At 55.1% G+C, this 57,098-nt stretch carries 55 protein-coding genes and 1 other annotated feature (2 of these 56 only partly in view); of the genes, 10 read left to right on the top strand and 45 right to left on the bottom strand.

Going from position 1 to position 57,098, the window contains the following annotated elements; all coding sequences use genetic code 11:
* On the bottom strand, positions 1-616 hold the 5' portion of the coding sequence (gpr, locus tag K2F33_RS16545; protein WP_076169771.1) for a GPR endopeptidase. 380 nt of this gene lie to the left of the window's left edge; 616 of the gene's 996 nt are visible here — the first part of the coding sequence; it begins with the start codon at positions 614-616; its stop codon lies off the left edge, out of view.
* Positions 617-846: 230 nt separating this feature from the next.
* On the opposite strand from gpr, the gene rpsT reads away from it, so the two are divergent.
* Both rpsT and K2F33_RS16535 read left to right on the top strand, forming a co-directional pair.
* Positions 847-1,119 (top strand): 30S ribosomal protein S20, encoded by a 273-nt coding sequence (gene rpsT, locus K2F33_RS16540; protein WP_076169770.1) that lies wholly within the window; start codon positions 847-849, stop codon positions 1,117-1,119.
* A gap of 219 nt (positions 1,120-1,338) precedes the next feature.
* Positions 1,339-2,553, top strand: a complete 1,215-nt coding sequence (locus K2F33_RS16535; protein ID WP_076169769.1) for an MFS transporter — start codon at positions 1,339-1,341, stop codon at positions 2,551-2,553.
* Between the two features lie 138 nt (positions 2,554-2,691).
* Here the strand turns inward: K2F33_RS16535 and murA are convergent, their stop codons facing one another.
* The 7 genes from murA to K2F33_RS16500 all read right to left on the bottom strand — a co-directional run bounded on the left by murA (position 2,692) and on the right by K2F33_RS16500 (position 11,985).
* A complete protein-coding gene (gene murA, locus K2F33_RS16530; RefSeq protein WP_263882235.1) occupies positions 2,692-3,987 on the bottom strand; it encodes a UDP-N-acetylglucosamine 1-carboxyvinyltransferase in 1,296 nt (431 codons plus the stop codon).
* A gap of 236 nt (positions 3,988-4,223) precedes the next feature.
* Positions 4,224-5,243, bottom strand: a complete 1,020-nt coding sequence (gene holA, locus K2F33_RS16525) for a DNA polymerase III subunit delta (RefSeq protein WP_212984471.1) — start codon at positions 5,241-5,243, stop codon at positions 4,224-4,226.
* Between the two features lie 378 nt (positions 5,244-5,621).
* A complete protein-coding gene (locus K2F33_RS16520) occupies positions 5,622-6,875 on the bottom strand; it encodes a zf-HC2 domain-containing protein (protein WP_263882234.1) in 1,254 nt (417 codons plus the stop codon).
* Positions 6,872-7,420 (bottom strand): RNA polymerase sigma factor, encoded by a 549-nt coding sequence (locus K2F33_RS16515; protein WP_076169765.1) that lies wholly within the window; start codon positions 7,418-7,420, stop codon positions 6,872-6,874. Before K2F33_RS16515 ends, K2F33_RS16520 begins: the two co-directional genes overlap by 4 nt.
* Before the next feature lie 363 nt (positions 7,421-7,783).
* Positions 7,784-10,483, bottom strand: a complete 2,700-nt coding sequence (locus tag K2F33_RS16510; protein WP_263882233.1) for a ComEC/Rec2 family competence protein — start codon at positions 10,481-10,483, stop codon at positions 7,784-7,786.
* A gap of 198 nt (positions 10,484-10,681) precedes the next feature.
* Positions 10,682-11,200, bottom strand: coding sequence for a deoxycytidylate deaminase (locus K2F33_RS16505; RefSeq protein ID WP_076169763.1), 519 nt, complete (start codon positions 11,198-11,200; stop codon positions 10,682-10,684).
* Positions 11,201-11,307: 107 nt separating this feature from the next.
* Positions 11,308-11,985, bottom strand: coding sequence for a ComEA family DNA-binding protein (locus K2F33_RS16500; protein ID WP_263882232.1), 678 nt, complete (start codon positions 11,983-11,985; stop codon positions 11,308-11,310).
* Between the two features lie 194 nt (positions 11,986-12,179).
* Here K2F33_RS16500 and comER point away from each other — a divergent pair, with 194 nt between their 5' ends.
* The gene (gene comER / locus K2F33_RS16495; protein ID WP_076169761.1) at positions 12,180-13,013 is read left to right on the top strand and encodes a late competence protein ComER; all 834 of its coding nucleotides are present in this window, start codon (positions 12,180-12,182) and stop codon (positions 13,011-13,013) included.
* On the opposite strand, the gene leuS is transcribed toward comER, so the two are convergent.
* Positions 13,010-15,454 carry a leucine--tRNA ligase gene (gene leuS / locus K2F33_RS16490; RefSeq protein WP_263882231.1) on the bottom strand — a complete coding sequence of 815 codons (2,445 nt, stop codon included), beginning with the start codon at positions 15,452-15,454 and terminating at the stop codon, positions 13,010-13,012. The genes comER and leuS overlap by 4 nt on opposite strands.
* Before the next feature lie 110 nt (positions 15,455-15,564).
* Positions 15,565-15,801, bottom strand: a binding site (T-box leader).
* Between the two features lie 178 nt (positions 15,802-15,979).
* Here leuS and K2F33_RS16485 point away from each other — a divergent pair.
* The 3 genes from K2F33_RS16485 (at position 15,980) to K2F33_RS16475 (ending at position 20,345) form a co-directional block, all read left to right on the top strand.
* The gene (locus tag K2F33_RS16485; protein ID WP_212984476.1) at positions 15,980-18,280 is read left to right on the top strand and encodes a helix-turn-helix domain-containing protein; all 2,301 of its coding nucleotides are present in this window, start codon (positions 15,980-15,982) and stop codon (positions 18,278-18,280) included.
* A gap of 154 nt (positions 18,281-18,434) precedes the next feature.
* The gene (locus K2F33_RS16480; protein ID WP_263882230.1) at positions 18,435-19,298 is read left to right on the top strand and encodes an AraC family transcriptional regulator; all 864 of its coding nucleotides are present in this window, start codon (positions 18,435-18,437) and stop codon (positions 19,296-19,298) included.
* 72 nt (positions 19,299-19,370) lie between these two features.
* On the top strand, positions 19,371-20,345 hold the full coding sequence (locus K2F33_RS16475) for a phosphotransferase enzyme family protein (RefSeq protein WP_263882229.1): 975 nt from the start codon (positions 19,371-19,373) through the stop codon (positions 20,343-20,345).
* 13 nt (positions 20,346-20,358) lie between these two features.
* Here K2F33_RS16475 and K2F33_RS16470 read toward each other — a convergent pair whose 3' ends face one another.
* Positions 20,359-21,195: a helix-turn-helix transcriptional regulator gene (locus K2F33_RS16470; protein WP_263882228.1), complete on the bottom strand. Its 837-nt coding sequence runs from the start codon at positions 21,193-21,195 to the stop codon at positions 20,359-20,361.
* Between the two features lie 117 nt (positions 21,196-21,312).
* Between K2F33_RS16470 and K2F33_RS16465 the strand changes: the two genes are divergently transcribed.
* On the top strand, positions 21,313-22,155 hold the full coding sequence (locus tag K2F33_RS16465; protein ID WP_263882227.1) for an NAD-dependent epimerase/dehydratase family protein: 843 nt from the start codon (positions 21,313-21,315) through the stop codon (positions 22,153-22,155).
* A 79-nt stretch (positions 22,156-22,234) separates the two neighbouring features.
* Here the strand turns inward: K2F33_RS16465 and K2F33_RS16460 are convergent, their stop codons facing one another.
* Positions 22,235-23,848, bottom strand: coding sequence for a type 2 periplasmic-binding domain-containing protein (locus K2F33_RS16460; protein ID WP_212984481.1), 1,614 nt, complete (start codon positions 23,846-23,848; stop codon positions 22,235-22,237).
* Between the two features lie 424 nt (positions 23,849-24,272).
* Here K2F33_RS16460 and K2F33_RS16455 point away from each other — a divergent pair, with 424 nt between their 5' ends.
* Positions 24,273-24,431: an asparagine synthase gene (locus K2F33_RS16455; RefSeq protein ID WP_076169753.1), complete on the top strand. Its 159-nt coding sequence runs from the start codon at positions 24,273-24,275 to the stop codon at positions 24,429-24,431.
* A 129-nt stretch (positions 24,432-24,560) separates the two neighbouring features.
* On the opposite strand, the gene K2F33_RS16450 is transcribed toward K2F33_RS16455, so the two are convergent.
* The 30 genes from K2F33_RS16450 to spoVAC all read right to left on the bottom strand — a co-directional run bounded on the left by K2F33_RS16450 (position 24,561) and on the right by spoVAC (position 50,541).
* Positions 24,561-25,433: a PhnE/PtxC family ABC transporter permease gene (locus tag K2F33_RS16450; RefSeq protein ID WP_412973990.1), complete on the bottom strand. Its 873-nt coding sequence runs from the start codon at positions 25,431-25,433 to the stop codon at positions 24,561-24,563.
* A complete protein-coding gene (locus tag K2F33_RS16445; protein ID WP_263882375.1) occupies positions 25,430-26,236 on the bottom strand; it encodes a PhnE/PtxC family ABC transporter permease in 807 nt (268 codons plus the stop codon). Before K2F33_RS16445 ends, K2F33_RS16450 begins: the two co-directional genes overlap by 4 nt.
* Positions 26,208-26,996, bottom strand: coding sequence for a phosphonate ABC transporter ATP-binding protein (gene phnC / locus K2F33_RS16440; protein WP_089548244.1), 789 nt, complete (start codon positions 26,994-26,996; stop codon positions 26,208-26,210). The genes K2F33_RS16445 and phnC overlap by 29 nt, the downstream gene beginning before the upstream one ends.
* 48 nt (positions 26,997-27,044) lie before the next feature.
* Positions 27,045-28,103: a phosphate/phosphite/phosphonate ABC transporter substrate-binding protein gene (locus K2F33_RS16435; RefSeq protein ID WP_263882226.1), complete on the bottom strand. Its 1,059-nt coding sequence runs from the start codon at positions 28,101-28,103 to the stop codon at positions 27,045-27,047.
* Positions 28,104-28,290: 187 nt separating this feature from the next.
* Positions 28,291-29,037 carry a phosphonate C-P lyase system protein PhnL gene (locus tag K2F33_RS16430; protein ID WP_263882225.1) on the bottom strand — a complete coding sequence of 249 codons (747 nt, stop codon included), beginning with the start codon at positions 29,035-29,037 and terminating at the stop codon, positions 28,291-28,293.
* Positions 28,985-30,232 (bottom strand): phosphonate metabolism protein PhnM, encoded by a 1,248-nt coding sequence (gene phnM / locus K2F33_RS16425; protein ID WP_084203867.1) that lies wholly within the window; start codon positions 30,230-30,232, stop codon positions 28,985-28,987. Before phnM ends, K2F33_RS16430 begins: the two co-directional genes overlap by 53 nt.
* Before the next feature lie 25 nt (positions 30,233-30,257).
* Complete coding sequence (locus K2F33_RS16420) at positions 30,258-31,103, bottom strand: ATP-binding cassette domain-containing protein (RefSeq protein WP_263882224.1); 846 nt, start codon at positions 31,101-31,103, stop codon at positions 30,258-30,260.
* The gene (locus K2F33_RS16415; protein ID WP_263882223.1) at positions 31,100-31,963 is read right to left on the bottom strand and encodes an alpha-D-ribose 1-methylphosphonate 5-phosphate C-P-lyase PhnJ; all 864 of its coding nucleotides are present in this window, start codon (positions 31,961-31,963) and stop codon (positions 31,100-31,102) included. Before K2F33_RS16415 ends, K2F33_RS16420 begins: the two co-directional genes overlap by 4 nt.
* Positions 31,954-33,102: a carbon-phosphorus lyase complex subunit PhnI gene (locus tag K2F33_RS16410; RefSeq protein WP_263882222.1), complete on the bottom strand. Its 1,149-nt coding sequence runs from the start codon at positions 33,100-33,102 to the stop codon at positions 31,954-31,956. The genes K2F33_RS16415 and K2F33_RS16410 overlap by 10 nt, the downstream gene beginning before the upstream one ends.
* On the bottom strand, positions 33,090-33,698 hold the full coding sequence (gene phnH / locus K2F33_RS16405) for a phosphonate C-P lyase system protein PhnH (RefSeq protein WP_263882221.1): 609 nt from the start codon (positions 33,696-33,698) through the stop codon (positions 33,090-33,092). Before phnH ends, K2F33_RS16410 begins: the two co-directional genes overlap by 13 nt.
* A gap of 12 nt (positions 33,699-33,710) precedes the next feature.
* Positions 33,711-34,136, bottom strand: a complete 426-nt coding sequence (phnG, locus tag K2F33_RS16400) for a phosphonate C-P lyase system protein PhnG (protein WP_263882220.1) — start codon at positions 34,134-34,136, stop codon at positions 33,711-33,713.
* Positions 34,137-34,193: 57 nt separating this feature from the next.
* A complete protein-coding gene (locus K2F33_RS16395; RefSeq protein ID WP_076169743.1) occupies positions 34,194-34,895 on the bottom strand; it encodes a GntR family transcriptional regulator in 702 nt (233 codons plus the stop codon).
* Between the two features lie 22 nt (positions 34,896-34,917).
* Entirely contained in the window at positions 34,918-35,559 is a 642-nt protein-coding gene (locus K2F33_RS16390) for a DapH/DapD/GlmU-related protein (protein ID WP_263882219.1), read from the bottom strand.
* A 13-nt stretch (positions 35,560-35,572) separates the two neighbouring features.
* Entirely contained in the window at positions 35,573-36,421 is an 849-nt protein-coding gene (locus K2F33_RS16385) for a PHP domain-containing protein (RefSeq protein WP_263882374.1), read from the bottom strand.
* 347 nt (positions 36,422-36,768) lie between these two features.
* The gene (locus tag K2F33_RS16380; protein ID WP_076170139.1) at positions 36,769-37,488 is read right to left on the bottom strand and encodes a 3-ketoacyl-ACP reductase; all 720 of its coding nucleotides are present in this window, start codon (positions 37,486-37,488) and stop codon (positions 36,769-36,771) included.
* A 181-nt stretch (positions 37,489-37,669) separates the two neighbouring features.
* Positions 37,670-38,437, bottom strand: coding sequence for a class I SAM-dependent DNA methyltransferase (locus K2F33_RS16375; protein ID WP_089548254.1), 768 nt, complete (start codon positions 38,435-38,437; stop codon positions 37,670-37,672).
* Between the two features lie 48 nt (positions 38,438-38,485).
* Positions 38,486-39,406 carry a CvfB family protein gene (locus tag K2F33_RS16370; protein WP_076169739.1) on the bottom strand — a complete coding sequence of 307 codons (921 nt, stop codon included), beginning with the start codon at positions 39,404-39,406 and terminating at the stop codon, positions 38,486-38,488.
* Positions 39,403-39,750: a ribosome silencing factor gene (gene rsfS, locus K2F33_RS16365; RefSeq protein ID WP_076169738.1), complete on the bottom strand. Its 348-nt coding sequence runs from the start codon at positions 39,748-39,750 to the stop codon at positions 39,403-39,405. Before rsfS ends, K2F33_RS16370 begins: the two co-directional genes overlap by 4 nt.
* On the bottom strand, positions 39,747-40,325 hold the full coding sequence (yqeK, locus tag K2F33_RS16360; protein WP_076169737.1) for a bis(5'-nucleosyl)-tetraphosphatase (symmetrical) YqeK: 579 nt from the start codon (positions 40,323-40,325) through the stop codon (positions 39,747-39,749). Before yqeK ends, rsfS begins: the two co-directional genes overlap by 4 nt.
* The gene (gene nadD / locus K2F33_RS16355) at positions 40,297-40,899 is read right to left on the bottom strand and encodes a nicotinate-nucleotide adenylyltransferase (protein WP_089548256.1); all 603 of its coding nucleotides are present in this window, start codon (positions 40,897-40,899) and stop codon (positions 40,297-40,299) included. Before nadD ends, yqeK begins: the two co-directional genes overlap by 29 nt.
* A gap of 15 nt (positions 40,900-40,914) precedes the next feature.
* Positions 40,915-41,205, bottom strand: coding sequence for a ribosome assembly RNA-binding protein YhbY (yhbY, locus tag K2F33_RS16350; protein ID WP_076169735.1), 291 nt, complete (start codon positions 41,203-41,205; stop codon positions 40,915-40,917).
* A 42-nt stretch (positions 41,206-41,247) separates the two neighbouring features.
* Positions 41,248-42,120, bottom strand: coding sequence for a shikimate dehydrogenase (locus tag K2F33_RS16345; RefSeq protein WP_076169734.1), 873 nt, complete (start codon positions 42,118-42,120; stop codon positions 41,248-41,250).
* Between the two features lie 55 nt (positions 42,121-42,175).
* Positions 42,176-43,303 (bottom strand): ribosome biogenesis GTPase YqeH, encoded by a 1,128-nt coding sequence (gene yqeH / locus K2F33_RS16340; protein WP_076169733.1) that lies wholly within the window; start codon positions 43,301-43,303, stop codon positions 42,176-42,178.
* Entirely contained in the window at positions 43,300-43,827 is a 528-nt protein-coding gene (locus K2F33_RS16335; RefSeq protein WP_076169732.1) for a YqeG family HAD IIIA-type phosphatase, read from the bottom strand. The genes yqeH and K2F33_RS16335 overlap by 4 nt, the downstream gene beginning before the upstream one ends.
* Before the next feature lie 119 nt (positions 43,828-43,946).
* Positions 43,947-46,178, bottom strand: coding sequence for a DUF4129 domain-containing transglutaminase family protein (locus tag K2F33_RS16330; RefSeq protein WP_263882218.1), 2,232 nt, complete (start codon positions 46,176-46,178; stop codon positions 43,947-43,949).
* On the bottom strand, positions 46,175-47,419 hold the full coding sequence (locus K2F33_RS16325) for a DUF58 domain-containing protein (RefSeq protein ID WP_263882373.1): 1,245 nt from the start codon (positions 47,417-47,419) through the stop codon (positions 46,175-46,177). Before K2F33_RS16325 ends, K2F33_RS16330 begins: the two co-directional genes overlap by 4 nt.
* 3 nt (positions 47,420-47,422) lie before the next feature.
* The gene (locus K2F33_RS16320) at positions 47,423-48,379 is read right to left on the bottom strand and encodes an AAA family ATPase (RefSeq protein ID WP_076169730.1); all 957 of its coding nucleotides are present in this window, start codon (positions 48,377-48,379) and stop codon (positions 47,423-47,425) included.
* Positions 48,380-48,664: 285 nt separating this feature from the next.
* On the bottom strand, positions 48,665-49,015 hold the full coding sequence (gene spoVAE / locus K2F33_RS16315; RefSeq protein ID WP_076169729.1) for a stage V sporulation protein AE: 351 nt from the start codon (positions 49,013-49,015) through the stop codon (positions 48,665-48,667).
* Between the two features lie 3 nt (positions 49,016-49,018).
* Positions 49,019-50,041, bottom strand: a complete 1,023-nt coding sequence (spoVAD, locus tag K2F33_RS16310) for a stage V sporulation protein AD (RefSeq protein WP_089548260.1) — start codon at positions 50,039-50,041, stop codon at positions 49,019-49,021.
* Positions 50,038-50,541 carry a stage V sporulation protein AC gene (gene spoVAC, locus K2F33_RS16305; RefSeq protein WP_076169727.1) on the bottom strand — a complete coding sequence of 168 codons (504 nt, stop codon included), beginning with the start codon at positions 50,539-50,541 and terminating at the stop codon, positions 50,038-50,040. Before spoVAC ends, spoVAD begins: the two co-directional genes overlap by 4 nt.
* Before the next feature lie 511 nt (positions 50,542-51,052).
* Here spoVAC and K2F33_RS16300 point away from each other — a divergent pair.
* A complete protein-coding gene (locus tag K2F33_RS16300) occupies positions 51,053-52,126 on the top strand; it encodes a M42 family metallopeptidase (RefSeq protein ID WP_089548262.1) in 1,074 nt (357 codons plus the stop codon).
* Between the two features lie 158 nt (positions 52,127-52,284).
* On the opposite strand, the gene K2F33_RS16295 is transcribed toward K2F33_RS16300, so the two are convergent.
* On the bottom strand, positions 52,285-52,866 hold the full coding sequence (locus K2F33_RS16295) for an NADPH-dependent FMN reductase (protein WP_076169724.1): 582 nt from the start codon (positions 52,864-52,866) through the stop codon (positions 52,285-52,287).
* A 222-nt stretch (positions 52,867-53,088) separates the two neighbouring features.
* On the opposite strand from K2F33_RS16295, the gene K2F33_RS16290 reads away from it, so the two are divergent.
* Positions 53,089-53,442 (top strand): LytTR family transcriptional regulator DNA-binding domain-containing protein, encoded by a 354-nt coding sequence (locus tag K2F33_RS16290; protein ID WP_076169723.1) that lies wholly within the window; start codon positions 53,089-53,091, stop codon positions 53,440-53,442.
* Positions 53,443-53,661: 219 nt separating this feature from the next.
* On the opposite strand, the gene K2F33_RS16285 is transcribed toward K2F33_RS16290, so the two are convergent.
* The 3 genes from K2F33_RS16285 to K2F33_RS16275 all read right to left on the bottom strand — a co-directional run.
* Positions 53,662-54,798: a glycerate kinase gene (locus tag K2F33_RS16285; protein WP_263882217.1), complete on the bottom strand. Its 1,137-nt coding sequence runs from the start codon at positions 54,796-54,798 to the stop codon at positions 53,662-53,664.
* A gap of 111 nt (positions 54,799-54,909) precedes the next feature.
* The gene (locus tag K2F33_RS16280; RefSeq protein ID WP_263882216.1) at positions 54,910-55,881 is read right to left on the bottom strand and encodes a D-2-hydroxyacid dehydrogenase; all 972 of its coding nucleotides are present in this window, start codon (positions 55,879-55,881) and stop codon (positions 54,910-54,912) included.
* Positions 55,882-56,136: 255 nt separating this feature from the next.
* Positions 56,137-57,098 carry the 3' portion of a right-handed parallel beta-helix repeat-containing protein gene (locus K2F33_RS16275; protein ID WP_263882215.1) on the bottom strand. It continues 577 nt past the right edge of the window, so the window shows 962 of its 1,539 coding nt (coding positions 578-1,539); its start codon lies off the right edge, out of view; the stop codon is at positions 56,137-56,139.

Below are 57,098 nucleotides of genomic sequence, written 5' to 3'. Positions count from 1 at the left end.
TGCCGATGTCGGCGATCTGGATCGTCGTGTTGACGCGCTCCAGCGATTTGGATGCCAGCGCGTCGATCGCGATGATCAGGTCCGGCTTCGTCCGTTCCACGATCCCCTGCACGATCTCACTGGACTCGATCCCCGTCAGTCCAAGCACCCCCGGAGCGATGGCGCTGATTTCCCGGTATCCCGGGGCCACCTGGTCCGGCATCAGCTGAAAATACTGCCGGGTGACGAGAACGTTCTCCACCACAAGCGGTCCCAGCGAATCGGGCGTCACATTCCAGTTGCCAAGCCCGACGATCAGAACCGTCTGTTTCTTCTGAATCCCGATCAGCGCCAGGAAATCCTCAAACTCGCGCGCGAAGGCCTCAGCTACCTGCTCCTGCAGCTTCGTGTCCCCGTTGCGGAGTCCGGGAACCTCCAAGGTAATATAATGCCCTTTGACGCGGCCGATGGCCTGGGAACCGGCCTCATTCAGCACGTTAAGGCGGGTAATCTTGATGCCGTCCTTCTCCGTAATCTCTTCATCGACCCCCGGGATCGGTCCGGCATGGCCCGCCATTTCCCTGGCGTCGACCGCCAGGTCGGTCCGCACGGAATAGCGCTGCAAATCCAACTCCATATACATCTGCCTCCTTTGGCTTGTTATGGATAGTTTGCGGGAGCGGCGGCCAGTTTATGCACAACCTTTTTACACCGGACACCGTTCATACGACGCCGATCCATGTGCCTCTTAAAATCCAAACCTTTGGAACGCGATGATAGTATTGCTTTTTAGAGTACCCCATGCTAAACTATTTTAAGTTGTGAATCATTTCGAGCTATTCGAATGCCTTACAGGAGGTGAATGCAATGCCAAACATTAAATCCGCCGTTAAACGCGTGAAAACAAGCGACAAACGCCGTGCGCTTAATGCTTCCCAAAAATCCGCGCTTCGTACAGCTGTGAAGGCTGCCGATTCTGCGCTGACGAATAATGAAGTCGAAGCTGCTAAAGCTGCTGTTCAAGCTGCATCCCAAAAACTGGACAAAGCCGTAACTAAAGGCCTGATCCACAAGAACGCAGCCAGCCGCAAGAAGTCCCGCCTGGCGAAAAAACTTAACGCTCTCAGTGCACAAGCCTAAGGGAGCGCTATCCATACGATGAAATGGAAAAGTCCTGAGCAGCTCCCAAGCTGATCAGGACTTTTAAATTTTCTTTCGAAACGCGTACAGAGCTGACAACGCCATAGCGGCGCGCCTTTTGCTCTTTTATATAGCACGGACAGCCATGTTCGAAGCAGCCTCATGAAGCAAGTGGACAACCCATGTGCTGTATACTAGGTTTAACAGGAGATGACGTCTATGGAAAGCTGGAAGAAAAATCTATGGGTTTTATGGTTCGGCTCGCTGATCGTGTCCTCAAGCTTCTCGATGGTGGTACCCTTTCTTCCCTTGTTTCTGATTGAAATCGGTGTCACCAAAAACATTGAGATGTGGTCCGGTCTGCTGTTCAGCGCAGCGTTTTTTGCGGGAGCGCTTTCATCTCCGTTCTGGGGATCCGTCGGCGACAAATACGGCCGCAAGCCGATGATCATCCGCGCAGGTTTTGTGCTGTGCATCATTTATTTGCTGACGGCGTTTGTCACGCATCCGGTGCAGCTGCTCATCCTGCGTATTTTGCAGGGGCTTCTCTCCGGGTTTATTCCCGGGGCCATTGCAATTGTCGGTACCAACACCCCGGAGAAAAGGGTGGGTTACGCGCTGTCCACCATGTCCACGGCCACGGCTACGGGAAGCATCATGGGGCCCCTCCTCGGCGGCGTGCTCTCCAAGGTGTTCGACAACCGGCTGGCCTTCGGCAGTGCGGGCGTGCTGTGCTTTCTGGCCACGCTGCTCGTTATCTTTTATGTCAAAGAGGAAAAATTCGTTCCGAGCAAAGGCAAACTTTCGGTGTTTAACACGCTGAAGCAGGCAGCCGTCAACAAAATGTTGATGATTGTCCTGGTGCTCACCATGGTGACACAGTTCTCGGTCATGACCATCGAGCCGGTGCTCTCCCTCTATATTGTGGAGATCGGCCACTCGGCATCGGATGCGTCCATCCTGGCGGGCTTCATCTTCTCGCTCGTCGGAATCGCCAGCATCATCTTCGCCCCGCGCTGGGGCAAGCTGGCCGACAAGGTCGGGTTCCAGAAAATACTGATGATCGGCTTGTTCGCCGGGGGCATAGGTTCGCTGCTTCAGATCCCGTTTCATAACATTTGGGCGTTCTCGGTCGTCCGCTTCCTGTACGGCTGCTTCTTCTGCGCCGTATTCCCGGCGCTGAACGGGCTTGTCGTCCGGTCTACGCCGAGCGATTTCCGCGGAAGGGCCTTCAGCCTCAACCAGACCGCGAACCAGCTCGGCGGCATGCTGGGACCGCTTGCGGGCGGCGCGATCAGCGGCGTGTTCAGCATTCATACCGTGTTCCTCATTACAGGGTTATTCCTGCTGCTGACGATGGGCCTCGCCTACTGGTCCCAGCGTTTCGGGAGCTTGTCCGCTCAGCAGGCCTCGACTAAAGCGATTGACGGCTAGAACCGTTTTGTGTCTCGTATAAGATTGATCCGAGTCATAAACTAATCGAAATAGCCCCCTCTGCCGTTCTTCCGGTTTGGGGGCTGTTTGCCGTCAAGAACACGTAAGCTAAAACAGCCCTAAGCAGCCGGCCGGCGCTCACGCCGTTGTCGTATATTCCGTGCCGTCCGGAGCGGGTTCGCCTTCGTGGATCACCAGCCCGATCCCCGCCTGGCCGAACAAATGCACCGCGTCTTCATAGCCGCGCTCAATATGCTCGATGCCCGTGATTCGCGTTGCCTGCTCCGACTGCAGGCCGGCCATGATCAGGCAGGTTCCCGCCCGGACATCGGTCGCATGGGCGTAGCCGCCGTGCAGCGGTCTGCCGCCTTTAATGATGGCATAGCCGTTCTTCGCCTGGATATCGGCGCCAAGCCGGTTTAATTGGGCAACATGACTGAAACGGTACGGGTACACCTTTTCCCTAACGGCACTGTAGCCCGGCGCCTTCAGGAGCAGGCTCGTAATCGGCTGCTGCATGTCGGAGTTGAACACGGGATACATGCCCGTCCGTACCAGCGTCGGTTTGATATTCCCCTGGCTGCTGGCGATAATGTAATCGTCTCCGCTTTCAAATTCAATGCCGATTTCGCTCAGCTTGGCCATGATGGACCGCACATGCTCGGGAATGACCTGCTTCAGGGTCAGCGTGCCGCCCGTAATGCCCACCGTCATCATAAACGCCCCCGCAATGAGACGATCGGGGATCACCCGATACCGGCATCCTGTCAGAGACTTTACGCCGCGTATACGGATCGTGTCCGTACCGGCTCCGGTGATGTCGGCTCCCATCCGGTTCAGCAGCTGGCAGACGTCCACCACTTCCGGATCCGTCGCGCAGTTGTGCAGATGGGTGATTCCGGCCGCCAGCGAAGCGAGCAGCACCGCATTGATCGTTGCGCCGGATGTCAGCAGATCGAAGCAAAAGTCGGTGCCCGTGAGCTTTTCCGCCGATACCGTGTACTGTTTCTCTTCCAGGGTCACGTCCGCCCCGAACGCCTTGAATATTTTCATATGCTGGTCAATGGGCCGCTCCACGAAATTATCACCCCCCGGATAACCGAGCGTCACCCGCTTGTACTTACTAAGAAGCCCCCCGATCAGATAATAGGAAGCGCGGAACGAAGACGTCAGCGCCTGATCGAGGACGGATGAATGAATCCGGGTTGAATCCACAACAAAATGGCCGTCATCATTTTTGCTCACCTGCAGGCCGATGCGGCTACCAATTTCTCCAATGGCGCGGATATCGTTAATATCCGGTATGCCCTCCAGTATTGTCGGTGTGTCTCCAAGAACGGCAGCGGCGATGAGGGCGAGGGAACTATTCTTGGACCCTGGAATGATCACGCTCCCGTCGAGCGGGCCTCTCTGCTTCACTTCTAACCAGCGCATGCGAACTCCACCATTTCTATATAGTTTTTGGTCTGGAACAATCATAAGGTAGAATATGCTGCACACTTGCCGGAGGACAATCTGAATTAGAGAAATAGCCTCGCACCCCGGTTAAGGCACAGCAACATGCCTCCTTTCCCTCTGACCTGATGGAATCAATGATAGAATAAAAAACACCGCCCTTACGCTCCAAAGCGCAAAAACGGTGCCTCCTTCACATCGATTCAATTGTTCCGCTACCCCGCCAGTCTGAGCAGGAACAGCTCCAAACCGAGCACTTTATCAATAGCCCCGGTCTTCATCTGGTAATCGAGATCTCCGAGCCTGCTGAGGATCGCCTTCAGCTGGTTCGGCTGAAACTTGCGCGCCTGCTCCCCGGCAATCTTGACCGCATAAGGATGCAGCCCCAGCTGGGAAGCAATTTGCTGCTGCGAAAAGCTTTGGCCGCCGAGGTCCTTCACCTGCAAAATAATGCGGAATTGGCGGGCGATCAGCGCGGCGATTTTGATCGGCTCCTCCTTCTGCTTCAGCAGCTCATAGAAGATGCCCAGCGCCTGATCCAGCCGCAGATTGGCGATCTCCTCAACGAGGGCAAATACGTTCTGCTCCGTGCTCCGCGCCACCAGCCGGTCCACGATGTCCGTCGTCACGGTGCCGCCGCTGCCGGCATACAGGCACAGCTTGTCCACTTCGGCTGCAAGCGTCTGCAGCTGTGTGCCCGCGTTGCGGACCAGCATCTCCGCCGCCCCCGGGGCGAAGCTGCATTCGCGCTGCTTGGCCTTCTTCTCGATCCAGCGCAGCAGCTCGTCGCTGCCCATCGGCATAAAGGAAAGCACCGTGCCGGCGCTTTTAACGGCCTTAACGACCTTTTTGCGCTCGTCCAGCTTCTCGTTGTTCACCAGGAAGATCAGCACGCTGTATTCCGCCGGATTACCTATGTACTCAAGCAGCGATTCCATGCGGTGTTCGACTTTGCCTGAATCCTTTCCTGCGGTAAATACGGCTGCATCCCGAACGAAAATAAGCTTTCGCTGCACCATAAAAGGAATCATCTCCGCCTCTTCCACGACTTCCTGGATCGGGGTGTCGGCCAGATCATAGTGTACGATCGCAAAATCCCGCTCCTCCTTCTGCAGCAGCTGGTCCTCCATCAGTGAGGTAAATTCATTCATCTGGTATTTCTCGGTTCCGTACAGGAGGTAGACCGGCGATACATCACCCTGTCTGATCGCTTTCACCGCCGCCTTTACATCCATTGTTGCTCCCCCTTCTCTCTATCCATGCCCATTGATATCTGCTAATCCCGTTCCGCAAGGTACATCATTCCGATGCCCCGTCCATCCGGCCAAAAAAAGCGCTACATCCATTTTACCAAAAACGGCGGGGAAGAAAAACAGGCCTCCCCCGTCAGGCCGAATTACGGTGAACGCGCAACAACAAAAGGACCCCTGCTGTTCGCATAAGGTCCCTTTGTTCCAGCACATCTATTATAAACACCGGCGTGAAAAGCTCTAGAAACTTAACCGCCGGTGGTCATACGACGTTTTGGATCCTGCGTAATATAACCTATTCCGTATCTCTATCATGTGTGCATCATGAGCAGCACATTTTTTTATGCTTTGTCATCAGGCGGCTTACGGTGTGGAGCCGTCCTGTTTGCCCACCTGATACGTCTGGCTTACCGTCGAGCCGCTGGCATCCGTGGTCTGGTACGTAAACACGGTGCTGTCGGCAGACCACACGCCCGATACCCACGTTCCCGGCAGATCAAGGGAACTTACCTGCTTGGAGCTTCCGTCCGAAGTTACGCTGTAGATGACCAGCTTTTTGTTTTCGACAGAGGCCGCATACTGACCGTCAGGAGAATAGAACTTGTTCGAATCTTCCTTAGGTTTGATGGCCATAATGCCCATTTGTCCCGACGTGTCGCCTTCTTGAGATCCGTTAACCTCAGGGGCGGTGCTATCGGCCGCTTGACCACCGTCTCCATTCGGAGGAACGATATCCTTCTGAACCCCATCCCCTTTCGGAGGCGGGCTCTCCGTGTCGGTTGGAGCGCTAAGCGTCGCCTGGCCTCCATCCCCTTCCTGGTTGCCGGTGCTGTTGTCAGCCGACTCGGTGGACCCGGCTTTGCTGGCATTGTCTTGGCTGCCAGCGTCCGCTTTCCGGCTAGCCTCCTGATCCTGAGACGGAGTGTTGGACGAGTCCTGATGCTGCGCATAGGTCTGGGCCTCCTGGCCGGTGGCCTTGTCGCTAGACGCTGTGTCGCTGCCGGCCTCTTGGCTCTCGCTGAGCTGCGAAGGATCCGATGATGCCGGCGTTTTCTCTTCTGAAGGATCCTGTGCGGGCTCGGAAGAACCCGTATTTTGTTCGACAACATTGCTCTTGGATTGTTCTGCGCCTGAGGTCGCCGCCGCGTCCATGCCGCTTGCCTCCTTGGAGGCTGCCGTATTAACAGGCGGCTCTTCCGCCGTAGATAGTTGCTTCGGATTATAATTCAGCACCGCCACCCCAAGAATGACTACAGCCGCAGCGCCTCCGAGCGCTGTACGTCCAGCTACCGTATTCCAGAACTTGCCCTTGCGGGCCGGACGGGACGGAACAGGTACCATTTCGGCAGGTGCCGGCATTTCTTCGAGCGATGCGCTCTTCTCGTGGCGCGCCTGATCGATCGCATCCAGCTGAGGCATGATGGCATCGACGAGACTGAACTTAGGCGTTACTTTTGGCAAATCTTCGAGGTCTCTGGACAACGATTTCAGCAGCCGAAAGGTATCCGCACACTCAGGACATGTCTTCAAATGTTCATAGAGTTTGACGGTTTCCTCTTCGTCCAAGTCGTAATCCAAGTAACGGTGCATCCACTCCACCACCTCTGGACACTTCATCCTGATACACCACCTTTCTGATGCTCTTGGAGCATGTTCTGCAGCTGCTGTCTGGCCCTGAATAAATAGGATTTCACCGTATTCAGCGGCAGGTTGAGACAGTCAGCGATTTCATTGTAGGAGAAATCCTGCAAATATCTAAGGACGATCACAGTCCGGTGATGATCCGGCAGTTGATTGATGGCCTCCTGGATGTCCTGGGCCAAATAAGAGGATAAAACCTCTTTCTCAACATTCTGTTTGTCCTGAAAAACGAGCTCATGTTCGTCGATCGAAACCGTAGGCTTCGTCCGCCGGAACTTGTCGATACAAATGTTCGTGACGATCCGCTGTATCCACGTTTTAAACTGTGCCTTCTCTTCATAGGAATCGATTTTGGTATAAATCCGAATCAATGCTTCCTGGGAAGCGTCGAGCGCATCCTGCTCATTATTCAGAATATAAAAAGCTGTCCTGTAAACATGTTGTTCAATTTCTCTTAATAGGGTGATTAGAGCGTCGCGATCGCCCGATTGAGCGGCTCTGATGAGTCCCTGCTCTACCACAAAGGATCCCCCTCTCCCTGCAATCTTACAGACGTGTAAGACCAGCAAATTGTTGCAATTTGTAACCACATTTTTAAAGCTGCTGAAAAGGCAGGCCCCGGGAGTGCTTGCCATTCCTAATAAAACCGGGTATAACCTTCAACCGAAAGCGGTTTTTTTTCTGCTTCGATCCACCCGTAATCGTTTTGTTAAATCTGCTTCCCGTAAAAATCCGGAAGGTATGTACGTCAAGGGTGACACCACCGTTTTACTTCATCTCTGCTGATGAAAACCACAATTAAGAATACCAAATTCCAGAGGCGGAGTCACCTGAAGATTCTGCGGCCAACTTCATCATTCTAAGCGTTTTTCATAGACAAATCATTACGATTTTGTTATCAGCTTGGTTCTGACACGGATTTTCCCGGATTTTACCGAAAATTGGATTTCCCCCTGCAGATCGGTCCTGTAAACGGCCGCTCCTTCCTCGGAAATCCGCTGCAGCACATCGGCATGCGGATGCCCGTACAGATTGTTCACGCCGGCCGAAATAACGGCTGCTGCGGGCTTCCACCGGATCAGCCATTCCGCCGAACTGGCTGTCTTGCTGCCGTGGTGCGCGATTTTGATCACATCCACGGGTGCTTCCAGCAGCTCGCCTGCGGTTTGCAGCGCCGGCTCATCGACGGCTTGCCCATTATCCGCCACCGCGTCACCAAACCGGCCAGAGCCCAGTGTCTCAAGAATCTGCTGCTCGGACGCCTTGTCCATATCTCCGGTGAACAGGAAGCGTCCCCCGTTCATTTCGAGCAGGAACACAACCGAGTCATGGTTCTGGTCCTTGACGACCGGCAGCGCCTCCTGATCGGTCTGCGACAGGACCGGGCCGAGAAAAACAAGCTGCGTCCGGCCGTCCGGGGCATAGTTCATTCCTTGGTGAATGGCATAAATCGGAATATCCTTGTCTACGGCGGCAGCCATCAGCCGATCAAAGGCAGCCGTACCGGCCATCGTCCCATTGAATAAAAACGCCCCGACCGGAATCTGTTCCAGCACCGCCTGCATGCCTCCGGCGTGATCCTGGTCTCCGTGCGTTACGATGACCGCGTCCAGCCTATGGATTCCCCGTTTCTTTAATAATGGAACGAGAACCTTGGCGCCGACCTCAAACGGCTGCTTCCGCTCCTTCCACCCGTCCTCCGCCTTGCGGAAGCTGACGGTTCCGCCCCCGTCGACCAGAAGGTGCTTTCCTTGCGGAGTCGTGATCAAAATGCTGTCACCCTGCCCCACGTCCAGCACCTGTACCGCTCCATTACCGCGGAAGTGCTCCGGCTGGTATCCCGCGTACAGAAGAACGATGAGTATGCATAGTCCCCCAAGCGCTCCGGCGGCAAGCCGGGTTTTCGTCCGGGACGGCAAAGCCGCTTCAGGGCGGCGGGCTGCAGGGGGCACACCCAGCGGCACGGTCGCGTCCGGCTCTACTGCCATCTGCCGCCGGCTCAGCGACCACCCTTTTCCGAAATAGAGCAGCCCATACAGCGCTATAAAATAGGAAGCGATCCAAACTGGCGAAGGTGACTTCCAGATCGTCACGAATTGCGGATACCCGTTCATCCATTTCACCAGCCAGAAAGACAGATCGTCCAGCCACTCGGCTGCCGCCGCCAGCATCTTGCCCCCGGGCAGCCATAGCGAGCCGATGAGCAGCGCTGCCGTCCCCACAGGGAGAACGAGAAAGGTAATGAAGGGAACGAGCGCAAAATTGGCTGCAAACGATAGTAAAGAGAACTGATTGAAGTAATAGATCGTCAGCGGAAAAGACACGAGTTGGGCAATGAGGGTAACGCCGACCGCACCGGCGATTTTGGACGGCAGAAAGGACAGCTGCGGATGTATCAAGGGAACATAGACCATCAGGCCTGCCGTCACGAGAAATGACAACTGGAAGCTTACGCTCAGCAGATAATATGGATTCCAGAGCAGCATGAGCAGCGCCGCCGCGCTGAGGATGTTCAATCCGTCCTTCAGCATCCCCTTTCTGGCAGCATACAGCCCGATCATACTCATAATCCCCGCCCGCACGACGGACGGACTGACACCGGACAGCAGAACGTACAGGGGTACGAGCAGCATGACAAGCAACAGCGATTTTTCACGGGAGAGCCGCAGCAGGGAAAAGATATAGAGCAAACAGCCCACGTACACGGCGACGTGCATACCCGAGATCGCCAAAATATGGGTCAGGCCCAGTTGGGAGAATTCTGCGTAGGTTTCGGGATCCAGGTCGTCTTGAAACCCGATGATCAGCCCCTTCATATAACCGGCATGGGGTTCCTGGAAAATCCGGTCGATCATTCCGCTCAGGCCGTTCCTCGCCTGATCGTTCCAGCGCAGAAGAAGGGTCATGCCAAAGCCGGACGGAGCTGAAGCCTGAACATTGGAGGCACCGGCCGCTTTAAACAACCAGTGAATTTTCTGGGTCACCAGGTACTGACGGTAATCGAAGCCGCCGAAGTTCCGTGCGCTCTGCGGCTGCGCGAGGCTGCCGGAAATCCGGACCCGGTCCCCTCGCTGCCATTGTCGGGCTGCTTCCTGCTCCTGCTGGCTTTTTAGCTTGACCTGCACCATGACCTTTTCGGACACCGTACGCTCGCTGCCCGTACTCGTTCCGGCATCCCGTGAGTTGGGTTTACCGCTGGCTGCGGTCCCGTCGATGGGTACCGCTTGCCGAACGCTCATGACGAAATCGGCACGGTCCCCGTCGACTTCGACGGCCGAGACGATCATGCCTGTCATTCGGGCACTGGCTCCGTCCATTTGGGCAGCATCAGCCGCCTGAAGGGCTTCGGGAAGCTTGGATACATTTGCGGCTTCCTGCAGCTCCCAATACGCTCCCGACGCGGCTAAGGCACACCAGATGATGATCACGGTCCGGAGGAAGTCTCTCCGGTACATACCGAGCGCTGCCAGCAGCAGCGATGCGCCTGCGATCAGAAGAAGCAGCCTTGAACCCGAGCAGGCATACGCTGCGCTGCTGCCGGCGATCCAGCTTACCGTGAATACGATCAGCGGTCTTTGTTTCATATCACACACTTCCCTTCTTTGCATATAGGCTTCCGACGGTTTCTCATGCGCACTTCGCCTGCGCCTTCTTTTACAAAAACCAAAAAAGGACCCCTGCCGGCAGCCGTGCTGCGGACAGAGGTCCTTCCCCTATTGATGATTTATTCCATATTTCCGAATATTCCTGTGTAACCGTATGTTCAGTCTTACCGCCAATTTTTAATCCGCCACCGTCATCACCGTTTCCCGTGGCGGCTCATAGACGGGCAGCCGGCGGAAGGTAATGCCCTTCTGCCGCATCATTTCCGTCACCTTCTCCGTATCCTTTGGATACGGACGGTGATACACGATCTCGGTCACGCCGCTGTTCGCCAGCATGTTGGCGCAGGTCCAGCAGGGCTCGTCCGTAACATAGACGGAGCTGCCTTCCCGGTCGATACGGTCGGTGAACAGCAGTAGGTTTTGCTCGGCATGAATCGTCCGGACGCAGCGCTGCTTTTTCACCATTTCCTGCTTTCCGTCCACGTCCACAAGCTCGTACTCCTCAGCGATCATGCAACCCGCTTCCGAGCAGTCCGGCACGCCCATCGGCGCTCCGTTATACGCGGTGCCCAGCAGCTTCTTCCCCTGAACGAGCACGGCTCCGACATGGCGCCGGGAACAGCGGGAACGCGTCGATACCATGTATGCAATATCCATAAAGTAAGTGTCCCAGTCTTTTCGGGTATCAACCGTCATGAATCCATCACCTGATTTCCGTAGAATGTGTACATATTGTATCACAAGAAAAACGTTTACCGATATACCTGCATGGGAGACAACGCATTTAGCGCCTAACGGATAACCTACAGCTGGATGTATGGCTTCATTTTTTCCAGCATTTTGGGTCCGATGCCTTTGACCTTATCCAAATCCGCAACCGATTTGAACGGTCCGTGCTGATTGCGGTATTCCAGAATGGCTTTGGCCTTGGCCTCACCGATCCCCGGAAGATCGGTCAACTCCGTTAGTCCTGCGGTATTTACGTTGACCTTTTTGCCCTGCGCACCGGCATCTGTCTGCGAACCGGACACCGCGTCTGCCGAACCTCCAGCCGGTGGCTGCTCGGACGAAGTTCCTGACGGCCCCGAAGCGGCATTCGCCGCAAGTCCAGCGTCAGAATGAGTGCTTCCGTTTGCAGCTTGGCCCGCCGCCACTTCATCCCCCGAACTCTGCGCTTTATCTGCCGTATTTCGGCTTTCATTCGCCTGCGCGGGTCCCGAGGGTACCGCGTCCTGTTTGGCAGCCGGGTTGGCGTCCTGCTTAGAACCTTGCTCCTGCTTTTGTTTGTCATCCGCTGCCGCGGCGCCTTTAGGCAAATCGCCTGCCGAACCGCCCGCTTTTTCGTTCAGCACGCTTTCAACCCTGCCGTTGAGCGGCTGCCACTGCTCCATCCCGCTGCTTGTATGAACTCCTGACAGCAGAATGGCCCCGCTTCCCAGCACGGCACAAACGATGCTGACGACTGCCGATATTCTTTTCACAACATGACACCCCAATTCTATGAAATGACTTGAAATCACTCGCTGTCGGTCCATAGATGAAGTACAGAATCACATACACTGAAAATTTATAACTCTATAATGTGGAATTAGCCGTCATGGTGGCCAAGTTATAGCGCATACACTAATGGGAACGATCATGTCGTTACTGCGAAGCACGAAAGGAGGGAACCTATATGAAGGTAGGATTTATCGGAACCGGCAGCATGGGCAGCCTGCTGCTTGAGGCCCTGATTGATTCGGGTTCGCTCGCTCCAAACCAGGTCTATGCCAGCAACCGTACCCCCGAGAAGGTTATCCGGCTCCAGCAGCGACACCCCGGACTGCATGTATGCACCAGCAACGCGGAAACTGCGCACAACAGCGATCTGATCTTTTTGTGCGTGAAGCCGCTTCAATTTAAAGCAATTCTGGATGAAATCGGAAGCACGCTTCGGCCCGATCAAATGGTGGTATCCATCACGAGTCCGGTGCAGATCCATCACCTGGAGTCGGCTTTGTGCTGTAAGGTGGCCAAGATCATTCCGAGCGTGGCCCACCGCGTTCAAAGCGGCGTCTGTCTATGTATGTATGGCAGCCGGATAAAAGAGGAAGACAGGCAGCTCATCGAGCATCTCCTGTCTCCCATCAGCAAGCCCATCCTCATCGATGAATCCTTTGTCAGGATCACATCGGATTTATCCAGCTGCGGGCCTGCCTTTTTAAGCTTTTTTCTGGATCAGTGGATCAACGCCGCCGTAGAAACGACCGGCATGGACCGCGGCGAACTGACGTGGATCGCCGGGGAAATGCTGCTCGGTACGGGTAAACTGCTGACGCAGGGAGGCTTTACGCCCCTTGAGCTGCAGAAGCGGGTAACCGTTCCCGGCGGCATTACCGCCGAGGCGCTTGCCCTGCTGGACAGCAGCTTAACCGGCGTCTTTCACCGTCTGATCGCCACAACCCACGGCAAATACAAAGAAGATCTGGAAAAGTGTGACGCCCAGTTCGGCGGCCCCGGTGCCGATTAGTTCGCGACGATGTTCACAAGCTTGCCGGGTACCGCAATGACCTTACGTACGGTTTTCCCGTCAATGGCCTGCTGCACGTTCTGCAGCGACATGGCGTGTTCCTGCATGGCTTCCTGGCTCATATCTTTGGCGATCATCGCCCGCTGAACGATTTTGCCATTGACCTGAATGACGATTTCGACTTCCGATTCCACAGTCCAGGATTCGTCATAGGACGGCCACGGTACGTAAGTAATGCTCTCCTGATGGCCCAGACGCTCCCAAAGCTCTTCCGCGATGTGCGGAGCGAGCGGCGACAGCATCTGCACGAAGTTCTCGATCGCCAGACGCGGCAGCGCATCCGCTTTGTAGGCTTCGTTGATAAAAATCATCAGCTGGCTGATCGCGGTGTTGAAGCGCAGATTCTCCAGGTCGTCGGTCACTTTCTTAATCGTTTTATGCCATGTCCGCTTGAATTCATCGCTGCCATCGCCGTCCGTAATTTTGCTGCTGAGGCTGCCGTCCTCGCTGACGATCAGGCGCCACACGCGGGAGAGGAAGCGGTGCGCGCCTTCCACGCCGTTCTCGTTCCAAGGCTTGGTCGCTTCCAGAGGCCCCATAAACATTTCGTACACGCGCAGCGTGTCGGCACCGAACTGCTCGACGATTTCGTCCGGATTAATGACGTTGCCGCGCGATTTGCTCATTTTCTCATTGTTCGTTCCCAGAATCATGCCTTGGTTGATCAGCTTCTGGAACGGTTCTTTGGTCGTGACGACACCGAGGTCGTACAGGAATTTATGCCAGAAACGGGCATACAGCAGGTGAAGCACCGCATGCTCGGCTCCGCCGATGTACAGATCGACAGGCAGCCATGCCTCCTGCTTCTCCATCGAGCACAGCTCATCCGCATTATGCGGATCGATGTAGCGCAGGTAATACCAGCAGCTGCCGGCCCATTGCGGCATCGTATTGGTCTCGCGGCGGGCTTTCATGCCCGTCTCGGGATCGATCGTCTCCACCCAGTCGGTGACGTTGGCCAGCGGCGACTCCCCTGTACCCGACGGCTTGATTTGATCCACATCCGGCAGCAGCAGCGGAAGCTGGTCCTCCGGAACAGTCTTCATCGTGCCGTCCTCCAGATGCAGAATCGGAATCGGCTCGCCCCAATAGCGCTGGCGGCTGAACAGCCAGTCACGCAGGCGGTAGGTTACCTTGCCCTGGCCTTTGCCGTTCTCCTCAAGCCACGCGATCATTGCAGCGATGGCTTCTTCGGTGTGCAGTCCGTTCAGCGGGCCTGAGTTCACATGCTCTCCGTCCCCGGTATAAGCTTCCTCCTGCACGTTTCCGCCTTTGACCACTTCCACGATGTTCAGGCCGAATTTCTTGGCGAATTCCCAGTCGCGGGAATCATGCCCCGGCACCGCCATAATGGCTCCGGTTCCGTAACCTGCCAGCACGTAATCCGCAATCCAGATCGGCAGCTTCTCGCCGCTCACCGGATTGACGGCATAGGCTCCGGTAAACACACCGGTTTTGTCTTTAGCCAAATCGGTGCGCTCCAGATCGCTCTTGCGGGCTGCCTGCTCCTGGTAGGCCTTCACCGCATCCTTCTGTTCAGGCGTCGTAATGCGCTCTACCAGCTCCTGTTCCGGAGCGAGCACGCAATAAGTAGCGCCAAACAGCGTGTCGGGACGGGTCGTAAATACCGTCAGCTTGGCGTCATGCCCTTCGATTTCGAACTGCACTTCAGCGCCCTTCGATCTTCCGATCCAGTTGCGCTGCATATCCTTCAGGCTTTCGCTCCAATCCAGGTCATCCAGATCTTCCAGCAGCCGGTCGGCATACTCGGTAATCTTCAGAATCCATTGGCGCATCGGCTTGCGGACGACCGGATGGCCGCCGCGCTCGCTCTTCCCGTCGATGACTTCCTCGTTGGCCAGTACGGTCCCGAGGGCTTCACACCAGTTCACGGGCACTTCGGCAACATAGGCGAGGCCGCGGTTGTACAGTTGGATGAAAATCCACTGCGTCCATTTATAATATTCCGGATCGGTCGTGCTGATCTCGCGGTCCCAGTCATAAGAGAAGCCGAGCGACTTGATCTGACGCCGGAACGTGTTAATGTTCTTGATCGTGATTTCCCGAGGGTGCTCGCCCTTATCCATCGCATGCTGCTCCGCCGGCAGGCCGAATGCGTCCCAACCCATCGGATGCAGCACGTTATAGCCCTTCATCCGTTTGAAGCGGGAGACGATGTCCGTCGCCGTGTACCCTTCCGGGTGGCCGACATGAAGTCCTGCTCCGGACGGGTAAGGAAACATATCCAGCGCGTAAAATTTCGGCTTTTCAGGATCCTCTGTCGTCTTGAATGTGTGATGCTCATCCCAATACTTCTGCCATTTCGGTTCAATCACCTTGTGCTGGTAGCCCTGGCCTTGAACCTGCTCTTGGTTACTCATGCTCATTTGCCTCCTAAAATGCGCCCGCTACCCGCCCGTTATTACGGTACGGCACGGCGCTCGTCTTTCATGTTTGCAACAAAAAAACCTCTCATCCATAGCGTATCATCGCTAGGGACGAGAGGTTTGATTCCCGTGGTACCACCCTAGTTAGCGGAGGACATGCTTTATCCCCGCTCCCTTTGCACCCTTAACGCGGGTGAATCGATGATCCTTGACGCGCTTTCGCACGCGCTTCACATCATAGCTCAAAGGCGAGTTCATCCCAAATCGTCAACCGGCTTGCACCCACCGCCGGCTCTCTGTATGACATCCCTGGAACTAATACCCCTTATCATCGCTTCATTTACAGTTTTTCATGGTTGAAACATTGAAACATATTATATATAAAAAAATCCATCGAGTCAACGTATCCAGCCTGGCGGACAAGCCCCGCTTTTCCCGCCGAAAACCCCGCCAGCCGGAATTATTCCATGTCCGACAGGGAATTTTTTGTTATGATTAAACCAAAGGGAGGCGGAAAGTTTGAAGCGTAACCTCAGAAGGTACTTGAAATCGAAGCTGTTTTTAAAATATATATGGTCTTATCTGTTTATTTTGCTGCTTCCTCTCGTTTTTGTAACCGTCTTCATCTACCAAAGCGCCGCGGGCAACCTCCGGGAGGAAATCGAACAAAGCCATCTGAACCAGCTGACGCAGGCGGAAAGCATCGTCGACGGCCGGATGAAGGAGCTCGGCGACATCGCCTCAAGGATCGCCTATGACGACCGCCTGATCTCTTACCGGGTTCATGATCCGTTCTATTCGCGGGAGGCGATCGACGCTCTGGATCAATATAAGTCAACCAGTTCCATCATCGGAGATGTATTTTTATATTTTCATCATGACGACCGGATTTACTCCTCGCAGGGGCTTAGCAGCCTGGACGTGTTCAGCGAGAAGTACATATTCCAGAATTGGTCCAAAGACAGCCTGATGGGCGATTTGAACGACGTGTCTTTTCCCACCATGCGTCCGGCGGACCGGGTGATCCGGGGCACTTACAGGCAGCAGTCGCTGCTTGCCTACCTGGTGCCGATTACGCCGAACAGCCCGAATCCCCATGCAACGGTCATGTATTTGATCGATGAGTCGGAGCTCACGGGTCTGATCGATTCCATTCTGGGCAGCTACAAGGGGCTGGCGTACATTTTTGACAATCACGGACAGGTGCTGGCCGCCAACAATCACGGTGAAACGATCAACGGCCTGGACACGGGACATCTGTTTTCCCTCGATCCGGGCATTCACAGCGTGGAGCTGGGCGGAAAAGCGCATTCCGTCGTGTCCACCAAATCGGACATGAACGGCTGGACGTATGTGACGCTGATGCCGAGCGATCAGTTTTTCAGCAGCGTGCTGCACATCCGCAGCTTTATCATCATGCTGTTCAGCATCGTGGTGCTGGCAGGCATCGGCATCGCCCTGCTTCTGGCCCGCAGACAATATCACCCGATTTCGGCCCTGGTCGATTTCGCCAATTCCAAGTCCAGAAACGACCGGGGAACGGGAGATGCGCTCCTTCCGGGCAATGAACTGGAGCATATCCGCTCCGCGCTGCAGGAATACAGCTCCCGTGCCGATCTGCAGGAACCGTACGCACGGAACCATCTTCTGCTGAGACTGCTCCAGCAGGGAGAAGACCGGGAGCTCGAGCCGGATCTGCTGGAAGCCTTTAATATCCGGTTTGACCGTTCGCAGTTTTTTGTCATCGCCATGGAACGAGGCGAGCTTGCTGACCCTTCCCAGGATTACCAGGATTGGCAGACGCTCGCTTCCCTCCTAGCCGAAGTGGACATCCCCGGGCTCCGGGCATCGGCTTACAGCGTGGAGCTCCCGCGCCGGGACCAGATGGCCCTCATCGTCTGCTTTGACCCGCACCCAGCGATGGAGAGCTTCATCCATATGAGCCGGATCGTCGATGCCGTCCGCAGCAATATCCTGGAGGCGTTCGACCTTAACCCCATCATGGGGGTCGGCACCGGATATTCACAGGCGGGGCAGCTTAATCAGTCGTTTATCGAAGCCTGCTCGGCGCTGGAATTCCATACTCCGTCGGAGAAGGGCGGTATTACGTTTTTTGAAAAACTGGCGCCGGCGAGCGAGGAAGCCTTCTGGATTCCGAAAAACGTGCTGCTGAAGCTGTCCCAAAGCTTGAAACAGGGCAGCCATGACGTCTCCGCCCACATGATCGGCGAAGCGATGACGAGCCTGAAAGAGGGCAGCCCGTCACCGCTGCTCTCCCGCTGCATCTGCTTTGACATTCTCAATACGATGCTCAAGACCGCATCGGAGCTTGGCATCCATCATATTACGCAGGAGATTCCGACCAGCAGCGCCTTTCAGTCCCTGGATGAATTCGAGGGGCAGCTCAGGAAGCTGGCCTCCCATATTTGCACGCAGGTACAGCAGGAGACGAAGCATAAGGAGAGTTCGCTCAAGGACCAGATGCTCGGCTATATTGACCAGCACTTTATGGATCACAGCCTGAGCCTGGAGAGCCTTGCGGATCTGTTTGAAATTTCTCCTTCGCATTTCAGCCGGACGTTTAAGGAAAATGTGGGGCTGAACTTTACCCAGTATATCTGGCAGAAAAGGATGGAGGAGGTCAAGCGGCTGCTCATGACGACCCAGGAACCGCTCAAGGAAATCATCGGCAGGGTCGGGTATGCCGACACCCCGAATTTTATCCGCAAGTTTAAAAAGGAAACCGGCTACACGCCGGGACAATTCCGCAAGCTGAACCATCCGGACGGCGTGTTGCTCGGCGAAATGCTCCAGGACTGACAACGAACAGCTGATTTGTTCAGCTGTTCGTTTTTTCTTTTAGGAAGTGCAGCGTATGGGGTAAAGCAAGGCGGAATACCTGATATTTCTGTGCATGGAATGCAAGGCTTTATTTTCGGTACTCCGTATAATTAATGTTGAAGGGATGATCTGTATGGATTGGCTGAAACGCATGAATCATGCGTTGGAATACATCGAAACGCATCTGTCGGAAGAGATCGACTATGACCAAGTGGCCGGAACGGCCTGCTGCTCGGCTTACCATTTTCAACGCATGTTTTCGTTCATCACAAACGTTTCGCTGTCCGAGTATATTCGGCGCAGACGGCTTACCCTTGCCGCTTTTGAACTGCAATCCGGTGGCGTAAAGGTGATCGATATTGCACTGAAGTATGGTTACGAATCACCCGAGGCGTTTTCCAGGGCGTTCAAAAAAATGCACGGAGTCATGCCAAAGGCTGCTCGCGACAACGGTGTATCCCTTAAGGCTTATCCTCGCTTATCCTTTCACATTTCAATTCGCGGAGATGTCGAGATGAACTACAGAATGGAAGGAAAACCTGCCTTTGAAATGTTCGGTGTTTCGACTGTGATCCATGCCGACGGCGAGAATCCGTTTATCGAAATACCCGCGTTTTGGCAAAAGTGTATTTCCGATGGAACCGTCAAACGAATCCGCGCTGCCGCAGGTTTAGGCGAACACGGCCAGCTCCATGCGGTTTTATACAACAAGCAAGGAGGACAACTTTCGTACATGATCGGTTACTTTTTACCCCAAAGCGGCTTGCCTGAAGGATTTGAAAAGCTTCAAATTCCCCCTCAGTCTTATGCGATTTTTTCAACCGGAATCAATCCGAGTGGACAGAATGACATTCATGGATTGTGGAGGCGGATCTGGGGCGAGTGGTTTCCAAGCTCTCATTACGAAGCTGCAAACGATCCCGAATTTGAAATGACTTACGATCGCGGTAACAACCTGTACGAAATGGAGGTTTGGATTCCTGTCGTTAAGCTGTAGTTCGGCTCTAGAGCGCAGTATTATATCAATCCCCGGTGTGAGGGGCTATTTCCTTTAGAAGGTGTGAATCGAATGGATCTTGCAATCATCGCGCAGCATGCGCTTGCCCAGTACGATATAAATGCTGTATCCGTTTCGCCCGTAGCACAAAGCGGTGCCGCGGTTTTCAAAATTGAAGATCATCATGGGCTGGTGTACAGCCTGCGTGTTCACAAATCTAAAATCAGTACGCTTGAAACCATGTGGACGCGCCGGGATGTACTGGAATCTGAGCTGGTATGGCTGGATGCGCTTAACCGTGACACCCATCTCACCCTCCCTATGCCAAAACGCAATCGGCTGGGTTCTTATGTTACACAAGTGAACGATATAAGTTGTACGATGCTCAGTTGGGTGGAAGGCGAGCAAAAACAATATTTTACCAGCGATCAGGAATTGAAGTCCACCGCTGAAATGACGGCAGCTTTGCATCAGCATGCCAGTATGTGGCAGCCCCCTTCGTCTTTTATCCGGCCAACGGTTCATCGTGAACGCATACAGCATGCGCTGGATCTGCTCAAGCAGCAGGTGCGGGAAGGGTTATTAGAGGCACATGATGTTCAGATTCTTGAAGCCGCCGGGGAAAAAGCGATGGCTTTGCTGGACACACTCCCTAAAAACAAGTTGACTTGGGGTGTATTGCACGGCGATATCGTTCCTCCCAATATCGTGTTTGCAGACAGGGCTGCCCATCCCATTGACTTTGGAGCGTGCGGAATCGGTCCTTTTCTCACTGACCTGGCCATCACTTGTACCTTTATTCATCCCACTGCCAGACAGCAGTACATCGATTGGTACGGAAAGCACTTTCCGCTGCCCAATGAGTATGTGGCCCAGATCGAAGCATTATTTATTTCGCTAGGGCTAATCGGGATGAGGAACGCTCTTGGTATGCCTGAATCGAAGCAGGGATTGCCGACGCATGCGAAAAAGTGTGCTTCTCGCGAATTTGGCAGGTATGTAAATGGGGAAGGTTTTTTATTTACAGGTACGCCATGTTGGGAATAAAACGCCAATAGACTTATCCATTCTCCAGATTGCTAATTATGCGTTTTAAACGCGCAGCCGTATCCGTTGAAGCTGTATAAATCATAATTTTCACGTCCGGATTGGCTGACGATTGCAAGGTCACATGTTCAAACTCCATCTCTCCGATTCGAGGGTCGTACCTTTGTTTGTGGCGATCCGTTACGGCCTGAACGTCATGCAGCGGCCAGAGCTCGCGAAACAACGGGCTGTTCTGCATGAATTCCTCAATAAGCTCTTTAAACCTCGTATCATTAGGAAAATGCGCGTAATCTGCACGAAAGTGTGCAATCAAGACCTGTACTCTGGATTCCCAGTCCTGTATGTCCGATCCGAGCTTGGCATCCATTAAGAGATGTCTCATCCAATTGGGTCTCAGCTGCATATGATTTGAAAGCGGCGGGATTAGAAAAACGATCTCAGCTGCTTTGTTCCACAGCAATAAATCCCAGTATCTTCCGATTACGAATGCCGGATTAGGTTCAAGAGCCGTTATTACCCTTTCCAATCCAATATTTAATTGCTGATCTTCTACCTTTTCCTGTTGCACCGGTCTTGCAAGAAGATGGAGATGGTGGCGTTCATCCTCCGTCAAACGCAGCGCTTTGGCGATGTTATTAAGTACGTCCTCTGATGGATTGACACTTCTGCCTTGTTCCAATGAGGTATACCACGACGTTCCAATATGGGCAAGCTGGGCAACTTCTTCCCTTCGAAGGCCCGAGGTCCGTCGTCTTCCATAGGATATTAACCCAACATCTTCTGGTGTAAGACGTTCTCGCCGCGAACGCAAAAATTCGCCTAATGACATTCCGGAAGAAGTCTCTTCCATGATTAACTCCTCCTTATCCTGACACTTTCAATCGTACGATAAACGCAGGAAGGTAGCTGTTGGCTTATTCTATTATACTGCCGATATACCGTTTAAAAAACTTAGGAGGATATGAAAATGAACCTTTTCGTAACAGGAGCCACAGGTAAAGTTGGAAGCCGTTTTGTTCCGCGTATGTTACAGCGCGGTCATCACGTTAAATTGCTGGTTAGGGACGCTGCCAAGGCGGATTGGCTTCAGCGGCAAGGGGCTGACGTTGTAGAAGGCGATCTTTTGCAGCCGGACAGTTATGTTGACGCTCTCCGGGGCACGGATGCAGTGGTTCATTTGGCAGCACAGTTCCGTGGTGTAGACGAACATACCACCAGAATATCAAACATCGATGGCAGCATAGCTCTAGCTCGCGCTGCACTCATGGCGGAAGTGCCAAGGTTTGTTTTTTCCAGCACGAATCATGTGTACGGTTCCGGGCAGCATTCGAGACCCAACCGTGAAGATGACGAGCCTAGGCCTGCCTTTCCTTATCCTCAATCCAAAGTTGAAGCCGAAGCGGCACTGCTGCGGCTTCATCGCGAACAGGGATTAGGCGTACGAATTCTACGGCTTCCATTTGTCTATGGTGATGGCGACCCCCATATCGCAGAATTTCTGCCGATATTGCGTAATTGGAATCCAGCCAAACGATTCTCTATGGCGCACCATGCGGATGTAAGTCAAGCCCTGATGCTAGCAGCTTCCACACCAGGTATTGATGGGCGAATCTACAATGTTGGCGACGATGCCCCGATCTCGGTTTCGGAGCTGCTTCAGCTTTATCATAGCGAAATATCGTCCGAAGCGCTGCAGCAGGATTTTGATCCATGGGACATGGTCGTCGATACAACGCGTATAAGAGATGAATTACACTATCGACCAATTTACCCGTCGTTCTATTCGGCAAGGGATGCAGGTGCAATATAGATCAGTCCCCATTTATCAAAGAAAGGCCGCCATATCGGCGACCTTTCTTTTTTATGCGTTGCATAGTTCACTGGCTGATCTACTTGGATTCCTGACCGTCCCAACGGTCGTAGGCTGCCTGATAGATTTCCACGATGCGGTCTCCGCCCATTTTCTTCACCTGGGCTTTATACTTGTCCCAGTTCGACAGCGGCTCCTGCCCGGTCACAAACTTGGCTTCCATCTGCTCGACGTAGTTGTTCAGGTCCGACAGCAGCGAAGTCACCTCGGTTTGTTCCTCTTCCGTCAGGAATACGTTCGGATACGGCACTTTGGCATATGGCAAAATTTTCTCCTGGTTCTCCTTTTCGACCCATTCGTCGATGTCAGAACGCAGTCCCTTGCTCACTTCCGGAAGGCTGACGCCCGGCGTCGTGATGCCGTAGTTCGGAGTCAGCTTGCCGCGGTAGTTTTCGCGGTCGCCTCCATCCGGTACCGGAAGCCATTCTTTGACGTGGTTTGCCTCGTCTTTGTATTTCCACAGCACGCCTTCCGGCCCTTGGTTGAACAGCGTAGAACCTTCATAGCTGTACTGGTAGTCCACCCAGCGCATCGTTGCCTCCGGAGCAGGGTTGGTGCTCGAAATGGCAAACGTTCCGTTCTTCGAAATTCCCGAATTCTTGGCCACCACCGGCGAGTCCGGGAAGCCCGTTTTCAGCGGCTCCATAAACGGGTTGTCGGTGTTCGGCTCACCGCCCAGCATAAAGTACGGCAGCCAGTCGTTGAACAAGGCCACCTGATTGTTTTTGCCCTTGGCCTTCTTCTGGTCGTCGGTCTGGGAGAACGTTTCATGGTCAAGCAGATCGTCCTTCCACAGCCGGTTCAAGAAGGTCAGATACTCTTTGAACCCTTCCTCCTGCGGTGTGTAGTGAACTTTCCCCTGCTTGTCGGCATAATACACCTCGTCATAGATGCCCCAGAAGCCCAGCATCTGCACACGGATATCCTTCAGCTTGGTCGACGTGAGCGGAATTTCATCCGCTTTGCCGTTGCCGTTCGGATCCTCGGTCTTGACCCGTTTCAGGTAATCGTACAGCTCGTCCGGCGTTTCCGGAAGCTTGGTTACGCCAAGCTTCTTGAGGAAGCTGCCGTTATAGTACAGCGGGCTCTTGTACCATACCGCGCCTTTATCTACGTAAGGCAGGGCGTAAATATGACCGTCGGGGGTCGTGATCGACTTCCGCACGTCCGGATTTTCGTCCAGCAGCTTCTTGATGTTCGGCGCATATTCATCAATCAGCTTTTCCAGCGGAATCAGCGTTCCCTGACTTCCGTACGTCACCTGCTCAGCCGGCGTCAAAGCCGAAGCGTAGAAAATATCCGGCAGGTCGCCGCTCGCAAAAATCAGATTTTTCTTGGTCTCGAAGCTGTCGACCGGAACCGTCTGGAATGTGAGCTTGATGTTCGTCATTTTCTCCATGTCTTTAAATACCTGCATCGTATCCCACTTGGCGCTGCCCACGTCAGGCGCAAATACCGACAGCGTAATCGGCTTGTCGACGATCGGGAAGCCCTCCTTGTGTACACTATCCGCCGAGCCGGAGGCTTGACCGCCGTCCCCGCTATCTTTCGAGCCGGAACCGCATGCGGCCAGCAGCGAGACGACCATGGACAGGCACAATACGATGGCCCAAGGCTTTAAACGTTTTCTCATCAGATGATTCCTCCTGTTCATTGTTGTGCGCGGCTTTACGTTGGCCCTTCGGAGTTTCCCCCCTTGAATTCGGACTAAAGCCTACTCCACGCTTTTTCTCCGCAGCTCTGGGTGAAGGATGGTATCGGCTGCTGCTGCGCTTTGTTTGTTAGCGTTTACAAAAAGTGTAGTAACAGGCCGGTTTCACGTAAATATGTTATTTTTGATATGTTGAATATGTATACAAACTCCAATGTTTAACAGGGATGCGGAAAATAGCAGTGCTAAGCCATTGTATAGCAAGTATGTCAAATATGCCATTGGGAAAATCTACATATCGGCCTGAATTCTGCCCCCACCATGTTAGCTGGCGGTGAATAATTCGCCGGACGGTAAACAAAAATAACCTTTGTCTATCCAAACCAACAGCCAAAGGAGTGTCGTCATGCGTGAAGGAATGATTCCTGCCGTTCTTGGAACTGTAGTTACCGCTTCCGGCGCCGCACTGCTGGGCAGCAAGTATAAGCTTGCCGCCACGGGGATTGTCGGATTCGGTCTGGCCCACATCGTACTGGGTGCGATCGATCTGATCGAACACCGGTAATCCGTTTGGAGGACCGTCCGCAAGCGTTACGCGCTTCGGACACAAAGAACCTTGGACATTCCCTGTCCAAGGTTCTTTATTTGTGCAGGCGGCCGATCCCAATGGAGACGCACACCCTGCGGCTGCCTGTTATTTTCCCTGCTTGAGCTTCCGCTTTGCACGGTTTGCGGCGATTTCCAGCAGGATGGCAAAGCCCAGAATAAAGTAGGTGATCGCTCCGATTTCCTGCAGATCAAAATAAAAGCCGCTGGCCATAAACATATCGTATCCGATCCCCCCTGCCCCCGCGGCCGCTCCCATGGCAACCGCCACGGAGAAGTTGATTTCGAACCGGAGCAGCGTCCAGGACATCAAATAGGATAAGGAGGACGGAATGACAGCTTGGAACACGATTTGCCACCAGTTCGCACCGCTGGCCTTCAGCGCTTCGATCGTGCCCTTGTCCATCTCCTCAAAGGCTTCCGAGTAGGCTTTGATCAAATAACCGATGGAGTGAAAGGTCATGCCGATGACGGCGGCGACGCTGCCAAGTCCTGCTGCGACGGCAAAAATCAGCACCCACATGACCGTAGGCACCGCGCGGATGAACGCGACCAGGCCTTTAATGACGGCGGACGCGAGCGGCGATGACAAATTGCGGGCCGAGAACAGGCCGAGAAACAGCGCAATAACCGCTCCGAACAAGGTAGCAAGAAAAGCAAGCCCCAGCGTAATCAGCACTTCGAACAAAGCCGCGGCAAAGGTGAAATGGTGTAAACGGGGCTGCAGAAACATCGTCTTCAGGTTCAGCAGCGTGGCGTAGATGCCTTGAAAGACCTGGATCCCTTTGTAATCAAAGCTCACGAAGGCGAGCACGGTCAGCAGGCTTAGCCCAATTAAGGTCAGCCTGATCGTTAAGTTGGTCTTGCTAAAAGGCTTCTTAAGCGGGATGCCCGGAAGTCTTCGGTCCGGACGGAGATGGAGTTCGGCGGCAATCATCTTGTCGACGGCCTCGGTGCTCATCCGATCATCACCTTTCGGATATAATTCGAGGTGAATTCGATGACCAATATGGAGATCACGATGACGAGTACAATCAGGCTGGCTGCGTTGTAATCGAGATTTTTATAGTACAGATTGAACAGGAACCCAACGCCGGTGCCGGTCAGAATGCCGATCAGCGTCGCGTTGCGGATGTTCGTTTCGATCATGAACAGGATCCAGCTGATGAGCTGGGGCAGCGCCGCCGGGATGACGGATTGGCAAATGACGGAGACATAACCGGCCCCGGTTGCCCGCAGCGCTTCCGCCGAATGGCCTCCCGTCTCATCGATGGACTCCAGGAAGGCGCGGGTCAAAAACCCGAAGGATCCAAAGAACAAGGCGAAATAGCCGGTCATCACGTTCTGCCCGAATGAAAACAGAAGGATCATCGACCACGCCGTGACATCAATATTCCGGAATACGGTCGCGATCGAACGGCTGACCAGCTTAATCCCCGCGTGAACGCCGATCGTCTGGGAGCCCAGAAGGGCGAACACGAGCGCAAACACCGAAGCGACGGTTGAAGCGGCGATGGACATCAGCAGCGTTTCGACGAGCGTGCGGAGAACGTCGGGAAACTTGGCCAGAGATTCGGCATTGGGATAAAAATGGGTGACGCCCCATACCAATGCGCCCGGGATGGAGCTCAGCCCCTGGACGAAATCATACTGGGTCAGTACGGCTGCAGCATAGGTTACAAGCAGAAGAAGCCCCCAAAACAAATACGCATGCCTTCGTTTGGCCGTGAAGTAATCAACCTGCTTGCGTCTCGCCTTGATCAGCACGCTGCTCTCTCCTCTCGCTTCCGTAAATTCGCTGGAGCTCTTCGGATGTCATTTGTCCCGGTGTTCCGTTGTAGACGATTTTCCCTTGATTGACCCCGATGATCCGGTCGGAATATTTCAGAGCGGTCTCCACCTGATGCAGATTGACGATCACGGTGATGCCCAAATTCGTGGAGATGTGCCTTAAATGATCCATGATCACCTTGGATGCATTCGGGTCCAGGGAAGCGATCGGCTCATCGCAGAGGAGCATTTTGGGCCCCTGAATCAGCGCCCTGGCGATACCGACCCGCTGCTTCTGTCCCCCGCTGAGCTGGTCGCAGCGCTTGTAGACCTGCTCTTCCAGGCCGAGAATGCCGAGAATTTGGTACGCCTGCTGCTTCTCCTCTTCACGGTACAGCCCCAGCATGCCGGCAAGCGTGGATTTGTAGCCGAGCCTGCCGTGCAGGACATTTTCCATCACGCTCAGCCGGTCTACCAGGTTGTAGTGCTGAAAAATCATGCCGATACTCGTCCGCATCCGCTTCAGCTCTTTCTTGCGAAATTCCAGCACATTTTTACCTTCGATGCATATTTCTCCGCTGCTGGCATCGATCATGCGGTTGATGCACCGGAGCAGCGTTGATTTCCCGGCCCCCGAGGGGCCGATGATCGATACGAATTCCCCACTCCTCACCGAGAAGCTTACATCCGTTAATGCCCGTGTTTCAGATCCATACTGCTTGGACACATGCTTGAATTCCAATAACGCAGTCATCGTACACCTCCAGGCGGTTTGGTATGGAGTTCATATGCCGGCTGCCGGTTATTTGGACAGCTCGCGGATCGGTTCGAACCAGGCGTCGTCGACCGGCAGGAACCGTTCATTCCCGCTTTTTTGCTTGAACAGCCCGCTGTCTTTGGAATCTTTGGGAAGGAAAATTTTCGGATTATGCGTCACGTCATCGGATGTAAACGCCTCGGTAATCTTCTTCTGCTCATCCTCGCTCACCGTTTTCGTGTTCGCCACAAACGGGGAATTGAGGACCGGTGTCACGGAAATCACCACAAACTCTTTTCCGGAGAGCGTATTGAAAGGTTCAGCAGCGCCATCCTTTACTTTATAGACAGCCCCGGGTTTGTTGGCCGTTCCGTCCGCCAGCTCCACGTAATTGGATACGCACGTATCGCAAAACGCGGCTACGTCCGCCTTGCCGGTCAGCAGATTCACCGCGGAACCCTGGTGGGAGCCGCCAAACAGAACGTCGCTAAAAAATTTATCTTTGCCGCCCTGCATCAAATCGTCTTCCTTCAAATCCTTGTACTTGTCCATCTTTCCAAAATAGCTGATGATGCCTGCAGACGGCACCTTGAATCCCGAAGTCGAGCTGTTCGATACAAAGGAGAACTTTTTCCCGGGAAGAGAGTCCAGGGTAAACCCGTCCCCGCTTTTAAACTCGCCTTCGTCGCCTTTCCGAACGTTCAGCCAGGAATAATATACGGCGTCGTCCAGCGCGCCCGATTCCCCGCTGTTGGTGAACAGCGGCTTCACGTCCTCGGTCTTGTTTCTTGCTTCCACATAACCCTGAGGGCCCATATAGGCCAGGTCTGCGCTTCCGCTTGCAATCGCCTCGATGGCGATGTTGTAATCGGTCGTCATCTTATGCTCCACTTTTTTGCCTGTAGCCTGCTCCACGATCTTTCCGACCTCGTCGCGCGCATCCTTCAAATCCGCTGCGGATTCGTTCGGATACCACACGATTGTCAGGGTATTTTTGTCCTTCGAACCGCCAACGTTCAGGCCTAATGAAGCCGCCCCTGAAGAACATCCGGCAACGGTCACAGCCAGTATCAGCATCAAGAGAAGTGAAATCGATCTTTTCATGGTTTCAGCGCCCCTTTTTCCTTGGATAATGGGATACAATTTCATGATGAAGATGAACGGTCAGCAGAAGATTAACGGGGGGACATGTTTGTGTAAGAAAAACGTCCATCGCAGTAACCTTCAAAGTAGACAGACCGCGTTTAAAGGAAGTTTTTCTTGCAATATCAGGAAGCCATGGCTCCGAAACTTATACTTTCTGATCTCTTAAGAAACGACCTGCGGCTTCCGGCCTGCCGCCTTCATGAAACCGGCCGTCCTGCATATGGTATTGGCGGCTGCACAGGCCCTCCATAAATTCCAGGTCGTGAAAGATCCCGAGCATCGTCGTTCCTTCGTGCATCAGCTGCTCGATCAGCGTTTTCACCTTGACCTTGGAGGCATGGTCCAGACTGGCGGTAGGCTCGTCTAGAAGGAGCAGTCGGGGCCGCTTCACCATTGCTCTGGCGATGTTGAGGCGCAGCTTCTCCCCCCCGGAGAACGTGGCGGGATAGCTGTCGCGGAGCTTGGCATCCAGCTCAAAATGATCGAGCATGCGCTCTGTCTCCCGGGCAGCCTGATGGGGATCCTTGCCCATTTCCAGCAGAGCCTGCGTGACCAGCTCCCGGGCCGTCGTCCGCGGCATGACGTTCAGAAACTGCGAGACGTAGCCAATCTCCCGCTTCCGCAGGTCGATCATGACCCGGTCCGGCGCGGTGGCCAGATCGATTTCACCGTACGCTGCCGATTGGTACCGGATGGTCCCTTTCTGGGGGAGATAGGTCCGGTAAATACAGCGGAGGACGGTCGACTTCCCGCTTCCGCTTTTGCCCGTAATGCCGATAAATTCGCCTTCGTTCACATGCAGGCTGACGTCTGCGGCGGCCTCGATCTGCTGATCCAGGTTATACAGAGTGAACGTTTTGGACAAGTGTTCGATCGTGAGCAGACTGTTCAATCCCTTTACCCCCTTCATGATCCCTGTAATGGGTTCTCTGAATGAGCTTCCCGTCCACAAATACGGCCGTAATGACCGGGAAATCCCCGTCGATCTTCTCGATCAGGATCAGATCCGCTTTTTTCCCCTCGCGCACCGAGCCGATTTCATGATCCAGATTGACGGCCCGCGCGGGATGAAGCGTCACCAGGCGGAACATGTCGGCCAGTTCCTGCCCGCAGCGGTCCACGAGGTAAAATACCGCGTGAAGCAGTGCCGCCGGATAATAATCGCTGCACAAAATGTCGATGCTCTTCTCCTGAATCGCCTCAGCTGCGGACAAGTTCCCGCTGTGCGAGCCGCCAAGGATGACGTTCGGCGCACCGGCCACGGTGTACATGCCCTGCTGTTTAGCCCGCCGGGCAATCTCCAGCGTAATCGGAAACTCGCTGATCGTTGCGCCGAAGCCCTGGACGAGCTCCAGCTTATCGAGAGAGTCGTCATCATGCGAAGCGACCGCGATTCCGGCTTCCCGCGCCAGTCCGGCAATTTCGCGGATGCTTTCGATGGTCATTTTCTCCTTGCTCTGGTGCTTCCGGATCAATTCGTCGATACCCTCATCGGTCATATCGTCATAGCCTTTCACCGTGGCCTTGTAAATCTCCAGATCCCTGTATTGTCCTTGGCCGGGAGTATGATCCATAAACGAAACGAGGTGAACCTTCTTTTCGGCAATGTAGTTTCTGAGATTGTCTACCTCCAGCAGGTTATCGATTTCAAACCTCGCGTGGAAACGGTGGCGCACCAAGTGCTGGCTCGTATGCGATTCCTCGATCAGCTCCAGCAGCTTGCGCACGTTTTCCGGCTCGCGGATCGGGCGGTATTTGTACTCCGACCCCCTGAAAATGGACAAGGAATGAAACATCGTCGTAATGCCGTGCGTGATCAGCTCTTTTTCCGTTTCCCTGAGGCTCAGTCGAAAATCCATCAGCGATGTCGGCCTCGGGGCAGCCATATGCTCAATGTAATCGGAATGAATGTCGATGAACCCCGGGGACAGATACCCGCCTGCGGCGTCCAAGACCTCCGTTTGCGTATCCACAGCAATGACGCCATGCGGGGCGATTCTGCCGATGCGGTCTCCCTGAATAAGCAGGTCGTATCCGCTCAGAACCCCTTCCTCCGTTATAATGCGTGCGTTCGTAATGAGATACAAAGGCGACTCCTCCTTCGAAAATAAGCTATAACAGGGAGTGAACCAGCTGCTGGGTATAAGCTTCCTGCGGGTCCTCCAAAATTTGATCGGTCAAGCCCTCCTCCACGACTTTCCCGTCAAGCATGACCAGCGTCCGGTCGGCGAGCATGCGGACCACGCCGAGGTCATGGGAGACAAGCACGATGCTGATGCCAAGCTCCCTTTGCAGCGCCTTGATCAGATCCAGAACGCTGGCCTGAACAGACAGGTCGAGGCCGGTGGTCACTTCATCGAGCAGCAGCACCGGAGGACGGTTCGACAACGCTTTGGCAATCTGGACCCGCTGCTGCATCCCCCCGGAAAAATGCTTAGGCGCTTCCTTGATCCGGTGAATCGGAATATGGACCTTTTCGAGCAGCTCCATGCCCCGATCTTCCATCTCGGAGACGCGGCGGCTGCCCGCCGCGATCATTTTCTCCGCGATGTTGCCGATGGAGGTGAAATCCATCCGCAGACCAAGCATCGGGTTCTGGTACACTTTTCCCATAAGGTGATTCCGGATATAACGCTTCTGCTGCGTCGATTCCGCAAACAGGTTTCGAGAACCGTCTTTGTAAGCCTGGAGATAGACTTCGCCGCTCGTCGCCTTCTGGTCAAAATAGAGGCATCTCATCATGGTGGATTTTCCGCTGCCGCTTTCTCCCACCACCCCGATGATTTCTCCCGGATACAGGTCAAAGGACACGTCTTGGCAGGAGTACACGGTATGGCAGACGGTGCAAAAGTTTTTGTAGAGCTTCCGGCTGCCCGGATTCATGCAGTGCGGGCAGCCAAGCCCGAACTGCTTGTTTAAATGTTTTACGGAAATCATCGGTTGTTCCGTCTGGATCATCGGCTCTCAGCACCTTCCCGCCACGATTGTTCATTCATCCGCTCCAAACAGTAGCTCGTATCATTACACTGAAAATAAGCTGTGCCGCTGGCATCATCGTACAGTTCATCCATAAACACGCCGGTAGCTCCGCATAGCCTGCAGGACCGGTCTTTAAAAGACTCCGTTTCAAAAGGGTAGTCCTCAAAATCAAGAGATACGACCTTGGTGTAAGGCGGCACTGCGTAGATTTTCTTTTCCCGTCCGGCCCCGAGCAGAATGAGCGCTTCGGAAGCATTCAGCTTCGCATTGTCGAATTTGGGGATCGGGCTTGGTGCCATCACATACCGGTCATGGACCATCACCGGGTGGTCAGCGCCGGTCGTCATGCTGCCGTAATTCATAATTTGCTCGAACAGCATGAGCCAGGCACCGCTGTATTCTTTTTCGGCGTGCAGCTTCTTCGTCTCGGCTTCCCGCGGTTCATACATCCGCAGCGGTTCCGGCATGGGCACCTGCAGCACCAAAATTTGACCCGCCCGAAGCGGAATCTCCGGAACGCGGTGCCTGGATTGAATCAGCGTCGCCTGCGCCGTCTCATCCGTCGTGCGGATATCCGTCGTGTTCCGGACCAGCTTCTTGATGCTGACAGCATTGACGGACTCATCGGAGCCCTGGTCAATTACCTTGACTATATCGTCTCGACCAACCAATGACAGGGTGAGCTGCAGCCCGCCGGTTCCCCATCCCCTGGCAATCGGCATTTCCCGGGAGGCAAAAGGAACCTGATACCCCGGAATGGCGATCGCCTTTAGCGTCGCTCGGCGGATTTCCCTTTTGGAGCCTTCGTCAAAAAACGCGAAATTGTAGTTTATTTGCACAGCTCCTCCACCTCCTCTGTTTCGTCCGCCTCAGGCGTCGTCGCAGTCGTCTTCGTTTTCCGCACGTCGTTCATTTTGGACTGGAACGTGACGTAATGCGGCAGCTTCAAGTGGGACATGAAACCGGTGGATTCCACGGAATCGATATGGTACAGCACAAACTCCTGATCCTGGGTCGGAAAACGGCTGTCTCCCTGCTCCAGGCTGTGATCCAGAATGCCCATGGCAATCGCCTTCGTCTCGTTTTGCCCGTAGCAGAGCCCGTAGCCAATCTCAAAGGACAATTCCTTCCCGCCCTGCTCCTTCACCACCGCGGCAGACATGAGCATTTCCGCCTCCGTTACCTTGATTTCGCCGATGTAATAACTGTCCTCAGCATCTGCATCGGTTCCGAGCGGATCGTCGATGCATACCGGCACGCGCCCGACCCGCAGCTCGCCGACGGTGGGATGTGATACGCCGTATCCGCGGATGACCGCGTAAGCGAGCGAGGTAACCGTCCCGGTCTGGCCCCGGGTCAGCACCTGCAGCTTTTGGCTGCGGCTTGCCGGAAACGTGATGCTTCGGCGCGTCACGTCATCCGGTTCGGTATGATCGTCCACGGGACAGGCCATGAGTCCCTGCTCGATCAAATAGTCCATGACCTTCATCAGCTCTGGCGGGCGGCCGGCCTCCGGCAAGCTTCCGAGCTCACCCGCAAACGCCTCCAGCCACCGGGCGGCATCCCCATCCGTTTCATGCATCAGGTCAAAGTCCAGGAGCCGGTGGCTGTAATCGACCGAAGCGCCGAGAATTTGCCCGCCCGGGATGTCCTTGAAGCTGGCGGAGATCCGCCGCTCAACCCTCATCTCGCGGGTGTGCACCGCTCGAGAATAATGCTTCCGGGGAAGCGTAGAGCGGTAGGCCCTCAGCAGAAACACCGCTTCCTCCGGGCTTCCTTCCGCCTGCTTGATTGCCAGCGCCGCCAGCGTTTCGTCGTACAGACTGCTCTCCGACATGATCTGATCGATCAGCCCTCTCATCCCGCCTTCAATGCGGGTGACGTCCAGTACCTTTCCCTGCTTGATCCGTTCGAATTTGATCCGCTTCAAGGATTCCTCGATCGCAAGCGTTCCGCCTTTTACCGCTACATATCCCATAGAAGCACCTCCCTCTCCTCGATTTGCGTCGTCCGGGGCAGGCACAGCAGCTTGTTGTTTTTGTCGGCGACCAGCATGTCAATTCCCAGAGGATACTCCGCGTTTTTCTCCGCCCGCGCCTCCAGCCATCCGGGAGCCAGCGGAATCCGCGCAAAGCTTTCATCCTCGATGCCCGGCCCTTTGAGGCTTAGCTCAAAGTCTCCGGACAGCTCCCCCGACTCCACGATCACAGTGGCAGAGGCATGCGGATCGGCCAGCGTACCGACTTTGGCGCCCTGCAGTGCCTTCAGCAAATCCCCTTCCTTCGCGTCGTGCAGGACAAAAATGTAATCCGCTTTCTCCGGCTCCGTCCGGACGGCGAAGGTCAGCTGGTTCAGGAGCCGCGTAAGCTCCGCTTCCCGCTGCGAGCAGATGCAGAATGTAACCTCCGTGTCCAGCAGCATCAATGCGAGCACCCAGGTGACGGGTAGCCCTCCCCACTGTGCATCGGCCTTGGCCGCTTCAGCCGTCAGATCCGAAATCAAGCCGGGTCTCGACATGGAATCTACCACTTTGCGGTAGGCGCGCTGTATATCATGAACTGCGTCGAAGTTCATCACTCTCTCCCCCTAATCCACATCCATCGTTTCAAAATCGACCTTCGTTTTGGCGATCTCGGCGAAAGCCTTGCTGCGCGTAGCAGCGATCCGGGCTTCTTCGTCCAGCAGCGTCTGATCCCATGCCCTGGTCTCCTGCAGTCCGGCCTGATACGCCGCGTCGATGAGGGCGAGCTGATAGGCCAGCTCATGGTCATGCCCTTTGACCACGCCGATGCCCATGCTGCCTTCGACCTGCACCTTGCATTCGCTCACCAGCACTTCCCCCAGATAGAACAAGCTACGCTTGGCGGTCTCTCTCACTTTGACCATGACCAGTCCCTGGCTTGGCTGCTCGACCAGCTTCACTTCATAACGGTCAGCAATAGCCTGCGCCATACGGGCGGCGAGTTCCCTGGAGCCTTCAACCAGAATTTCAGTCCGTTGTCTTCGTTTCATCCATTCCCGGCCTCCCTGTTTGAGGTTATTCAAAAAATCCGCTTTGAACACGCACTTTTAGAGCTCGTACGTAAAGTAGTCGCTCCGGTACATAATTCTCGTATATTCCAGCGGCTTGTTCGTCTGGCTGTCCAGACAGCCGGTCTCCACGACGAGCAGTGGAATGAGGCTGGTGCAGGCGAGCAGCTCCCTTTCTTTCCTGCCGGGATAGGTCACGCTGAGCAGCGTCTTCATCGACTCGAACCCCGTATACCCTTTTCCCCGGTAGAAATCGAACATCGAGGTAATGTCCCTGCCTGTCCGTCCGATGTCCGGAAACATCGACTCCGCCACATACGACGTGTGAATCGCAATCGGACGGTTGTCGATGAGACGGAGCCTGCCGATGCGGTATACCTTCTCTTCCGGCTGTGCTTCAAGCGCTTTATACACTTTGTGGTTATACTCGATGGGATCGCAAAAAATGTTGCGCGACTGATAGTCATACCCCATGTGGATCATTTTCCGGCTGAAGCTTTCGTTACCCGAAAAGAGGAGCGGAATGCGCTGATGCTGGTCGCGGACAAAGCTGCCCTTGCCCTGCCTGGAGTACACATACCCCAGGTCCTGCAGCTTCTCGTAAGCTTTTCGAGCCGTCATGCGGGGCACTTTGAACAGCCTGGCCAAATCGTTCTCCGACGGCAGCTTGTCATCCGGCTCATAGATGCCTGCCTCCATATCGGCTATGAGCTTATCCATGATCTCCATTTCGTCATGCATCCCTTATGCTCACCCTCCTCTTTTAAACCCCGTACTTCCGGATAAAAGAATCCGTATCGTTTAACTCTTCGAACCGCTCCTGGATGACCTCCCGCGGCCAATCCCACCACGCGATCTGCAGAAGCTTCACGATGACATCCTCCGAAAATCTCTTTCGGACCGGTTTGGCGGTAACGCCGACGACGATGGCATACGGTTCGACATCTTTGGTGACGATTGCTCCGGATCCGATCACCGCTCCGGTGCCGATATGAACCCCCTTCATGATGATCGCGCCGTGACCGATCCAGACATCGTGCCCGATCGTTACCCGGTTGCCCCGCCTCCGGTTGAAAATCGCCTCGTCATCGGTGCCGGCAAAACCATAATCCCTTCTCCGGTAAGTCATATGATGCTGCGTAACCCGCTCCATGGGATGATCCACCGGGTTGATGCATACATGCGAGGCAATCGAAGTATATTTGCCGACTTCCGTGTAGTTGATCGTCACGTCGTCCATGGTGTAGGTGTAATCCCCGATATCGGATTCGATAATTTGATTGCCTGGACCGACGGAGGTCCAGGATCCGAACGTGCTGTGAAGAATATGCGCGCTTTCGTGAATATCAGGATCCGGGCTCAGCCGTTTATTTTCCGCAGGGCGATGAATCGAATGCTTTTCCATGAATGTTCCCCCTTTACTTCGGTCTGCGCTTCTTGAGCTCTTCGACACAGGAAATGCCCGGATCTTTGCTTCCCAGCCGAACCTCCTTCTCCCCATAGAACCCGTGAAAGTCGGATCCTCCGGTCATGACGAGATCGTAACGGCGCGCAAACTCCATGGCCCGCTCCTCATCATCGGCACCATGCAGCGAATGCCACACTTCAATACCCTGAAGTCCCATGCCCACCAGCTCGCGGACATATTCAAAGTTGCCGTATTGGCCAGGATGGGCCAGAACGGGCACCCCGCCAGCCTGAATGACGGCCTCAATGGCGTCACGGGCGTGAAGGTAGTCCAGCTTGACGTAAGCCATACCGGGCTCTTCTCCGTTTCCTCCGCGGGAAAACAATTTTTTGTACAGCTCACCGTATATAGATTTGGCATAGCCATTGTCAATCAGTGCGTGCATAATGTGCTGCTTGTATACGCCGGTTCCCCCATCCGCATACCGCAGAACCTGGTCCCAGGTGATGCCGTACCCCGCCTCAATCAGCCGTTCAACCATCACACGGGAAGCTTCATGCCGCTTAGCGATCATCGGGCTACATAGCTGCTCCAGAGCCGGATGCCCCGGCTCGATGAAATAGCCCAGGATATGTACCCTCCTGCCTCTTTCCATGTCATAGGCGGATATTTCGATCCCCGGGATCATTTCAAAGCCAAGGTCTCTTCCCCGTTCCAGCATGGCGACAAGGGCCTTTGTCGTATCGTGGTTTGTGACCGCCAGCACACCAATGTTCTCATTCAATGCCGCCTCGGCCAATTCCTCAAATGAATACGAACCGTCCGAAATGGTCGTATGACAATGCAGTTCCGTCTTGATCGCTCAGCACCACCTTATCTTGGATAAGCAGACAACCGACGCCACAACCGATGATTCACGCCCGCTGCATCGCTTCGGCTGTCTGTAGTGACAGTCTAACTTGGTGCCAAGTTGCAAGGGTTAAGGCACGGTAAAGCTTCTGTAAAAATAAACGCCGTAACCGTAAATTTTGCCTCGTCTCTAGCTTTTTCGCACAAAAAAAGCCCCACATTGGTGGGACTATGCTGCAATATTAATATTCAGGTAATTTGCGGTACATCGAAATCGGTTCCTGCCAAAAAAAGCCTGCCTCTTAGCAGATCGGCTTCCGATCCATAAGAGACAGGCTTACAGTCCGTACAATGTTGTTATTGCGGGTTGGTCGTCCAGATGCCGGCCGATTTCACAAATACGCGCTGCGGCAGCTTCAGCGTGGCGAGCGCCAGCTCGGCCACGTCTTCCGGCTGCATCATGCGGTCCTCATCGCCGATCTTCAGGTTGTTGTCGCGGGCCAGCGCCGTATTGACGGTGGATGGCGTCAGCGCAACGACGCGGATGTTGTTCTTGCGCACTTCCTGAAGCAGCGATTCTGTCAGCCCCATGACCGCAAATTTGGACGCGCAGTATGCGGAGCCCGTGGCAAAGCCTTTTTCCCCGGCTGTGGAGGAGATGTTAATGATGCTGCCGCTGTTTTGCCCCACCATATCCGGCAGGACGGCCCGGGACATGTAATATGTACCCATCAGGTTTACCTGAATGATTTGTTCCCACTGGGCCGGATCCATTTCGAGTACGGTCCCGAACGAAGCGATGCCCGCGTTATTGATCAGAATATCGATCGTGCCGAGCTCTGCCTTCAGCGCACTCACCGCGCTTTCCGCTTCCTCCCGCTTTGATACATCCGCCGCTGCGGTCGCAACACGGATGCCGTGTTCGCCGGCCAGCGAAGCCTTCAGCGCATCCAAATCGGAGGCGGTGCGGGAAATGAGGCCCAGATTTACGCCTTCTTTGGCCAGCAGCTCAGCAATCGCCAAGCCGATTCCTTTGCCCGCTCCGGTAATGACCGCCGTTTTTCCTTGTAGATCCATCAAACTCATCATGTTCTCTCCGTTTCTGTTTGAATTTGTTGAAGACGATGCCTCAATGTAGGCATCTCCCATTATACTATTAGCCGCAAATAGCCCCGGAACCTTCGTTCCGAGGCAAAATCCCGCAAAGCATCCTCTCCAATATAGACCAGATGCTCTGCAAGGACATGATATCCTTAGCCTATTTGACCGCGACGAAAAACAGCCGCTGCGCCTCGTCGTCCGCTTCCACCCACTCAAAGTCGGCATACGTCTGCACGTCCCGGAATCCGGCTTTGAGCAGCTCGCTCTTCATCCATTTCGGATCATAGCCCCGCTGCACGTGCACTTCTTCAAAGCGGCGGTACAAATCGCTGTCTTCTTCCTTCGCAAAGATGCTCAAATGATGCTCGATTTCGCACCGCGGCGCGTCCAGGTCGCAGGTCCAGATGTACGAAACCGACTTGTCGTCCCATACGAACGGCTGCTCCTCGTCATAGCGGATGATCGTATTCGGATGATGCACGTCAAACACGAAGATCCCCTTTTCCTTCAGCCCGTTATAGGTCTGTCTAAAGGTCGCGACGATATCGGCTTCTTCCAGCAGGTAACTGATGCAGTCGCAAAATGAAATGACCGCATCAACGGGCTCGGGCAGCTCCCAAGCGCGCATATCCTGCTGCACCCAGCGGATGGAGCCCTCCCGGAACAGCCGGCTGCCCTGCGGCGTCTTCTCCATCTTCCGCCTTGCTACGGACAGCATGTCCGCCGACAGGTCGATCCCTGTCACTTCGAACCCCGAGTTCACAAGCGGAATCGTGATGCTGCCTGTGCCGCATCCCAGTTCTACCACACTTTTCGGCATGCCGTATTTTTCCCAGGCCTGTCGTGCAAACCTGAGCCAATCGGGATACGGCATATCTTCCATCAATTCATCGTAAACATATGCAAATTTTCTGTAAGAGGACATGATGACACCGCACTTTCTGTTAACGTTCCGAAAATCCTCCCAGCCCTGTTAGGACGGATCGGCGTTCCCGCCCGTTTCCGGTTTGGAACTTTCCGGCTGAACCAGATAAGTCCAGTTCTCCTTCTGCGTGATAAGACCTTCCTTCATCAATTTGCCGAGTGCGCGCTTGAATGCCGACTTGCTGATGCCGAAGCGCTGCTTGATAATGTCCGGAGGCGTCGCATCCGAATACGGCATGCCTCCGTTCGGACGTTCCTTCAGGAACTCCAGCAGGCGGTCGGCATCCAAATCCCGGCCAACTTCCTTGCGCTGCGCCATGGACAGGTTGACGCGTCCGTCTTCACGAATGTGGCTGACCCGCACCTGCAGCTCTTCGCCCAGACGCAGCATGCGGGTTCGCTCCGAGGAGTGGATCATGCCGATGGCACCGAAGCCGAGCACTCCCCCGTCCACGATTACAAACGTTCCCATCTGCAGCGGGCGGTACACCGTGGCGGTGAACCACTGGTTTACCCAGGACTGCGGCGCCTGGAACGTATGCTGCGACAGCTCCTGTTCGCCGGCCAGCTTCGCCCGCAGCCGTCCCTGCTTGTCATGCTCCATAATGACGAACACCGAGTCCCCGACCCGTGGATGAAGCTCTCTCAATTCGGGCAGCTCGCGGATCGGCAGCAGCAGCTGACGGCCTAGCCCCATCTCGAGAAAGCATCCCAGTCTCGGATGCACGTCCGCCACAACCAGCTTCGCCATCTCGCCCAAGGTCAAATACGGCTTTTTCATCGTAGCCGCCAGCCGGTCTTCCGTATCGTAAAAAATAAACACTTCCACGCGATCTCCCGGCTCGATCTTCCGGGTCAGCTCCGTGTAATGGAGCAGAACATCTTGTCCGCCAGCATCGAGAAAATAGCCGTAAGGCGATACTTCGCGCATCACCTCATAGGTTTGAATCGTTCCTGCAATCGGACTCATACCGTTTCCACGACCTTGGCATCCGACCACAGGCGTTCGATGTTGTAATAATCCCGTTCATCCCGGTGGAAAATGTGCACGATCACGTCGCCCAGGTCCATCAGCACCCAGCGTGCGGAATCCATTCCTTCCACGCCGCGGATTTCGAGGCCTGCTTCATGCACGCGCTTGCGGATTTCGGTCGCGATGGATTGGACCTGGGTATCCGAATTCCCGTGACAGATGACGAAATAATCGGAAATGAGGGAAATCCCCCGCAGGTCGAGCGCCACGACGTTCATGGCCTTTTTATCTTCAGCGGCAGCCACGGCCAGGTTTAACAATTCTTCAGGTTTCAAGGTCATACATTCGCCTCCAACTGTTTAATAAGATCATTGCGGGCAAATACGGTCAGCGGGTAAATGATCTGACGGCGGGAGATGAGCAGACTGATCGTGGAGTCCAGCCCGGCGATCAATCCCTCTTCAAGGCTATGGTTGGCCAGTTCCCGGATATTATTCACGCCCGGAAAATCCCTTCCCGGTTCGATGTAATCCGCCAGGCACACGACCTTGTCCAGCAGGGTCATGCCGATGCGGCCAGAGGTATGATACCGGATCGCATCCAAAATTTCAGGATCGGTAATCCCGTAATCCCGTTCCGCTACAAACGCACCTACTTCGGCATGCCAGAGCGGTTTATCGTAAAACAGCAGATCCTTGGACAGATCGTTTTCCTTAATGATCGCTTCCATTTGCTTCACGGGCCAGTATTTGGCCACGTCGTGCAGAATCGCCGCCGTTTCGGCCTTAACAGGGTCCGCTCCGTAACGCTCCGCAAGCATGACTGCGGATTGCATCACGCCTTCTGTGTGCTTCCAGCGCATGGCCGGCATTTGTCCGGACACGGCTTTAATCAGTTCTTCGCGGCTGAATGCCATACATTCCCCTCCTTCTGATATAGTCGTAGACACTGTCTGTCACCATATAACGAATGGAGTGTCCGGTGGCCAGTCTTTCCCGGATTTCGGTCGACGAGATGTCCACCTGGGGCATGTCGGCCAGTAGAATTTTTCCCTTCAAATAAGCGGGGAGCGCGTCCAAGTTCAGCGTGGAGCCCGGACGCCCGACACCGATAAAGCTCATCAGCTCAACCAGTTCCTCAATGCCCTCCCACTTCGGCAAATAATTGACCATATCGGCCCCGATAATGAAATGAAATTCGATGTTGTCAAACGAGCTGCGGATTTCCTTGACCGTGTCGATCGTATAAGAAACCCCGCCTCTTCTGATTTCAATATCGAGGGTCCGAAAGCAGGGATGGTCCGCAATCGCTTCAGCGACCATGCCGAGACGCTGTTCGCCAGTAGCTCCCGCCTGTTCCTTATGGGGCGGAATATGACTGGGCATAAACCAAACCTCGTCCAGTCCGAACGTGTCCCGGGCCGCCTCGGCAGCGAGCAGATGTCCGATGTGGATCGGATCAAAGGTACCTCCCATGATACCTACCTTCATGCTGATCCCTCCCGCTTATGGCAATTCAATCTGCTTATGATCTTTGGATTCTTTATATAAAATAATCGTGCTGCCGATCACCTGCACCAGTTCAGAGCCCGATTTTTCGGCCAATTCCTCGGCGATTTCGTGCTTGTCTTCCAAGCAGTTGTTGAGAATGCTGACCTTCATCAGCTCCCTCTTCTCAATGGCCTCGACGATATGACGGATTAACTGGTCGTTCGTTCCGCCCTTGCCGACTTGAAAAATCGGGTCCAAATGATGCGCCTGGGACCGGAGATAGCGTTTTTGCTTACCTGTTAACATAAAATGTCAAAACTCCTTAATCTTCAATGTACAATTCAATAATCATGATTCCTTCATACTGGCCAGAACCGCGCTGCGCATCGCCTCTACCGGGGCGGGCAGTCCGGTCCAATACTCCAGGGCAAAGGCTCCCTGATTCACAAACATCCCGAGACCGCCGTGAATGACGCAGCCCTTCTTCTCGCTGTCAGCGAGCAGCCGGGTCTTCAGCGGATTATAGATCAGGTCGCTAACCACGATTCCCGGAGGAATCCGCTCGGAATCTAGCGGTGTTCCGTCCATATGCGGATGCATGCCGACCGATGTCGTATTAATGATTACATCTACTTCGCCTAGAATGGCCGGAATGCCGTCCATGGCCATCCCGCGAATGTCCGCCAGCGCTTTCCATTCAGCCGCCAGCGCCTCGGCTTTATCGGCCGTCCGGTTGGCGACATAAATCCGGTCCGGATGCTCCAGCGTCAGGGCGTATACGATACCGCGAGCGGCACCTCCGGCTCCGAGCACCAGAATGCTTTTGCCTTTCAGCTCGGCAATCGCTTCTTCCTTCAGGGAACGGACATAACCTATACCGTCTGTATTATACCCCGTGAGGTAGCCTCCGTCATTCACGATCGTGTTGACGGCTCCGATCTTCAAGGCCGTTTCGTCCAGCTCGTTCAGGAACGGAATAACCTCCAGCTTGTGCGGAATCGTGACGTTGATTCCCCGAAAGCCAAGCGCCTTGATGCCTTCCAGCGCCTTTCCGACCTGCTCCCGCGATACGCGCATCGGAACATAGGCGCCCGGGATGCCGAGTGCGGCCAGCGCCGCCTTATGCATCACGGGCGATTTGGAATGGGCGATCGGATCCCCGATGACGCCCAGCAGCAGCTCCCCTGTATGTTTCAGTAACTCCGGTTTAGCCAAATTCATGGTTTCCCCTTTCCCTGCTCTCACCTGTCAGCTCTTGCAACGTTCAAAGGCAGCGTCAGATTAAAGAAGGTCTTGCCAGCACCTTGACTCCCCGCGGCGCATGAATAGCGCACAGGGCTCCCTGATCGCTGTTCACTTTAACCCAGCCCAATCCGGAGACGAACAGATCCATGCGCATACCGCGCTTGATGCGGAATTCATGCCTTGTCCATTCCGGCAGCTTCCCGATGTTCTCCCGGTTCGGCGGGGACAGCAATTCTCCGGCATGCTCCGCGTAAAGCTCATCGGCACGCTCCAGCTTGGTGCGGTGTATGCCTACGCGGCTGCCGACAAAGCAGGTAAACGACTGGCGCTCGCCCTGAATAAAGTCAAACCGTGCCATGGCTCCGAAAAACAGCGTCTGTCCTTCGTTCAGCTGGTACACGGCCGGCTTCAACGGGTTGTCCGGCATGACGGCGCCCAGGTCCTCACGAGTGACGAGCTCACTGTAGCGCCAAGGGTATACGATCCCCGGCGTGTCGATAATAAAGCGGCCGTCGTCGAGCGGAATGTTGACCATATCCAGGGTCGTTCCCGGATAACGCGATACGGTCAGCTCCTGCTCCAAATCGCTGTAATCCCGGATCAGCCGGTTGATCAGCGTCGATTTGCCGACATTGGTCGCCCCTACCACATAAACGTCGCGGTCTCCGCGATATGAGGCAACCGTGTCCAGCAGGCGGTCGAAGCCCTGATTTTTCTTGGCGCTGCAAAGGACGATTTCTTCTGTCTTGAGGCCGTGCTCCTTGCATTGTTTCTGCACCCAGTTAAGCACCTTATTCCAGTTCGTCACTTTAGGCAGAAGGTCGATTTTGTTCACGGCGAGAATGACCGGATTGTTACCGACAAACCGCTGCAAGCCTGAAATGAGGCTTCCTTCAAAATCGAACAGATCTACAATATGAATAACGAGCGCGTTCTTCCCGCCGATTTGGCTGAGCAGACGCAGGAATTCATCCTGGTCGACGGCAACGGAAGAAGCCTCGTTGTAGTTTTTAATCCGGAAGCAGCGCTGGCAGATGACCGGATCCCGGTCCATCGCTTTCTCCGGGGTATACCCCGGTAGCTCGGGCTGTTCCGTTTGGATGGCAATCCCGCAGCCGCTGCATTTTACGGCTTGACTGCCGTCTATCGGGTCTTTCATTGTTGGTGTTCCTCCTCCAGCCATAATCCCTTTTTCCGCAATCGTGCGAGCGCAATTTTCTCCAGACGCCGGTTCATGCGCGTACCCCAGCCTTCATCCTGAATGGATATCGGGAGCACCAGCACGGTAAACAGGCCGAGCCGGTTGCCGCCGTACACATCGGTCAGCATCTGGTCGCCGACCACGATCGTCTCCTCGCTCTTCAGGCCCATCATCTGCATGGCTTTCCGGAAAGGCGCGTTCGACGGCTTGCGGGCTTCATGGACAAACCGGATATCCAGCGGGGTGGCAAAAGTCGATACCCTCGCCATTTGGTTATTGGACACGATGACAAGCTGAAACCCTGCCTTTTTCACCTTTTCGAACCAGGCGATCAGCTCGGGGGTGGCCAAGGGAGCCTTGGCACCGACCAGCGTATTGTCCAGATCCGTGATGATTCCACGGAATCCCTGCGAGTACAGCCGCTCCAAATCCAGATCAAACACCGTTTTTACCTTCATTTTCGGGATAAGCATTTCAAACAAATTGATGTCACCTCAGTTTCATAGGACAAACTATACCATAATCTGCGTAGTTAGTAAAAAACTTATGTTCGGGCGAAACAAAAAAGAAAACGCCCGGAGGGCGCCTTCTAAAAAGTCCATCACGCTGCATTCTTCGGTATCTTTTTCATCGCAGCTTTCAATTCCTTCGCATGGGCATGGACGCTTCTCCATTCCGATTCCGACACCGATGAAGGGCTGTAGCGCGCCTTCTCGAACAGCTGCAGCAGGGGCTCCAGGAAGGATCCGAGCGCCGGGGACCGTCCTTCCCAGCGGCTGACCGACTCCCGGAGCGTTTCGTCCGCGCCGCGTTTGAGTCCTCTTCGGCGCAGCTCCTTGATCCACCGTTCGGTCATGACAATGACCTTCTGGTCGGGAGACAGCTTCTGTCCCGTACGAAGCCGGAGCCATCCGAACCGGAGCTGGAGCCGATTCCGCCACAGCACATACACTGCAAATGCTGCAAGGATGAGGAGGGAAGCGCCGTATACGATTTGCACCACGGGTCCGCGATCCTGGCCTTGCGCTGCCTGTTGCGGCGCCTGTTCAGGCTGGTCCTCCTCCACTTCCGGCTGTTTCTCCGGCTCGGCCGGATCTTGCGCCTGGGCGTCATGCGTGAGCAGCGGCATGCTGAAGCCGGGGGTCGCTTCCACCGGAATCCAGCCGTACGGCCCGAAATAGACCTCGGCCCACGAATGCGCATCGGCATTGGTCACCGTATACACGCCGGAGTCCGAGGTGCCCTGTACGCCTTGGACCTGCACGTCGGCGCTGCTTCCCTGCACCTGGCCGGGAGCGTACCCTTTGACCCACCGCGCCGGGATGCCGAGGGAACGGGCCATCATCACCATCGAAGTCGAGAAATAATCGCAGTATCCTTCCTTGATTTCAAACAGGAAGCTGTCCACGAAATCGTCGCTGACCTTTTTGGATAAGTCGGGCTCGTTTGTATATGTGTAATTCGTTGTTAAATAGTTTTGAAGCAGACCGATCTTTTCATACGGCGTTGCTCCGGAAGCCGTCACTTCTTCCGCAAGGTCGCGGGCCCGCTTAGGAAAATTGTTCGGCACCTGCAGATAGGCATCCTCGGTCCCTTGGGAGCTGTACAGGTCGGCGAACGACTTCTGGCGGATTTCATCCTCCGAAACGACCGGAACCTCGGACACCACCGTGTAGGTTTTCGGATAACGGTCCCGCTTTGACTCGGCGGTCCAGCGAAGCTCCGACTGGGAACTGTTCCAGCGGAGGCTGCCTGTATTTTTCCCGTCATCGATAAGCTCTACTTTGGACAGGTTATACGCACCGAACAAAACGGGGTACTGATTGTCGCTCAGCATCGTAACCGTCTGTTTTACCGTCATCGAATCGCCGGCGGTTGGTCCATCTCCGGAAAGCTTCGTATCCGCCGTCACCTCATCGGTCTCCCTGCCGGAATTGCGCTCGTCCCCCCAGCCGCTGCCGGTATACAGCCTGCGGGTCTCCCCGCGCCAATAGCTTCGCTGGTCGGAGCTGATTTCCATCACCGGCGTGTAGTCAAAGTTGAACCCGCCGCCGAGCTTGGTGTCGTTGCGGCTGTATCCCGAGGAAGTCCGCAGCACTGATTCGGCCGGATCCCCGTCAACGCCGGCCGTGGCAGCCGTCTCGCCTTGGACGACCCAAGCCGTATAGGGATCGGTCAAGGACGGCGGCACTTCCGGCATGTTGACACCGACGGCAAACACAAGCGAAAAAATGACCGCCACGTTCAGCAGCATTTTTAGCGGGTACTGCCGAAGATAGCGCCAGCCATGCGGGTATTTCTGCTGGAAGCGGCGGAAATGCTCGCTGACCAGCCAGCCGAGCGCCGCAAACACCGTCCAGGCGACTTCCTTCCATAAATCGTACACGGTGAAGGAATCCAGTATGGAGAACGCCACGATCAGCATGCCTGTGAACACGAGGATTCTGCGCTGATTGTTAACCAGCTTGGCGCTGAGCAGCAGCAGAATCCAAGCGCCTACGGCAAAACCGAGGTACGGCAGCGCGTTGCCCGTAAACTGCTGAATCCGGTTCGGCAGGCTTCCTGCCGGAAAGTAAATCCAGTACGCGATCATCTCCCGGTGAATGATGTACAGCACGGCGATGCCTTCCAGCGCGTACCGGTAAATGCTTTTGATTGGCAGCAAAATTTCGATCGCCGTGATGACCGTCACGCTGATGATGACGATGGCCGTCGTCTCGCTGTACCAAATGTTGTTCATAAAGTAAATCCACTGCAGCGCCATAATCCACAACCACACCAGGGATAAGGTGCGGAAAAACGAAGTGCGCAGCGAATACAGCCAGTTGATCAAACCCTTCCACCCCCTAATGCGGCCGGCAACTCACTCAGCGATTGAATGCTGCACGCAAAAGTTCCGCGGGAAGCGAGCATCGCTCCCCAGCCTTCTACGCCTTTTTCTCGCCCGGAGCTGATCCGAATGTGCGAAGAGCTCATACCCCGGGTTTCAGCCCAGCGCAGAATGTCGAGCACTTGCTGGCCGCTGGCCGGTGAAATGAAAACGAGGAAGGCCCCCGCCGGAAGAAACCGTGCGTTCTGCTCCAGCTTCGGGAGCAGCTTACCGTAACCGTCGGCAGACAGGTCCACCAGATGATGCATCATCCGCTGGCGGTCTCCCTGCACGCTGCTTGGCGGAAACAATTTGAATGTGTCGCCGAGGGTAGCGAGGCCCATGTTCATTCTCCCGCGCCCGCCATACTCGAGCAGGGAAGCCGCTGTGGAAACAGCCAGCTCAAACTGCGCGTCAGAGCCGTAGTGAGCCTTCGTGGCGTCCAGCAGAAGCATCGTTTTCGGAACGGAATCGTACTCGAATTCCTTGGATTTCCACTGTCCGGTCTTCGCCGTAGCGTTCCAGTGAATCCGGGAAATCCGGTCCCCGTACACATAATCGCGGACGCCGTTAATCTGGGTCGTTTCTTTGCGTGAAGCTGCCGAGGCGGTTTGCGGCCCCGCAAGCGGGGAATTCCGGTCGAACAGCTTCCAGGTGGGGATAAACACGGTCCGGGGCATCACGCGAAACTGGCCGGGCACATGAAAACGGCCTTTATGCTCGATAAAACCGAAAATATCCTCGCTGACACATTCCGTTTCGGTAAAATAGTATCTTCCCCGCTCCAGCGGCGGCGTCTGGAACATCAGGGTACCGCTGCCTCTGTAATTGGGAATGACGCTTTCCTCAAACGACCAGGAATCTCCGTTATGCCGCTTCATGACTTCACGGATGATGATGTAGGGCATCGGCAGAAATCCCGGAATCGAAAAATGGAGCCTGACCTTGATCTGCTCGCCGGCGTGAAGCACGGTGCCTTGTCCCCTTTCGGTGGACAGCTGGCGCGTTCCCCGCGTCAGCCGGACGCCGCTGATGCCAAGCACGATCAAATACAGCACGATGACGCTGATCATGACAAACAGCATCAGGGACGTCTTGCCCCCCTGAAACAGAACATAGAACAGGCTGGCGACCCATACGAGCAGTACGGCCCAATACCTCGGGGTTTTGAGTCCGGATCGGATACCGGTTAACAGCCTTGTCATCATTTATCGCTCCATCGCTACAGGCACATGCACCTGCTGAAGGATGTTTTTCAGCACGGATTCCGGACTGACGTTGTCCAGCCGGGACTCCGGGCGAAGGATGATGCGGTGGGCGAGAACATAAGGAGCGAGCGTCTTAATATCGTCCGGAAGGACGTACTCCCGCTGCTGCAGGAATGCAAACGCCTTGACCGCGTTCAGAAACGACAGGGAAGCGCGCGGGCTGGCTCCGAGCAGCACGGAGGCATGCTCCCGGGTACGGCGGACGATGCTCAGCAGATAGTCCGTCACCGCCTCGTCGATATAAATGCTGCGGATTTCATGCTGCATCTCCGCGATCTGTTCCATGTTGGTCACCGGAGTCAGCCGGTCGACCGGCTGGCCCTGCTTGTGCTGGTACAGCAGGCTTTTTTCCGTGGCCGCGTCGGGGTAGCCGAGGCTGATCTTCATCATAAAACGGTCAAGCTGCGCTTCGGGCAGCATGTAAGTGCCTTCAAAGTCGATCGGGTTCTGGGTGGCGCACAGCATGAACGGACGGGGAAGCTCATACGTTTCGCCGTCCACCGTCACGTTGCGCTCTTCCATGACCTCAAGCAGGGCCGACTGGGTCTTCGTCGTGGCCCGGTTTATTTCGTCAGCCAGCAGAATGTTGGTCATCACCGGACCCGGACGGAAGTAGAACCGCTCCTCGCGCGGATGAAATACGGAAACGCCGGTAATATCGCTCGGCAGAATGTCCGGGTTGCACTGGACACGCCGGTAATCGCCGCTCATGGACCGGGCGAGCGCCTTGATGAGCTGCGTCTTCCCCGTTCCGGGTACATCTTCGATCAAAACATGCCCTTCGGCCAGCAGAGCAGTTAGAAGGAGCTGTATTTCAAATGATTTTCCCAATATGCAAGATTCGAGATTGGATCTTACTGCGGCAATAATGTGAAGAAATTCGCTGCGTACGGGCATATCAGTTCCTCCTAGAATTCGTAATCAATGAACATGCTCGCAGATGCGTTCACTGGTAAATCGATAACATCGTAAAATAGCTGGATACATATAAGTATATATTTTACATTGTACATGAAGGAAGAACAGAAAGTATATTGGGCACATTTCCTAAAATCGTCGTATACCCCCACATACCCGCCGAAATGAACGGCAAAACACCCCGGAATACACAATTCCGGGGTGTTTATTCAGGCAACCCATTTTCAGTTCAAGCAAGGAAATGCAAACGGCGGATTGGTGGAATTACCCGCGGGGACGGACGAACAGCGCGGCGATAAACGAAAAGATAATCGCCGCCGATATCCCCGCGCTGGTGACCTCAAAGATGCCTGTCACAACCCCGATCCAGCCGTCCCTCTGTAGCTCCGACAGCGCTCCGTGAACAAGCGAGCTGCCGAAGCTGGTGATGGGAACGGAAGCGCCGGCACCGGCAAATTTGACGAGGGGATCGTACCAGCCGAGACCGTCAGCCACCGCTCCCGCCACCACCAGCGTGCTCATCGTATGCGCCGGCGTCATCTTGAACAAGTCCATCATGAGCTGGCCGATGACACAAATCAGACCGCCGATAATAAACGCCCATAAAAACTGCATTGGTTAATCCTCCATTTCCAGCGCTACGGCGTGGGCGATGCACGGAATGCTCTCTCCCTGCTGAACCGACAAGGGGGAGTGCAGCGAGCCGGTCGCCACGACCAGCACTTTATGTAATTCGCGTTGTAACATCCGTTTGACCAAATGGCCGTAGGTCACCGCCGCCGAGCAGCCGCAGCCGCTTCCTCCGGCCAGGACGGCCTTCTGCTTCTCACGGTTATAAATCATAAGCCCGCAATCGCCGAATTTCGTCTCGTCCATCTGGTAGCCTTCCTTCTCCAGCAGCTCCTTCGCAATCGGCAGACCGACCGAAGCCAGATCGCCGGTCACAATCAAGTCATAATAATCGGGAGACAGCCCCGTATCCCGGAAATGCGCGGCGATCGTATCGGCAGCGGCCGGCGCCATCGCGGCACCCATATTGAACGGATCTTTGACCCCAAGGTCCATGATCCTGCCGATGGTCGCCCGGGCGATTCTCGGGCCGGTTTGGCCCTGCCCGCCTTTGGCGATAACGCCGCAGCCCGCCCCGGTGACCGTGTATTGGGCGGTCGGCGGCTTCTGCGAGCCGTATTCGGTCGGATACCGGAACTGCTTTTCGGCCGTGCAGTTATGGCTGCCCGTTCCGGCCATCACCCGTTCCGCGGCCCCTGTGTCGACCATCAGGGCGGAAATCGCCAGACTTTCCATGGACGTCGAGCAGGCCCCGAACACGCCCAGGTATGGCACGCCAAGCTTGCGGGCGGAGAACGTGCTGCTGATGATCTGGTTCATCAGATCCCCGCCTACATAGAACTGGATCTGTTCCTTGTCCAGTCCCGACTTGATGACGGCAAGCTGGGCGGCCTGCTCCAGCAGCCTCCGCTCCGCTTTCTCCCATGTTTTCTCATTGATTTCGAGATTGTCGTACACATAATCGAAATCGGGAGACAGCGGACCTTGTCCCTCATCAGGACCGACGACGGCGGCGCTTCCGATCAGAACGGGCCTGGTGTCAAACTCCCAGGTCTGGCCGGTCAGCTTCATGGCTGATGCACTCCCTGGATGCCAAAGATGGCGTAGACGAGTCCCACGACGAAGGCGGCGACGGTTCCGAACACGATCACGGAGCCGGCGAGCTTGAACATGTTGGCCCCGACGCCAAGGACATAGCCTTCCGCTTTATGCTCAAGCGCCGCCGAGCACATGGAGTTGGCGAAGCCCGTAACCGGTACCGCCGTTCCCGCTCCGGCCCATTGGGCGATTTTATCGTACACGCCAAAGCTGGTCAGGATGACCGATATAATAATGAGCACCGCAACGGTCGGATTGCCCGCTTCTTTGACCGTCATGTCAAACCAGCTCATGAACGCCCGCTGAATCGCTTGTCCGATCAGACAGATCAAGCCGCCGACCACAAAAGCACTTACGCAGTTTTTGAATGTGCTGCGCGAAGGAGAATGCTTTTTGCTGATGGATTTATATTCCTCGGGCGTCAAGGAATCGATCTTGAATCCGGTTCCCCTGTTCTTCGTATTGGCAGGCATTACAGGCACCTCCTATTCATCATTCCTTTTCATTATTTGTCATTTGCAGGAGAGTTATGTATGTTATGCGGAGGCGGGCAGCAAACAGCGCCAGGCAGCCGGGCGCTAATATTTGAAACCTGGCGGCTGTTTAATGAGGGCTATCCATGGTAGGCGGATTATAATAAGAAGAGAAGCACAATGACCAGCAAAATCAACAATACGAGGATCAGGATGTTTTCTTGGCGGCGATCCATGTATATCGGTTCCATAATCAGGCTCCTTCCGGCTGACTTCAGGGCATCCGTCCAGAATATCCTATTCATCTGGTTCGCCATTTGTGCTTCTGCCCGCCGGACGTGGACATTCGGATCAAGTGGGTTCATACTAAGGAGTGTATCCAACTGCATAGAATGAACTAAAGAAATGAATATTATAGGCCTCTTAAGGCCGTAATCACAGGAAGTTCGGTGCAAAACTTTGGTTCAATCTATATACATAACCACATTCATGATAAAGGAGATAAAGTTCGATGGATCAAAAAACGAAAGATATGTTCCGCAAGCTGACGGAATTCCCCGCGGCTTCCGGATTTGAAAAAGACCTGCGCGCATATTTCAAGGAGGCGGTGAACCCGTTCACGAACGAGTTCGTACAGGATCGCCTCGGCAGTCTGTTCGGCGTCCTCCGCGGGGATGAGAACGGCCCGAAAGTCATGGTGGCCGGCCATTTTGACGAGGTCGGTTTCCTGGTCACCGGCATTACCGAAGCCGGAATGGTGCGCTTTCAGCCGCTCGGCGGCTGGTGGAGCCAAGCCGTGCTCTCCCAGCGGCTGCAGATCATCACGCCAAACGGTCCGGTATTCGGGGTCGTCGGATCGACGCCGACCCACCTGCTGGACGAATCGCAGCGCAGCAAACCGGTGGACATCAAAGCCATGTACATCGACATCGGTGCGGATAACCGCGAGGAAGCCGAATCCTTCGGCATCCGTCCAGGGCTTCAGGTGCTGCCGGTCTGCGAATTTACGCCGCTGGCCAACCCGAAGAAAATCATGGCCAAAGCCTGGGACAACCGCTACGGGGTCGGCCTTGCGATCGAACTGCTGGAGGCGCTCCACCAGGAGAAGCTGCCGAATACGCTGTACTGCGGCGCAACGGTTCAGGAAGAGCTGGGACTGCGCGGCGCGCGCACGTCGGCCAACCTCATCCAGCCGGATATTTTCTTCGCGCTGGATGCGAGCGCAGCCAACGATATGACCGGCGACAAGAGTGCCTTCGGCCATATCGGACAGGGAGCGCTGCTGCGCATATTCGACCCGACGATGATCACCCACCGCGGACTCGTGGAATATGTGCAGGATACGGCCGATACCCACAACATTAAGTATCAGTATTTCGTATCCCCTGGCGGCACGGACGCCGGGCAGGTGCATTTAAGCGGAATCGGTGTGCCGTCTACCGTCATCGGCATTTGTGCCCGCTACATTCATACGTCTTCGTCGATTATCCATACCGACGATTACGATGCAGCCAAGGAGCTGCTGACCAAACTGGTCAAAGGCCTCGACCGCACGACGCTGAACACCATTATCGAAAATGCCTGAAGCACGGCTCTCCCTCCGGCGGCGAAAGCTCATTGCTTGCTAAACAGCATGCTTCCCCGTCCGAAGTTCCGACACGGCAACACAAAGAAGCCTGCGCGCTCCAAATCTCAGAGTTGGAGCGTTGCAGGCTTTTGTATTTCGAAATGCGGTTATCTAACTTACCTGAACCCGTTCATACCATTTGCAGCTGCCTCTCGTACAGCCTCTTCCAGCTTCCCGAGCATGCCCTTCAGCCTCTCGTTCAGCTCCTCATCCTTAATCTCTCCGCCCCGAAGCTTCTGATTGAGGAAAGGTATCGTGAAAGACCCGCCCTCCACCAGGTCAGCCGTCATCATCCTAAGGGTCATCTGAAGGGATTCATGCGCCTTCTCTCCACCGGTTTCCATCGGCGATCCGCTGACGACAGCGACGGGCTTGTAGACGAATTCTCCGGACGATACCAGCCAGTCGAGCGCATTCTTCAGCACGCCGGGCACGCCATGGGCATATTCGGGGGTGCTGATGATCACGCCGTCCGCCTGACGGATCGTGTCACGAAGCCGTGCCACCGAAGGGGCCGGGTCGTCTCCATCCATATCCGGGTTAAAATGGGGCAGGTCTCCGATGCCTTCAAATATCGAAATCTCCATCGTTTCCGGCGCCAGCGGATAGAGGGCGTGAATCAGGCTCGTATTGGACGATTGTCTCCGGAGGCTTCCGGAAATCGCCGTGATCTTTATAGGACTTGAATTCAAAGGCATTCGTCCTTTCTCGGTTTGACATTGGCGGGCGGCCGCGCTTATCGCAGCCGTCTATGACCATTGTGGCCGTAATGGAAAATTTGGTCAATACCGCGAGCGCTTTTGTCCAAGTTCACAAAAAAAATCATAAAATTCACAAATTTACTCTTATGCAGGACGAAAAAGTGTGGTAGAATGAAAGCGCTAACACTTTATCATCTTCTAAAAGGGGGCTTTGGTAAGATGACTTCATCCGACAAGGTGCTGCAGGAATATCATCAATTTGATCCGGTGACGGACGCGTTTTTCTTTAAAGTCGGCGGTCAGGGACAGGTTATTTTCCACGGCAGAAACTATATTATCAAGAAACGGTTAACCAGCCAGGAAATCTCCGCTTTGATCTCGCAGCCCAATTTTGTCCGAGCCGCATCCAACATCCATGTCAACGTGAATAAAATTACTTCCTTTGAAGGCAACGTCCTTCACTTCCGCGATGATTTTGCTTACCCCCGCACCATTTCCGTTTCCAAACGCATTTTGGAGCAGATTAAGAAACGGATGTCCAGCCCGCTGACGGATATGACGCTGAAGAAATAACACAAACCAGAATCAAGGGGTCATCACAGAAAAAGCAGCAGTTGGCCGGGCTTTCCGGACACTGCCGCTTTTTTTATATCCGAAAATATAAACTTCCTAGGCTAAACATCCTGATCTCGCAAATCATTTTCCGCTAAACGCGGTCTGACTTCTTGGCATGTACTTCGATAGTCTTTATGAGATTGCCCTTTAAAAAGACGATTCGTTGACGGCATATTTCTACCCGCGGACCATTCCGGCAAAAGTCCGGATCACCTGCTCGGCCGACATCTCCAGCAGCTCTCCGGCCTGGGCCATCGCTTCCTCCAGTGCCATCGGTCCGTTCACGATGCTGTGCACGCTGAGGATTCCCGCATCATACAGCGGATCGATCCCCGGCCCCACCGATCCGGCCAGGGCGATGACCGGAACCCCGTGCCGCCGCGCTTCCCGGGCGACGCCCATCGGCGTCTTGCCGGATGCGGTCTGCGCATCCATCCGGCCTTCGCCGGTGATGACGAGGTCCGCGCCTTCCAGGTGCGCCATGAATCCCGAATGCTCGATCACGAGATCGATGCCGCTCCTCATCCCGGCTTTGAAAAAAGCGAGCAGCGCCGCTCCAACGCCGCCGGCTGCGCCCGCTCCTGGCAGGTCATGCACGCGCAGGCCCGTCGCCTCCAGGATGCGGTCCGCCCAGACGCGCATCCCCTGCTCCAGCACCGCGACCATCTCCGGCGTTGCGCCCTTCTGCGGGCCATACACATGGGACGCGCCGTTTGGGCCGAGCAGCGGGTTCTGCACGTCGGAAGCGATCACGAAGGTGGATTCGGCAAGCCGTGCATCCATTCCGCCCATGTCGATCGCCGCCACGCGCTGCAGCTCCAAGCCCCCGCGTCCGACCGGCTGCCCGTCCTCATCCAGCAGCCGCATGCCCAGCGCCTGCAGGATGCCGGCGCCTCCGTCGTTCGTGGCGCTGCCGCCGATTGCCATAATAAATTGGCGGCAGCCCGCATCGAGCGCTCGGCGGATCACCTCGCCGGTTCCGTACGTCGTCGTATGCAGCGGGTCCCGCTCCTCAGCGGCGATCAGCTCAAGCCCGGACGCGCTGGCCAGCTCCACCACGCAGGTGGACCCTCCGTGGATGAGGCCGTACTCGGCGTCGACCGGCCTTCCCAGCGGATCGGACACCTGCACGTTGGCCTTGGTACCGCCAAAGCGGGTCAAGCTGTCCAGCGTCCCTTCTCCGCCGTCCGCCATGGGGACAAGCACCGTTTCCGCACCAGGCAGTGCGCGTCTTATGCCCTTGTCAATGGCCGCCGCCGCGTCGGCGGCACGGATGCTGCCTTTGAACGAATCCGGAGCGATCACGATTTTCATTCGGCTAAACCCTCCTTTTACACTCTTCCCTTGCATTATGTTTATGCCTCCCATGCACGGATTCTCCCCACAATCAAAAGAGCCTTCACGCCTTCCGGCAGTACGTCAGTCTCAGCGGGAATGCGGCCCAACCGTGTTCACCGGCCGGCCTTCCAGGAACGCGGCGACGTTGCCCACAGCGATTCTCATCAGCCGCTCCCGCGCTTCCACCGCCGCCCATGCCATATGCGGGGTGATGATGCAGCGCGGGGCATGCACAAGCGGATGGTCTGCGGCGGGAGGCTCCGCCGCAAGCACGTCAAGTGCCGCGCCCGCAAGCCGGCCTTCGTTCAGCGCATCAGCCACATCCTGCTCCTGCAGCAGCCCGCCGCGGGCGGTATTGATCAGGAAGGCCGAAGACTTCATCAGCGCCAGGCGTTCGCGGTTGATGAGCCCGTCGGTTTCCGCCGTCAGCGGACAATGCAGGCTCACCACGTCCGACTCGGCCAGCAGCTGCTCGAGAGGGACATGCCGGACGCCGCTGTCTTCGTTCCCGTCCGCCTTCCCCGGTCTGCCGGATACCAGTACGCGCATGCCGAAAGCCTCCGCCAGCCGCGCGACCTGGCGGCCGATCCGGCCATAACCGACGATCCCCATCGTCTTCCCCCAGAGCTCGATTTGCGGAGTCAGCGCATAGGAGAAATCCACCGCCTTCGCCCAATCTCCCGAGCGTACGCTGTCTCCATGCCGCCCGATCTGGTGGCAGAGCTCAAGCAGCAGCGCGAACACAAACTGCGCGACAGACTCGGTTCCGTATGTCGGCACATTCGTCACCGTAATCCCGCGCGCAGCAGCGGCTTCAATGTCAACTACATTGTAGCCGGTCGCAAGCACGCCGACGTAGCGGAGGTTCTCTGCCGCCTCCAGCACCTCCCGCGTCAGCGGGGTTTTATTCGTCAGCACGATCTCGGCGAGCCCGATCCGCTCCTGAATCAGCCCGGCAGGAGTACGGTTATAGACCGTCACAGAACCGAGCTTTCCCAGCTCGTCCCAGCTTAAATCCCCAGGGTTCAGCGTATGTCCGTCCAGCACGACGATGTTCATTACAGTCAACTCCTGTTCCTGAAAGTGTAATAGATTCCCTCCTCTTCAGCTAGCAGCAGGATAGTTACATCTACTATACCATTCAGGCAGTACCGGGTGAACAAGTCCGTTTCGACAACAGTCCCGCCAAGCGGGAAATCATTTTAAGATCTGGATGCGAAACCTTTGCTGAGAACTAGACTTTTCCTCATAAAATAAAAGCAGCCCCCGCGAAAGGAGGCTGCTAATTAGGCAAGCGGTGACGATGAAGGAACGTTATTCGTCCGCGCCAATATTGACGCCTGCCCCTTGAACGCGGGGCTGCCCGTCGATATCGAGCGACCCGATGTCCGAATTCGTCAAGCCCTTATCAATGGCAGGAGACCCTGCCTTCAGATGTAAATCGCCGGCAGCGGCGTTCACAAGGAGTGGATCGGCGAAGACGGAATGGGCATCATTGCCCGTTCCATTTTTATAAGCGGCAAAGCCGGTGTATTCTTTGTTTTTCCAGGTCCAGCTGGCATCCGAACTTCCGCCGGGAGCGAAGTACAGATTGTAATCCACGACGTTGCCGGAATTTTTCGTGTATTCATTATAAATGAGCACATCGGTAGAACTGGCCACAAAAATGTTGTTACGGATGACGTTGTTCTGGGTGTCATACTGCACGTAGAGCTGACCGCTGCCGTCGCCAATGGTGTCATTTTTATACAGCGTATTGTTGACGATGTGGCAGCCTACCGTCGAGCCGCGATCTGTGTCGTATCCGCCCATGGCGATGCCCGTCAAACGGTTGTTGTAAATGAAGTTGCTGCGGATCGTAATGTTGCTGGTCGCCTTGCCGGCATGCTCGGAGGCGATTTCCACCCCGATATCGTTGTTATAGCTGTAGTTTCGCTCGATAATGCTGTCCTTGCCTCCATCGACATAAATGCCGTCCGCCGAATTGCTGTTGTTCGGAAGCTTTTTGCCGTAGGAAGGATTGTTATTGGAGGTGATATTGTACACTTTATTGCCGCTGATGATTCCGTTTCGTGCCTGGTCGTAGGCGGAGTTCGGCGACTTCCCTTCGAATCCGATCACGTCGATACCGATGTTGTCGTTGTCGTGAATGATATTGTTCGTCACGGCAAAAGTATCCACATTTCCGTTAAGAACGAGCGTTTCGCTGGACCCCAGCACCAGATTGTACAGCTCATTGCCGTCGATTGTCACGTCATGAATGGATTCCGGCGCCT

This window comes from Paenibacillus sp. PSB04, assembly GCF_025809195.1.
In the GTDB taxonomy this organism is placed as follows: Bacteria; Bacillota; Bacilli; order Paenibacillales; family Paenibacillaceae; genus Paenibacillus_AQ; species Paenibacillus_AQ favisporus.
The sequence above is the reverse complement of the archived record's forward strand: the minus strand, read 5'-3'. Positions and strand labels throughout refer to the sequence as shown.

Excerpts from the sequence above, each read along its gene's own strand:
- rpsT (WP_076169770.1), top strand. The coding sequence starts at position 847 with ATGCCAAACATTAAATCCGCCGTTAAACGCGTGAAAACAAGCGACAAA.
- K2F33_RS16535 (WP_076169769.1), top strand. The coding sequence starts at position 1,339 with ATGGAAAGCTGGAAGAAAAATCTATGGGTTTTATGGTTCGGCTCGCTG.
- murA (WP_263882235.1), bottom strand. The coding sequence starts at position 3,987 with ATGCGCTGGTTAGAAGTGAAGCAGAGAGGCCCGCTCGACGGGAGCGTG.
- holA (WP_212984471.1), bottom strand. The coding sequence starts at position 5,243 with ATGGATGTAAAGGCGGCGGTGAAAGCGATCAGACAGGGTGATGTATCG.
- K2F33_RS16520 (WP_263882234.1), bottom strand. The coding sequence starts at position 6,875 with ATGAAGTGTCCAGAGGTGGTGGAGTGGATGCACCGTTACTTGGATTAC.
- K2F33_RS16510 (WP_263882233.1), bottom strand. The coding sequence starts at position 10,483 with ATGAAACAAAGACCGCTGATCGTATTCACGGTAAGCTGGATCGCCGGC.
- K2F33_RS16505 (WP_076169763.1), bottom strand. The coding sequence starts at position 11,200 with ATGACGGTTGATACCCGAAAAGACTGGGACACTTACTTTATGGATATT.
- comER (WP_076169761.1), top strand. The coding sequence starts at position 12,180 with ATGAAGGTAGGATTTATCGGAACCGGCAGCATGGGCAGCCTGCTGCTT.
- leuS (WP_263882231.1), bottom strand. The coding sequence starts at position 15,454 with ATGAGTAACCAAGAGCAGGTTCAAGGCCAGGGCTACCAGCACAAGGTG.
- K2F33_RS16480 (WP_263882230.1), top strand. The coding sequence starts at position 18,435 with ATGGATTGGCTGAAACGCATGAATCATGCGTTGGAATACATCGAAACG.
- K2F33_RS16475 (WP_263882229.1), top strand. The coding sequence starts at position 19,371 with ATGGATCTTGCAATCATCGCGCAGCATGCGCTTGCCCAGTACGATATA.
- K2F33_RS16470 (WP_263882228.1), bottom strand. The coding sequence starts at position 21,195 with ATGGAAGAGACTTCTTCCGGAATGTCATTAGGCGAATTTTTGCGTTCG.
- K2F33_RS16465 (WP_263882227.1), top strand. The coding sequence starts at position 21,313 with ATGAACCTTTTCGTAACAGGAGCCACAGGTAAAGTTGGAAGCCGTTTT.
- K2F33_RS16460 (WP_212984481.1), bottom strand. The coding sequence starts at position 23,848 with ATGAGAAAACGTTTAAAGCCTTGGGCCATCGTATTGTGCCTGTCCATG.
- K2F33_RS16455 (WP_076169753.1), top strand. The coding sequence starts at position 24,273 with ATGCGTGAAGGAATGATTCCTGCCGTTCTTGGAACTGTAGTTACCGCT.
- K2F33_RS16450 (WP_412973990.1), bottom strand. The coding sequence starts at position 25,433 with ATGAGCACCGAGGCCGTCGACAAGATGATTGCCGCCGAACTCCATCTC.
- phnC (WP_089548244.1), bottom strand. The coding sequence starts at position 26,996 with ATGACTGCGTTATTGGAATTCAAGCATGTGTCCAAGCAGTATGGATCT.
- K2F33_RS16435 (WP_263882226.1), bottom strand. The coding sequence starts at position 28,103 with ATGAAAAGATCGATTTCACTTCTCTTGATGCTGATACTGGCTGTGACC.
- K2F33_RS16420 (WP_263882224.1), bottom strand. The coding sequence starts at position 31,103 with ATGATCCAGACGGAACAACCGATGATTTCCGTAAAACATTTAAACAAG.
- K2F33_RS16410 (WP_263882222.1), bottom strand. The coding sequence starts at position 33,102 with ATGGGATATGTAGCGGTAAAAGGCGGAACGCTTGCGATCGAGGAATCC.
- phnH (WP_263882221.1), bottom strand. The coding sequence starts at position 33,698 with ATGAACTTCGACGCAGTTCATGATATACAGCGCGCCTACCGCAAAGTG.
- phnG (WP_263882220.1), bottom strand. The coding sequence starts at position 34,136 with ATGAAACGAAGACAACGGACTGAAATTCTGGTTGAAGGCTCCAGGGAA.
- K2F33_RS16395 (WP_076169743.1), bottom strand. The coding sequence starts at position 34,895 with ATGCATGACGAAATGGAGATCATGGATAAGCTCATAGCCGATATGGAG.
- K2F33_RS16390 (WP_263882219.1), bottom strand. The coding sequence starts at position 35,559 with ATGGAAAAGCATTCGATTCATCGCCCTGCGGAAAATAAACGGCTGAGC.
- K2F33_RS16380 (WP_076170139.1), bottom strand. The coding sequence starts at position 37,488 with ATGGATCTACAAGGAAAAACGGCGGTCATTACCGGAGCGGGCAAAGGA.
- K2F33_RS16375 (WP_089548254.1), bottom strand. The coding sequence starts at position 38,437 with ATGTCCTCTTACAGAAAATTTGCATATGTTTACGATGAATTGATGGAA.
- K2F33_RS16370 (WP_076169739.1), bottom strand. The coding sequence starts at position 39,406 with ATGAGTCCGATTGCAGGAACGATTCAAACCTATGAGGTGATGCGCGAA.
- rsfS (WP_076169738.1), bottom strand. The coding sequence starts at position 39,750 with ATGACCTTGAAACCTGAAGAATTGTTAAACCTGGCCGTGGCTGCCGCT.
- yqeK (WP_076169737.1), bottom strand. The coding sequence starts at position 40,325 with ATGGCATTCAGCCGCGAAGAACTGATTAAAGCCGTGTCCGGACAAATG.
- nadD (WP_089548256.1), bottom strand. The coding sequence starts at position 40,899 with ATGAAGGTAGGTATCATGGGAGGTACCTTTGATCCGATCCACATCGGA.
- yhbY (WP_076169735.1), bottom strand. The coding sequence starts at position 41,205 with ATGTTAACAGGTAAGCAAAAACGCTATCTCCGGTCCCAGGCGCATCAT.
- K2F33_RS16345 (WP_076169734.1), bottom strand. The coding sequence starts at position 42,120 with ATGAATTTGGCTAAACCGGAGTTACTGAAACATACAGGGGAGCTGCTG.
- yqeH (WP_076169733.1), bottom strand. The coding sequence starts at position 43,303 with ATGAAAGACCCGATAGACGGCAGTCAAGCCGTAAAATGCAGCGGCTGC.
- K2F33_RS16325 (WP_263882373.1), bottom strand. The coding sequence starts at position 47,419 with ATGACAAGGCTGTTAACCGGTATCCGATCCGGACTCAAAACCCCGAGG.
- K2F33_RS16320 (WP_076169730.1), bottom strand. The coding sequence starts at position 48,379 with ATGCCCGTACGCAGCGAATTTCTTCACATTATTGCCGCAGTAAGATCC.
- spoVAE (WP_076169729.1), bottom strand. The coding sequence starts at position 49,015 with ATGCAGTTTTTATGGGCGTTTATTATCGGCGGTCTGATTTGTGTCATC.
- spoVAD (WP_089548260.1), bottom strand. The coding sequence starts at position 50,041 with ATGAAGCTGACCGGCCAGACCTGGGAGTTTGACACCAGGCCCGTTCTG.
- spoVAC (WP_076169727.1), bottom strand. The coding sequence starts at position 50,541 with ATGCCTGCCAATACGAAGAACAGGGGAACCGGATTCAAGATCGATTCC.
- K2F33_RS16300 (WP_089548262.1), top strand. The coding sequence starts at position 51,053 with ATGGATCAAAAAACGAAAGATATGTTCCGCAAGCTGACGGAATTCCCC.
- K2F33_RS16295 (WP_076169724.1), bottom strand. The coding sequence starts at position 52,866 with ATGCCTTTGAATTCAAGTCCTATAAAGATCACGGCGATTTCCGGAAGC.
- K2F33_RS16290 (WP_076169723.1), top strand. The coding sequence starts at position 53,089 with ATGACTTCATCCGACAAGGTGCTGCAGGAATATCATCAATTTGATCCG.
- K2F33_RS16285 (WP_263882217.1), bottom strand. The coding sequence starts at position 54,798 with ATGAAAATCGTGATCGCTCCGGATTCGTTCAAAGGCAGCATCCGTGCC.
- K2F33_RS16280 (WP_263882216.1), bottom strand. The coding sequence starts at position 55,881 with ATGAACATCGTCGTGCTGGACGGACATACGCTGAACCCTGGGGATTTA.